This window comes from Micromonospora sp. D93, assembly GCF_018070365.1.
Classification (GTDB): Bacteria; Actinomycetota; Actinomycetes; order Mycobacteriales; family Micromonosporaceae; genus Micromonospora; species Micromonospora ureilytica.
The window spans coordinates 1-57017 of record NZ_JAGPXW010000042.1 but is presented as its reverse complement, the minus strand read 5'-3'; the positions used below and the strand labels follow the sequence as shown (position 1 = coordinate 57017).

The window sequence follows — 57017 nt, the reverse complement described above, 5'->3', positions numbered from 1 at the left end:
TACGGGCCACGAACGCGCTGAGCCGCTCCACCTGCTCCGGGGTGCGCGGTGCCTCGTACCACCAGCCCTCGTCGCCGGTCGGGCGGTGCCAGCCGAGCGCCGCCAGGCGTGCGTTGTCGTGGTCGGGGCAGACCACCCGCACCACGTGGCGGCGCACCAGCAGCCGGATCCCGCGCGGACCGGCGGTGAGCTCCAGGTCGGTGTCCCGGTCGCAGCGGGCGACGGTGTCCCGCAGCCGAGCGGCGATCTCCGGCCAGGTCGGCGACGGCGACGTCACGCCGGTGGGCCGGGCAGGCGGTCGTCCAGCCTCCCGAGCCGGGCCACGGTCTCCTCCAGCCGGCCCAGTGCCGAGAAGTCGCCAGGCGTGCCGAACAGGTCGCCGAGCCCGGCGCCGAGCGCGACGTCCAACCCCTCGGTGTGCTCGTCGACGTGCCCGGAGGCGACCTCGCGTGCCCGCCGGTACGCGTCGAGCACCAACTCGGCCACCCCCTCCGTGCCGGTGCGCAGGGCGGCGGGCGCCAAGGTGAGGCCGGTCAGCGCGCCGGTGGCGTCGACGGTTGCCGAGACCAGCCCGCTCTCGTCGGCCGCGGTGCCGGACAGCTCGGCCAGGTCGTCGCGGAGGCCCGCGAACCGGCGCTCGATGTCGGCGATCCGCCCGGCGAGCGCGTCGAACGCGGACGACGGGTCCGTCATGAGATTCCTCCCCGTGAATCGTGCGACCGGGTGGTGCCCGGCGGCCGGGAGATCGTATCGTCGGTGCGCTCGACTCATGGGGGAGGAACGGCATGCCACCGGATATCGATGTCGACGTGCAGGCGGTCCGTCGACTGGAGACAACCGCCAAGCAGGTCGCCAGCTCGCTCGCCGCGCTGGAGGGGCAGATCGTCTCGGCCGGCGACGTGCCGTCGGACGCCTTCGGCCACCTGCCGTTCGCCAGCGACATGCTCCGCGACAAGTACGCCGAGCAGGTCACCGGCGGCAAGGAGCTGTTCGCCGCCGCGAACGCCGCGTTCGGCCGGGTCGCCACGGCGTTGGCCGACACGGCCGAGGCGTACGAGCACAACGAACGGGACCTCGACGCCGGGTTCAAGGCCATCCAGTCGGGGTTGCCCGGATGAGCGGGCCGGCCGGCAGCGCCGTTCAACTGTGGAACGGCCTGGACAGCGCACTCTCCGGGGTGGAGGACGCCGTCAACAGCGTCTGCCGGACCCTGGCCTGGCCACTCATCCAGCTCGTCGACATGGTCGACGGCGAGCCCGCCGTGCTGCGCGCGAAGGCCGCCGAGTGGGACGCGCTGGCCGCGCAGGTGCGTGACCTGGCGCAGGGGCACCGCGGCGTCCGCGAGTCCGCGCAGGCTGGGTGGCGCTCACCCTCCGGGGTGGCGTACGGGCAGCGGCTGACCGAGGTCGAGCAGCAGATGCTCGACGTCGCCGAGCAGTTCGCCGCTACCGCCGAGTACCTGCGCAGTGTCGCTGACGGCCTGCAGACCGTGCACGACGTGCTCGTCGACCTCTGCGTCGAATTCGTGAATTTCCTGCTCGTCACCCTGGTGACGGCGTTGCTGATGGCGCCGTTCACCGCCGGGGCGTCCTGGGTGGCCGGCATGGGCGTCGCCGTGGCCAGGGGCATGATCGTGCTCACCCGGATGCTGAAGGTCATCCGGCCGTTGGCGACGCATCTGCAGAAGGTCATCCGCCTGCTCCAGCGGGTCATGCTGTATCTGCGCAAGCTGCGTACGCACCTCGACAAGCTTGTCGACATGCAGAAGAAGCTGCGCACCGGCCAGAAGTACGCCGACAAGCGGCACGCCGCCGGCAAGGCCGACAAGTGGTTCCACAAGTTCCTCGACCCCACGAAGGGCACCTACAAGCTGGGCAAGTCAGGTTCCCCGTTCGACATGGGCGCCCTCGACCGGGCCGCCGCGCTGCGGGCGCACGGGGTCGCCGACGGCGCCCGGGTGATCGCCCGAGACTGGGCGACGAACCTGCCGTGGAACGTGCCGAACTCGGTCGTGCACGGCGTCACCTGGGGGACCGTCGCGTTGACCAGCGGGCTCTCCGTTCCCGGCAGCGACCAGGTCGGCGACCAGGTCGACCAGGCGGTGCAGGGCGGGGCAGAGTGGATCGACCAGAATGTCTTCGGGCAACCGCCGGCGGGTCAGCCGGCGGGCCGTTAGGGAGGAACGCGTGACGGCAGGGGAGCGAGGCCGGCTCGGTCGGTTCGCCGACGCGGTGCTCGGCGGCGCGCGGGCCGCCCGGGACAAGGCCCGTGAGCTGCGCGACGAACTCCGCACCAGCGACGAACCCGAACGTGCTCTCGTCGCGCCACTGCTGCCCGGTCAGGAGCTGCGGTACGTGGGGCTCGGCCCGGTCCGCGCCCCGCAGACCCACAAGGCCGGTCGGCAGCTCGGCGATGTGATGGCCGACGAGTTCGTCGACTCGCTCGACCCGAAGGTGCTGTTCGGTCTGCTCAACATCGTCAACCCGGTGGTCTGGGTGGACGCGGTGCTGACGCCGGTCCGGCTGGCCGCGGGCGTGCTGTTGCTGCCCGGCAACGCCGGCGCCATCGCGGCCGGTGTGCCGGAGGCGGCCGAACCGGAGCCGGCCCCACCACACCAGCGGGTGCAGCGGGATCCCATTCCGCTCACCGAGGAGCAGGAGGCGTTCCGCGCCCTGTTCCGGCTCAGCCTGTACCGCCCGCTGGCCGAGCAGTTGGCCGAGATCGCGTACCGTCGTCGGTTCGTCTTCAGCGGCGACCTCGCCACCCTCGCCGGCAGCCTGTTGCTCTTCCTGGAGCGTTACAGCGGCACACCGCTGGCGGTGACCGACACCCACCTGCACCTGCTGCGGATGGGCTCCCGGCCGGACGCCGACCGGCCCGACCGACGGCAACCGCGGGTGCTGTGGAGTGTGCGGCGCGACCGGGTGGCCCGGGTCGACTCGGAGCGCGGCGCGACCGGGCTCGTACAGCTGACGTCCACGATCGTCTTCGACGACGGCTCGTGGATCCGGCTCACCCAGCCCGCGCTCCGCGACGACCAGTCGCGCTTCCTGACCGCGATCCACGACCTCCCCGGCCAGCGCCCCCAGCCGTGACCCGGCGCGTGGGCCAGGCGTGACCCGGCGCGCGGGCCAGCCGTGACCCGGTTGGGCGGTCAGCCGTCGCGTTCGGGGTAGCCGACCGGCACCGCGGAGACGTCGTCCAGCGCGGTGGTGATCTCCTCGGGCAGGGTGATCCGTTCCACTGCGAGCGCGCCGAGCAGCTGCCCGACCGTGCGGGCGCCGAGGATCGGCGCGGTCACGCCGGGCCGGTCCCGGATCCACGCCAACGCCACCTCCAGCGGCGACACCCCCAGCCCGCCGGCCGCGGTGGCCACCGCCTCCACGATGCTGGAGCAGCGCGGCTCCAGGTATGTCGAGACGAACCGCTCGAAGTGCGGCGAGGCGGCCCGGGAGTCGCCCGGACGGCCGTGCCGGTACTTGCCGGTGAGCACACCCCGGCCCAACGGGGACCAGGGCAGCACCCCGAGGCCGAGCGCGTCACACGCGGGCAGCACCTCCCGCTCCACGCCCCGCTCCAGCAGCGAATACTCCACCTGGGACGCGACCACTGGCGCACGCCCCGGCCAGGCGGCCTGCCAGGCGGCGGCCCGCGCGGTCTGCCAGCCGGAGAAGTTCGACACCCCGACGTAGCGGACCTTGCCGCTGGCCACCGCGTGGTCCAGGGCGGCCAGGGTCTCCTCCAGCGGGGTGTCCGGGTCGTACCCGTGCACCTGGAACAGGTCGACGTGGTCGGTGCCGAGCCGGCGCAGCGACGCGTCCAACGTCCGCAGCAGGTGCCCCCGGGAGCCGTCCCGGCGTCGGCCACTGCCGGGGCGCAACCCGGCCTTGGTGGCGATCAGCAGATCCTCGCGGGGCACGAGGGAGCCCAGCAGCGAGCCGATCACCGACTCGGCGTCGCCGTCGCCGTACACGTCGGCGGTGTCGATCAGGTTGCCGCCCGCGTCGAGGTAACTCTTCAGCTGAGCGGCCGCATCGTCGGCGTCGGTGTCCCGGCCCCAGGTCATGGTGCCGAGCGCGAGCCGCGAAACCGCCAGCCCGCTTCGGCCGAGCGGTCGCTGTTGCATGGGTGAACCTTATTTCGAACCTGCCGCCACCGATATCCTCGCTCCCGTATCTCTGCCGGTTCTGCCGGTTCCGCCGCCCCGGGCTGCCCCGATGGAGGGGGGATCAAAGGTGTCGAGCCGGTGATCGAGTCCGTTATCGGCATTGCGTAACCTGGGGCGACCTGTGCCACGGATGGGGGAGGACCAGTGCGACTCGGGCTCAGTCTCGGATACCAGACGGCGTGGAGCACACCTGCCGACCACCTGGCGCTGGCCCAGGAGGCGGACCGGCTGGGCTACTCGGTGGTGTGGGCGGCGGAGGCGTACGGCTCCGACTCGCCCAGCATGCTCGCCTGGATGGCCGGCCAGACCGAACGGATCGACGTCGGCGCCGCGGTGATGCAGATCCCCGCCCGTACGCCGGCGGCCACCGCCATGACCGCCGCCACGATCGACGCGCTCTCCGGCGGCCGGTTCCGGCTCGGCCTGGGCGTCTCCGGCCCGCAGGTGTCCGAGGGCTGGCACGGCGTGCGTTTCGCCAAGCCGCTGGCCCGGACCCGCGAGTTCGTCGACATCGTCAAGCTGGCCATCGCCCGCAAGGAGGTGGCGTACGACGGCGAGCACTACACGCTGCCGCTGCCGGACGGGCCGGGCAAGGCCCTGCGTCTGGGCTTCCACCCACCACGCGAGCACATACCGATCTACCTGGCCGCTGTCGGCCCGAAGAACCTGGAGCTGGCCGGCGAGATCGCGGACGGCTGGCTGGCCGTGTTCTACGCCCCGGAGTTCGCCGAGGAGCAGCTCGCCTCGGTGCGCGCCGGCCGGGCCAAGGTCGGCAAGGAGCTGGCCGGGTTCGACGTGGTGCCGTCGGTGCCCGTGGTGATCGGCGACGACGTGGCCTCCTGCGCCGAACTCGTCCGCTGGTACGCCGCGCTCTACGTGGGCGGCATGGGCAGCCGGCAGCAGAACTTCTACAACCAGCTCGCCACCCGGATGGGCTACGGCGACGCCGCCCGCGAGGTGCAGGACCTGTACCTGGCCAAGCGGCAGCGCGACGCCGCCGCCGCCGTACCCATGGAGTTCATCGACCGCACCTCGCTGCTCGGCCCGAAGGAGCGCATCGCCGAGCGGATGCGGGAGTACGCCGCCGCCGGCGTCACCACGCTGTCGGTGACCCTCTTCGTGGCCGACCGGGACAGCGGTGTGCAGACCCTGCGTACCGTCGCCGAGGCTCTCGACCTCTCGGGAGTCGGCGAGTGACCTGGGTCGAGGCCATCGTCCTGGGCATCGTCCAGGGACTGACCGAGTTTCTTCCGGTCAGCTCGTCGGGGCATCTGCGGATCACCTCGGCGATCTTCTTCGACCGGGACGCCGGCGCGTCGTTCACCGCTGTCACCCAGCTCGGCACGGAAGCGGCCGTGTTGATCTACTTCGCGAAGGACATCTGGCGGATCACCCGGACGTGGCTGGTCGGCATCAGGGACAAGTCGGTGCGCTCCAGCCTCGACTACCGGATGGGCTGGTACGTGATCGTCGGCTCGATCCCGATCGGGCTGTTCGGCTTCCTGTTCAAGGACCAGATCAAGACCGCCGGGCGCAACCTGTGGGTGGTGGCGACCACGCTCATCGTGTTCGCGTTCGTGCTGGCGTTCGCCGAGTACTGGGGGCGGCAGACCCGCACCCTGGAGAATTTCCGGATGAAGGACGGCGTCGTGATGGGCTTCGCCCAGGCCATGGCGCTGGTCCCCGGGGTGTCCCGCTCCGGCGGCACGCTCACCGCCGGCCTGCTGCTCAACCTGACCCGGGAGGCGGCGGCACGGTACTCGTTCCTGCTGGCCATCCCGGCGGTGGTGATGTCCGGCGTGTTCAGCCTCGGTGACGTCTTCGAGCCGTCCGCCCCGGGCACGTCCGTGCCTACCGTGGCCCAGACGCTCGTGGCCACCGTCATCGCGTTCGCCATCGGCTACGCGGCCATCGCCTGGCTGCTGCGCTACGTCGCCCACCACACCCTGTACGTCTTCGTGCTGTACCGGGTCGCGCTGGGCACCCTGGTCCTGGCCCTGCTGTTGACCGGCACTATCGACGCCACCTGACCGACCTGCCGACGGCCCTCGGCTCCGCCCGCGGGCGGAGCCGAGGGCCGCAGTCGTCGGGTCGCCGCCCGGCATGACCCCGGGCGGTGCCTCCGGAGCCCGCCACGGCCCGGCGCGGGGCCCAGGTCATAGGGTGGTCCCGTGGCGACCCTTCTTCTTCTGCGACACGGCCGAACCACAGCGAACGCCGACGGTGGCCTCGCCGGCCGCCAGCCGGTCGAGTTGGACGACACCGGCCGTGCCCAGGCCACAGCGGTCGGCGAGCGGCTGCGGGCGGTGCCACTGGCGGCCGTGGTGACCAGCCCGCTCATCCGGTGCCGGCAGACCCTGGAGTTGGCGCTCCCGCAGGCCGCCCCGGTGGTCGAGGACGGGCTGATCGAGTGCGACTACGGCAGCTGGGAGGGGCAGCCGCTGAAGAAGCTCGCCAAGGAGCCGCTCTGGCCGGTCGTCCAGCAGCACCCCAGCGCGGCGGTCTTCCCGGGTGGGGAGGCGATGGCGGCGATGGCGGCGCGTGCCGTGGCGGCGGTGCGCTCCTGGGACGCCCGGGTGAGCGCCGAACACGGGCCGGAGGCGGTCTGGCTGGCGTGTAGCCACGGCGACGTGATCAAGGCCATCGTGGCGGACGCGCTCGGCGTACACCTGGATGCCTTCCAGCGGATCGTGGCCGACCCGGCGTCGGTGACGGCGATCCGGTTCACGCCGCTGCGTCCGTTTCTGGTGCGGCTCAACGACACCGGCGGCGACCTGGCGGCACTGGTGCCGCCGCCGGCCAAGCGGCGTCGGCGCGCGAACCGCGTGGCCGACTCGGACGCGGCCGTCGGCGGTGGGGCGGGTGCGTCGCGGTGAGGCGCGTCACGACAGCACCCCCGGCCGGGGCGTCAGCGCACGCCGGCAAGGCCGCCACGCCCGGGTTTAGTCCCTGGTACGCCGGGCGCGCCGTCGCCGTGGCGATTCGCGTCGGTGGGGTGCGCGAGGCCAAGGCGGGCCGGATAGGGTCGTGGGTATGACCCACCAGGTGCACGCCTTCGAACCGCCGGAGCGGTTCGTCGCCGGGACTGTCGGGCCGCCGGGGGAGCGCACGTTCTTCCTGCAGGCCCGCGGCGGCGGCAGGCTGGTCAGCGTCGCGCTGGAGAAGGTCCAGGTTTCCCTGCTCGCCGAGAAGCTCGAGGAGCTGCTCACCGAGGCGCAGCGTCGCTTCGGGGTGGACCTGCCCGAGCTGGCGGCGGTGATCGGCGACAACGAGCCACTGGACACTCCCGTCGACGAGGAGTTTCGGGTCGGGACCCTCGGGCTGGCCTTCGACGTGGACACCGCGACAGTGGTGATCGAGGCGATCGCGGCGGGCGAGGTGGAGCCCGAGGTCGAGCTCGGCGACGAGGACGACGACGAGGACGACGACGAGGACGACGAGCCGGACGAGGACCTGGATCGGCTCCGGGTCCGGCTCACCCCGCAGGCGACCCGCCAGTTCATCGAGCGGGCCCGGCGAGTGGTCAACGCGGGCCGGCCACCGTGCCCGCTCTGCGGCCAACCGTTGGACCCCGCCGGGCACCTCTGCCCGCGGCACAACGGTTATCACCGGTGACCTCGTCCGGCCTCCAGCCTCGCCAGGACGGCGACGCCGCGCTGCGGCTGCTGCGTGACGGCGTCCTCGACCTGGAGGGTCGGCTGGTCGACGCGTCGAACACGACGCTGCGCGGCATCCTGACCCTGGACGGGCTGACCGCCCGCTGCGTCTACAAGCCGGTCCGGGGCGAGCGCCCCCTCTGGGACTTCCCCGACGGCACCCTGGCCGGTCGGGAGGTTTCGGCGTACCTGGTCTCCCGGGCCACCGGATGGGACCTGGTGCCGCCCACAGTGCTGCGGGACGGCCCGTTCGGCCCCGGCTCCTGCCAGCTGTGGATCGACGAGCCGGAGGACGCCGAACCGCTTGTCGGTTTCCTGCCCGCCGGGGAGTTGCCGCCGCGCTGGATCCCGATCGCCGCTGCCCGGGACGACGACGGCGCCGCGTACGCCCTCGCCCATGCCGACGACCCGCGGCTGGCCCGGCTCGCGGTGCTCGACGCGGTGCTCAACAACGCCGACCGTAAGGGCGGTCACGTGCTCGTCGGTGCCGACGACCGGATCTACGGCGTCGACCACGGGGTGAGCTTCCACGTGGAGGACAAGCTGCGCACTGTGCTCTGGGGCTGGGCTGGTAAGCGGCTGCCCGCGGACGCCGTGGAGATGCTCGACGCGCTGGCCGGGCAGGTCGCCGGTGCGCTCGGCGCGGAGCTGGCCGACCACCTGACGATCAGCGAGGTGGCCGAGGTGGCCGCCCGGGTCGACCGGCTGCGCGAGACCGGCAGCTTCCCCCAGCCTCCGGAGGACTGGCCGGCGATGCCCTGGCCGCCCATGTGAACGGCTGTCATCTTGATCACTCGTGGGGTGCTCCGGCGTCGTCGCCGGGCTGGCTAGGCTGATCCCATGGAGTCTTGGGCGGGACACGAGGTGCCACGGCTGCCGGGCAGGGGCGAGCCACTGGCGTTGTACGACTCGGCGCGGCAGGGTGTCCACTCGAGTGAGCCAGCCGACGCGGGGAGCATGTACGTCTGCGGCATCACCCCGTACGACGCCACCCACCTCGGCCACGCCGCCACCATGATCACGTTCGACCTGGTGCAGCGGATGTGGCGCGACGCCGGCCGCCCGGTGCGCTACGTGCAGAACGTCACCGACATCGACGACCCACTGCTGGAGCGGGCCGCCCGCGACGGCGAGGACTGGGTGGTCCTGGCGATGCGCGAGACGGCGCTGTTCCGGGAGGACATGGAGGCGCTGCGGATCATCCCGCCGGCGCACTACGTGGGCGCGGTCGAGTCGATCCCGGACATCGCCGACAAGGTCGAGGTGCTGCTCAAGGACGGCGCCGCGTACCGGCTCGACGACGGCACCGGCGACGTCTACTTCGACATCTCCGCCACGCCCCGCTTCGGCTACGAGTCGAACCTGACCCGTGAGCAGATGCTGGAGATCTTCCCCGAGCGCGGCGGCGACCCCGACCGGGCCGGCAAGCGCGACCCACTGGACCCGCTGCTGTGGCGCGGCGCCCGCGACGGCGAGCCGTCCTGGCCGGGCGGCGAGCTGGGCCCGGGCCGCCCCGGCTGGCACATCGAGTGCGCGGTGATCGCGCTCAACCTGCTCGGCGACCGGATCGACGTGCAGGGTGGCGGCAACGACCTGCTGTTCCCGCACCACGAGGCGTCCGCCGCGCACGCCGAGCGGCTCACCGGCCAGGCGCCGTTCGCCGAGCACTACGTCCACGCCGGGATGATCGGCCTGGACGGCGAGAAGATGTCCAAGTCCCGCGGCAACCTGGTCTTCGTGTCCCGGCTGCGCGCCGACAAGGTCGACCCGATGGCGATCCGGCTGGCGCTGATCTCCGGGCACTACCGCAGCGACCGCACCTGGACCGACGACCTGCTCACCGCCGCGTACGAGCGCCTGGACCGTTGGCGGCGGGCCGCCGCCGCGCCCGCCGGGCCGTCCGGGGCTGAGCTGCTGGCCGAGGTACGCGCACGCCTGGCCGACGACCTGGACACCCCCGGCGCCCTGGCCGCAGCCGACCGCTGGGCCGAGGCAACCCTCGCCGGCGCCACGGACGATCCCGAAGCGCCCGCCCTCTTCGCCAAGACGGTGGACGCCCTCCTGGGCATCCGCCTCTAATCCCCAGCGTGGCTCGGGCTCAGGCCCCGCGCTGGCTCGGGCCCTCGCCCCGCTCGGGGCGGGGCCTGACGCTGCGGGCCGCGCCCCAACGCCTCGCCGTCGATCTTGCACATTCTGACGTCACGAAAGTTGCCAAGCCGGGGCCAAAGGGCGACAGAAAGTGCAAGATCGACGGGCCAGGCCGGGCCGGGCCGGGCCAGGCCGGGCCAGGGTGGGGCAGGGCCGTGGGTGACGGCTAGCCCAGGACCAGGCCGGGGTCGGGTTCCGGGTCGGGCGTTGGGCCGGGGATCTTGTACTCCTCGGTGAGGGTGGTCATCGGGCCGGGCCAGGTCGCCTGGGACACCTCGATCGGCTTGCGGTGCGCGTCGTAGGCGACGTGCAGCAGGTGCAGTACGGGGGTGTCCGGTCGGATCTGGAGGGTTTCGGCCTCCTCCCGGCTCGGCTGGCGGGCGCTGATCGTGTCGGTGGCCGAGGCGTACCGCCGTCCGGTGGCTTCCTCGGCCTCCTGGTAGAGCGGCCGGCCGAACGCCTCGGTGCGCTCCAGCGAGGTGCCGGCGGTGTCGCGGGGCAGGAACCAGGAGGCGCCCACCTCGACGGGGGAGTCGTCGGTGCGGACGAGGTGTCGGCGGCAGAGCAGGTCGGTGCCGTCGGACACGCCGAAGGCGTCGGCCACCTCGGCGGGGGCGGGGGCGTGCCCGACGGAGACGAGTTGTTGACGGTATCGGGCGGCCAGGTCGGTGTGGTAGCCGCGGAAGCCGCCGTACCGGCCTCGGGAGAGGCGGTTGAGGCGGCGGCGGGTGCCCCGGACGTACGTGCCGGAGCCGGGTTTGGTGATCAGGATGCCCTCGACCCGCAGCTGGTCGACGGCGCGTTGCACTGTCTGCTTGGCGACGCCGAACATCTCGGCGATGGCCGGGATGGACGGCAGCCGCTCGCCGGGTCCCCAGTCGCCGCGGCGGACCTGGGCCTTGAGCTGCGCGGCGATCTGTCGGTGCGGGAACTCGGCGGCCCCGGGATTGATCTGCACACCCGCCTCCTTGATCACATCTAGGTTCCTAGGATGCCCCAGCGGGTGTGACGGCGCTACCCCGGACACGCGAAAACGGGCCTTCGAACCACAAAAGGTCCGAAGGCCCGCAGCGGAACAGTGCTACCAGGAGCCGGCCGTGGGACCGGCGGAACCACCCCGGCGGCGCAGGTACTTCTCGAACTCCTGGGCGATCTCGTCACCGGTCAACGGGGTGATCCCCTCGTCGCCGACCCGTTCCTCCAGCTCACGGACGTACTCGCCCAGCTCGGCGTCCTGCTCGGCGGCGCTGCGCACCCGCTGCTCCCACTCGGCCGACTCCTCGGCCAGGTCGGCCATCGGCACCGGCAGGTCGACGACCTCCTCGACGCGGTGCAGCAGCGCGAGGGTGGCCTTCGGGCAGGGCGGGTTGTTGGCGTAGTGCGGCACGTGCACCCAGAACGAGACGGCGTCCACCTCGGCGCGGGTGCAGGCGTCGTGCAGCACGCCGACGATGCCGGTCGGCCCGTCGTACCGGGTGGGGGTGAGCTGGTAGCGCTCGGCGGCCTGCGCGTCGGAGGCGCTGCCGCTGATCGGCAGGGGCCGGGTGTACGGCACGTCGGCCAGCAACGCGCCGAGCAGCACCACCCGTTCCACCTCCAGGCTGTGGCAGATCTCCAGCACCTGCTCGCAGAACGTCCGCCAGCGCATGCTCGGCTCGATGCCGCGGATCAGCACCACGTCCCGGTCGGTGCCCTCCGGGCTGGCCACCATGAAGCGGGTCGTCGGCCACTCCACCCGGCGGGTCTCCCCGTCGGCCATGGTGATGGTGGGCCGGCTGACCTGGAAGTCGTAGAAGTCCTCCGGATCCAGCTCGGCGATCTGCCGGGCGTTCCAGACCTGCTCCAGGTGCTCGACCGCGGCGGTGGACGCGTCGGCGGCGTCATTCCAGCCCTCGAACGCGGCGATCGCCACCGGGGACCGCAGCACCGGCAGTCCGTCGAACTCGGTCACGCCGTCACCTCACCCTGCTCGTCGCGGCTGGCGCCGGGACCGCGCCCGGTCGTCATACCGTGGGGCACGGCGGCGTCCCTGTTGTCCTTCACGTCCGTCAGCCTACGTGCAGGGCGAGGGTGCGGCCCGTCGGCCGCGCCGGTCGGCCGCTCCGACAGCCGGTCATACCCGAACGAACCAGACAGGGTGATCCCGGTGACACAATAGGGGATCGCCCGAGTGTGGGCCTGGAGTCCGGCGGAATCGCACTAACCTGAACGGGTGCGGACTTCATTGATGGATGTGCTGGCCGAGCGAATTCTCATCGCCGACGGCGCGATGGGCACGATGCTGCAGGCCGCGGACCTCACGCTCGACGACTTCGACGGGCTGGAGGGCTGCAACGAGATCCTCAACGTCACGCGCCCGGACGTGGTGCGCGGGGTGCACGACGCCTACCTGGCCGCCGGCGCGGACTGCGTGGAGACCAACACCTTCGGCGCCAACCTCGCCAACCTCGCCGAGTACGACATCCCGCAGCGCATCCGGGAGCTGTCCGAGGCGGGCGCCCGGATCGCCCGGGAGGCCGCCGACGCGGCCAGCACCCCGGAGCGTCCCCGATTCGTGCTCGGTTCGATCGGGCCGGGCACCAAGCTGCCCACCCTCGGGCACGCCGACTACTCGACGCTGCGCGATGCCTACCAGGAGAACGCCGCGGGTCTGATCGTCGGCGGCGCGGACGCCTTGATCATCGAGACCTGCCAGGACCTGCTCCAGGTCAAGGCGGCCGTGGTCGGGTCGAAGCGGGCGATGGCCGAGCTGGGTCAGTCGGTGCCGATCATCTGTCACGTGGCCGTGGAGACCACCGGCACGATGCTGGTCGGCAGCGAGATCGGGGCGGCCCTCGCGGCGATCGAGCCGCTCGGCGTGGACCTGATCGGGCTCAACTGCTCGACCGGTCCGGCCGAGATGAGCGAGCACCTGCGCTACCTGTCGCAACACTCCCGCATCCCGCTGTCGGTGATGCCGAACGCCGGCCTGCCGGTGCTCACCGCTGACGGGGCGTACTTCCCACTGAGCCCCGTGGAGCTGGGCGAGGCCCTGGACCGGTTCATCACCGAGTACGGCGTGGGGTTGGTCGGCGGCTGCTGCGGCACCACCCCGGAGCACATCCGGGTGCTGTCCGAGCGGCTGCACGGCGTCACCGCCCCGGCCCGCGAACCCCAGCACGAGGCGGGCGTCTCCTCGGTGTACCACCCGGTGCCGTTCGCCCAGGACGCGTCGGTGCTGATGGTGGGGGAGCGGACCAACGCCAACGGTTCGAAGGCGTTCCGGGAGGCGATGCTCGCCGGCGACTGGCGCGCCTGTGTGGAGATCGCCCGCAGTCAGGCGCGCGACGGCTCGCACCTGCTCGACCTCTGCGTGGACTACGTCGGCCGCGACGGCACGCAGGACATGCGGGAGTTGGCCGGCCGGTTCGCCACCGCGTCCACCCTGCCGATCATGTTGGACTCCACCGAGCCGAACGTGGTGGAGGCCGGGTTGGAGATGCTCGGCGGCCGCTGCGTGGTCAACTCGGTGAACTTCGAGGACGGCGACGGCCCCGAATCCCGGTACGCGCGGGTGATGCCGATCGTCCGCGAGCACGGCGCGTCGGTGGTGGCGCTGCTCATCGACGAGGAGGGGCAGGCCCGTACCCAGGAGTGGAAGGTCCGGGTCGCGGCCCGGCTGATCGACGACCTGACCGGCCGGTGGGGCATGGACCGCGCCGACATCCTGATCGACGCGCTGACCTTCCCGATCGCCACCGGGCAGGAGGAGACCCGCCGCGACGGCCTCGAGACGATCGAGGCGATCCGGGAGATCTCCCGCCGCTACCCGGGTGTCAACTTCACCCTGGGCATCTCGAACATCTCCTTCGGGCTCAACCCGGCGGCCCGGCAGGTGCTCAACTCGGTGTTCCTGCACGAGTGCGTGCAGGCCGGCCTGACCTCGGCGATCGTGCACGCCAGCAAGATCCTGCCGATGTCGAAGATCCCCGACGAGCAGCGCGAGGTCGCCCTGGACCTGGTGTACGACCGGCGTCGCGAGGGGTACGACCCGGTGCAGCGTTTCCTGGAGCTCTTCGAGGGTGTCGACGTCACAAGCGCCCGGGCCAGCCGGGCGCAGGAGCTGGCGGCGCTGCCACTGGACGAGCGGCTCAAGCGGCGGATCATCGACGGTGAGCGCAACGGCCTGGAGGCCGACCTGGACGAGGCGATGGCCGGCGGCCGGTCCCCGCTGTCGATCATCAACGACATCCTGCTGGACGGCATGAAGGTGGTCGGTGAGCTGTTCGGCTCCGGCCAGATGCAGTTGCCGTTCGTGCTCCAGTCCGCCGAGGTGATGAAGACCGCGGTGGCCTACCTGGAGCCGCACATGGAGACCCTCGAGGACGGCGGCAAGGGCCGCATCGTGCTCGCCACCGTGCGCGGCGACGTGCACGACATCGGCAAGAACCTGGTCGACATCATCCTGTCCAACAACGGCTACGAAGTGGTGAACATCGGCATCAAGCAGCCGATCAGCGCCATCCTGGACGCCGCCGAGCAGCACCGCGCCGACGCGATCGGCATGTCCGGGCTGCTGGTGAAGAGCACAGTCATCATGAAGGAGAACCTGGCCGAGATGGCCACGCGCGGGGTCGCGGAACGTTGGCCGGTCCTGCTGGGCGGGGCGGCGCTGACCCGCGCGTACGTCGAGGACGACCTGCGGTCGACGTTCCCCGGGCAGGTGCACTACGCGCGCGACGCTTTCGAGGGTCTGTCCCTGATGGACCGGGTGATGACCGCCAAGCGCGGCGGCGCCCCGGTGATCGACCCGGAGCGGGAGGCGGCTCTCGCGGCCCGGCGGGCCCGCCGGGAACGGCAGCGCTCGATGGTCACCACGTCGCTGCCGGAACTGCACGACTCCTCGGTCCGCTCCGACGTGGCCGCCGACGTGGCGGTGCCCACCCCGCCGTTCTTCGGCACCCGCGTCGTCAAGGGCGTGCCGATGGCCGACTACGCGGCGCTGCTCGACGAGCGGGCCACCTTCTCCGGGCAGTGGGGGCTGCGCGGCGCCCGGGGCGGTAGCGGACCCTCCTACGATGAACTGGTCGAGACCGAGGGCCGGCCGCGCCTGCGGTACTGGCTGGACCGGCTGATCGCCGACCAGGTCCTTGAGGCAGCCGTGGTGTACGGCTACTTCCCCGCGTACTCCGAGGGCAATGACCTGGTGGTGCTCGACGAGAACGGGCACGCGGAGCGCGCCCGGTTCTCCTTCCCCCGGCAGCGGCAGGAGCGGCGGCTCTGCCTGGCGGACTTCTTCAAACCCCAGGGCGACCAGCTCGATGTGGTCGCGTTGCAACTGGTCACCGTCGGCCAGCCGGTCAGCGAGTACGCGGCGAAGCTGTTCGCCCGCAACGAGTACCGCGACTACCTGGAGGTCCACGGGCTCTCCGTGCAGCTCACCGAGGCCCTCGCCGAATACTGGCACCAGCGCATCCGCGCCGAGATGACCCTGCCCGACGGCCGTCCGCTGGGGCACGACGACCCGGCGGATCTGGCCGGCATCCTGCACAACGACTACCGGGGCTGCCGGTACGCGTTCGGCTACCCGGCCTGCCCCGACCTGGAGGACCGGGCGAAGATCGTGGACCTGCTCGGCGCGGACCGGATCGGGGTCGAGCTGTCCGAGGAGTTCCAGCTCATGCCGGAGCAGGCCACCGACGCGATCGTGGTCCACCACCCGGAGGCCAACTACTTCAACGCCAAGTAACTGGCGCAGGCGCCCTTACCTGCACCTGAGGTCGTCCGGAAGGCCGCTGAACGATGATCAGGCCGTCAGCGGCTTCCGGGTCGTCCTTGTCGGCCTGGTCCGCACCGAACGCGGTGGCGATGGCTCGGCGCGTTCGGTCCTTGCTGGTCGGCAGGAGATGCGTGTAGGTCCGCAGGGCGAAGCCTGGTCCATTTCTCAGGTTCCGTAAGAGCGCGGTCCCCGGCGACGCTCTAATCCTGGCCTCAGGTTGATCGGGGACGATGAGCGGCAAAAGCATCGGCTGGAAGGGGGCGGTCCGGCGTGCGGATCATGATCGCGGATGATGACGCGGCCATCCGTGAGTCGCTGGAGCGGGTGCTTCAGGTCGAGGGTTACGACACAAGCACCGTCGCCAACGGTCTCGCCGTGCTCGACGGGGTCGGTGAGGCCGGCGGTGACACGCTGGATCTGCTGATCCTCGATGTGATGATGCCCCGCCTCGGCGGGCTGGAGACCTGCCGGCGGTTGCGGGCCGCGGGGCGGGATCTGCCGGTGCTGATGCTGACCGCCCGTGACCAGGTCTCCGACCGGGTCGCGGGGCTGGACGCGGGCGCCGACGACTACCTGCCCAAGCCGTTCGCCACCGAGGAGTTGCTGGCCCGGGTGCGGGCCCTGCTGCGCCGGCGGACGCCGACCGACGGGGAGTCGCAGATCCTGTCGTTCGCCGACGTCCGGCTCGATCCCGACAGGTTCGAGGCGTGGCGTGGCGGGCGGCCGCTGCGCCTGACCCGGACCGAGTTCTCCCTCCTGCAGGTCCTCCTGCGCAACGCGACCCGGGTCTTGACCCGCGACGCGCTGTTCGAGGCGATCTGGGGCTTCGACATGAGCACCACCGCCAACAACCTCCAGGTATATGTGAGCTACCTACGTCGCAAGATGGAGGCTGAGGGTGAGCCGCGATTGATCTACACCCTGCGCGGCCTGGGATACACGTTGCGGGAGACTCCTCCGTGAGCAGGCCCGCCGGCCGGGAACCGCGCCGGCTGACCCGGTGGTGGCGGCGGCGGTCCCTGCGGACCAGGCTGACGGTGATCGCGGCTACGGCCATCGCGGTCAGCGTGTTCGTGGCCTTGCAGGTGGCCATCGAGATGCTGGACTGGGAGCTGCAGGACACCGCCGAGGATCAGCTGCGCGCCGACTCCCGCGTCCTGGCGACGAACGCGGAGCGGGCCGGTCTGACGCAGGTCGAGCTACCCCCGTATCCCGGATCCGGTCGGCTGGTGCGGGTCGTCCTGCCCGACGGCTCGACCCGCACGCCGGCCGGCCAACCCGCGCTGCCCCCGGTCAGCGAGCACGCCGGGCGCGTGGCGCAGGGCGCGTCGGCCAATCTGATGGAGTCGAACGACAGCGACGACGGCTACCTCATCTACACACTGCGGGCTGGCGACGGCGCGGTCCAGGTGGCCCGCGTCGCCGACGACAGCCCGATCACCCGGTTCGGGTTGGGCGTGCTGCTGATCGGGCTGCTCTGTGTGGTCGGCGGCGCCCTTGTCGGGCGGACCGTGGCGCGGACCGGGCTGGCACCGATCGACCGGCTGACCGCCGCCGCGGTACGTGTCGCGCGCACCCAGGATCTCGACGCCGACATCCCGGATGAGGGCGGTGGGGAGATACGGCGGCTGATCCAGTCGATCAACGACATGCTCACCGCGCTCCGGGACTCCCGGCGGGCCCAGCGGCTGCTCGCTGAGGACGCCGCCCACGAGCTCAAGACCCCGCTCACCAGCCTGCGCCTCAACGTCGAGCTGCTGATCCGGCTCGATCGGCGCGGCACCCTGGACAGCGCACTGCCGGCGGAGAGTCGGAGCCGGCTGCTCAACGATCTCGGCGCCCAGGTGGCCGAGTTGAGCACCCTTGCCGCCGAGCTGACCGACCTGGCGCGCGGTGACGTCAGCGACGAGAGCACCGAGCTGCTCGACCTCGCCGACGTGGTGGTGGCCGCCGCGACCCGGGCGCGTTCCCGCCTGCCCGACATCGAGGTCGCGCTCGACGTGACCTCCGTGTGGGTGAGCGGGCGTCCCGCCGCGCTCCAGCGGGCGGTGCTCAACCTCATCGACAACGCCGGCAAGTGGTCCCCCGCGGACCAGCCGGTCCAGGTCCGGCTCCGTGCCGAGGGCGCGTCGGCGGTGCTCGAGGTCGACGACGCCGGGCCGGGCATCGACGCCGCCGACGTACCGCGGGTGTTCGACCGGTTCTACCGTGCCGACAGCGCCCGGGCGTTGCCGGGATCCGGTCTGGGGCTGTCGATCGTGCAGCGGGTCGTCGACGCTCACGGCGGTCGGGCCACCGTCGCCCGCTCCGTACGCGGTGGGGCGCTGCTTCGGGTCGACCTTCCGGCCGCGGCCCCGCCCGCCCCGATCGCGCGGCTCACCGCCGGGGAGGACACCGCGGTGAGCTGACCCGCCCCGGCGGCGCAGGACCAAAGGGCGGCGACCGTCGGGACCATGGAAATATCCGGGACGGGACTGGGTCCCCGTCCCGGATCTCGTCCGTGCCGCCGCGCTCACCGTTGCAGCGCGGGCTCCTCGTCGGCGAGCGACTGTTGACCGTCCGGCGGCTCCACCGTCGGACGTGATAGCCGGCTCGGCCACCAGATCCGCCGACCGATCAGCAGGGTGAGGGCGGGCACCAGGACCGACCGCACCAGCAGGGCGTCGAGCAGCACGCCGAAGGCGACCAGGAACCCGACCTCGATCAGCATCACCAGCGGAAGTGTGGCGAGGACCGCGAATGTGGCCGCCAGGACCACGCCTGCCGAGGTGATGACGCCACCGGTGGCGGAGAGGGCTTTGAGCATGCCCTCTCTGGTGCCGAGACGCACGGTCTCCTCCCGGGCCCGGCTGGCCAGGAAGATGTTGTAGTCGACGCCGAGCGCCACCAGGAACAGGAATGCCAGTAGCGGCACCGAATAGTCGATACCTTTGAACCCGAGGATCGTGTCGAAGACGAACACGCTGCCGCCGAAGGCTGCGGCGAATGAGACGATCACGGTGGCCATCAGGACCAGGGGGGCCACGATCGCGCGCAGCAGCAGCCCGAGGATGATCAGGACGACGGCGAGCACCAGCGGGATCACCAGCTTCTCGTCGCGGCTGGTGGTCACCTCGGTGTCGAGGTTCTCCGCACTCGGCCCGCCGACGATCGCCTCCGCCCCGCTCACCGCGTGTACGGCGGTGCGCACCCGCTTGATCGTGTCGTACTCTGCGACGGTGTCCGGCGCGTCCGTCGGGAACACGGAGATGTCGGCCCAGCCACCGCTGGTCTGACCCGGGATGGCCAGGGCCACACCGTGAGTGCCCTTGACGAGGTCGAGCACCCGCTCCTGGTACGCCGGCCGCGTGAAGATCGTCATCGGCTGGCCGCCGAGTTCCGGGAAGTGCTGGCGGAGAACGGTGAAGCCGGTGACCGACTCCGGCGCGGACAGGAACTGGTCCTGCTCCCGCAGGGCGCCGGTGTTGCCCGCCAGCCCGATGGCGAGAACGCCGAGGACTCCGAGCGAGCCGAGCGTCGCCACCCACCGGCGGCGGCTGATGGCGGTGCCAAGCCGTCCCCACAGCCCCGGCTTCTCCTCCACGGCCTTGCTGAACCGCGGGATTGCCGGCCAGAAGATCCGCCTGCCGAGCACCACGAGTACCGCTGGGAACAGCGTCAGCATGGCCACCAAGGCGCACAGGATGCCGGCCGCGCCGATCGGGCCCAACCCGCTGGTGCTGTTCAGGTCAGCGACGAGCAGGCAGAGTAGGCCGGCGACCACGGTGGCCGCGGACGCGACGATGGCCGGTGCCGCGCCGCGTAGCGCGTGGACCATCGCAACCCGGACGTTCTCGTGGTGGTGCAGTGCCTCCCGATATCGAGCGATGAGCAACAGCGCGTAGTCCGTGCCGACGCCGAATACCAGGATCGTCAGCAGCGCCGAGTTCTGGTCGTTGACCACGATGCCGAAGCCCTTGACGAGCAGGTAGACGGTCGCCATCGCGGTCAGTGCGGCCGCGCCCACGGCCACCAGCGGGATGAACCACAACACCGGGCTGCGGTAGGTGAGGATGAGCAGGAGCGTGACGACGACGACGGTGGTGAGGAAGACCTGCAGGTCGATGCCGTCGAAGACAGCGTCCATGTCGCCGTCGATCGCGGCCGGGCCGGTCACGTCGAGTTCCAGGCCGGAGGGGCGGTCCTTCGCGGCGTCACGCAACGGGCCGACGATGGCCTCCGGTGCGCCGTAGGTCGTGCTCACGTCGAGGGTGAACATCATCGCCTTGCCGTCGGTGGAGAGTCTCGTCGCCGGGCCCTCGTCGTCCTCGCCGGCCGCCACTTTCGGCGGGTACCGCTTGGCAAGGGTGTTGTAGTGGCGCTCGACCGTCGCGCGGTCGGCGTCGTTCATGCCGCCGGCGCGGTGGTACACGAAGACGAACGTGTTGTCGTCCCCGCCGGGGAGACTGTCCTCCAGCACCGCCACCTTGGTGGACTCGGCACTGGCCGGCAGGGTGTCCACGGCACTGTCGGTGGTGACCGAGCTCAACTTTCCGCTGAGCGGCACCATGACCGCTGCCAGCGCCACCCACAAGCCAATCACCAACCACGGCACCCATCGGCCTGCCAACCGACCGGCCGGCACTTCCCCGGACGGCGCTGCGTTGACTGCCATCACTAGCCTCCTACATACGGGTTGCATCGCTCATCTGATGCCTGCTTCATACCGAGCGAATCTGAGACGACCGTTAATGCGGCGCTCAGGCCGGTTGGCCCGATCCAGGTGTCCAGCGCACGCACCAGCGTGGTGGCGTCGAGGTCCTGCCCGGTAGGCAAGGCCCAGGCGACGCAGCCGTCGGGCCGGATGAGCGACGCGTCGACGCCCACCCGGTCCGTGCGGGCGGTGACGGTGTTGACCGTCCGGTCCACCCGGCCGCGGCGTCGCGGACCTCCGCGCGGTCGACGAGGTCGAGCAGGAGCCCACGACCCTCACGCAGCAGGTCCGCCGACCGGGTCACCGCGGCGACGACGGCAGGGTGTCGGGCGAGCGGCTGTCGCCTACGAACCGTGTCCTCATCGGATGGGGATGTGGAGGTCGCGGAATGGGCCGATCTTGACCTTGAGGGTGCCGGCGGTGTCGGGTAAGGCGAAGAGGTTCCAGAACTCGCGGGCCTGGCCTGGTGCGAATTTCTCGGTGCTGATGCGGACGCCGGAGACGGCTGTGCATGCGCAGTAGAGGTCCACGCCGTCGTCGGTGGGGACCTCGAGGCGGCCGGGCAGGTACTGGCGGCGGGCGGCGACGTCGGTCACGCGGACGTTGGTGGCGGCCTGGTATTTGTAGGCCTCCCAGTCTTGGGCGTGGTGGAGGTCTCTGAACCAGGCTTCGGAGGTGCCTTCGTTGGTGATGGTGTAGGTAAGTAGGCCGAGGCCTGCGGGTAGTCGGCGTAGGCCGGTGATGTTCATGGTGATGGGTTGGCCGTCGGCTGTGGTGGTGCCGGTCAGGTCGGTGGTGGCGGTGGTGGTCGTGGGCGCTGGTTGCTGGGTGGTGGGCTGGGGTTTGGGGAAGGTCACGGTGACGCGGCGGTTGCGGCGTTTTCCCTCGTCGGTGTCGTTGCGGTAGAGCGGGCGGTGTGAGCCGTGTCCCTCGGTGTGGAAGCGGACCCCGTTTCTGGTCAGTAGGGCTGTCAGGGCGTGTTGGACGGCTTGGGCGCGGCGCAGTGACAGGGGGTTGTTGATGGCGTCGGTGCCGGAGGAGTCGGCGTGGCCGGCCACTGTCACCGCGGTGGCGGGGGAGGCGTCGATGAGCTTGGCGGTGCGGGCCATGACCGACTTGGCTTTGGGGGTGAGGGTGGCCTTGTCCACCGCGAACAGTACGTCGGCAGAGAGGTTGACCTGCAGGTCCTTGCCGTCGTCCGCGGTCTCCTCCGACTTGTCCAGGGATTCGGAGGGGAGAATGAGGCGGCGGGTGAGCGGGGTGACGGGTTCGGCATCGGGGTCGGGGAAGTTGCCGGCCGGAGCGTCGTCGCTGATGGGCACGTTGAGCATCGGCGGGCCTACCGGGGTGACGACGGCGGTCGTCGCGGGGTTGCCCGACGGTGCGGGCAGCACGGCGTAGACGGTGATCGACTGGCCAGGGTCGATGAAGCGGCTCGGGACGTCGCGGTCTACCGCGCTGCACAGGCAGGGGGAGCTGGCGGGTTTGTATGGCAGGAGCCAGGTCCGGGCCTGTGCGTCGAGGACGCCGATGCCGGAGGCCCATTTGATCTCGCCGAGCGGGCGCGTGTGGTCGCCCATCTCACCGGCCCAGGACAGACGCTTGTCCGTGCCGGTGTTGGACAGACGAACCTGAACGATGAGGTGCCTGCCCTTGACGCGGTTGAGGCCGACAACCTCGACCTTGAGGTTCTCGGTCATGGTGCTGCGGGTTTCGGCCAGAGCCGTGCCGGTGCCGGTGCCGGTGCCGACGGTGGCGGTGGCGGTGGCGACCGGAGTGTTGGAGGCGGGCGGGGACGGGGAGTCCTTGTTCGGCGGTCCCCCGCACCCGACCATCGCCAGGGTGAGTACGGCGCTCAGGGCCAGCCTCCGGCTAGACCTGGGGGAGGCGTTCTGAGATCGGGATGGACGGAGCGTGGTCATGATCCTCGTTTGCGGTCGATGCGGTCGGTCGCGAGTGGAACCCACTGTGGCTCGGCAGGTTGTAGCGCACGCGGTTGTTCGGATCGGCGGCGTCCGCTGTCCGGCCTGTGCCCGGCTCCTGCCTTTCAACATTGGTCTCACCACATGCACTGGACGGAGCCCCACCCCGTTCTGTGACAGCCACGAGCCACGACCGCCTCCCGCGCCGGGACTGTCCAGGGTGGAGATTGCCGGCGCATCCTGTAGCGCTCACTACAACTAGAACGATCGCTACGGTAGATTTGTGGCGGCGGCATCGTCAAGGCCCCAGCGAGGCGAGAGGTGTGCGGAATGACAGGGACACGGCCCACGCGCAGGAAGCGCGCCAACGGCGTGGAGTCGCGGCAACGCATCCTCGACGCCACCGTGCAGATCGCGAGTGAACGCGGGTACGAGGGGACCTCGATCGCTGCGGTGAGTGCCCGCTGCGGGTTGCCCGCGAGCTCGATCTACTGGCATTTCAGGGACAAGGACGACCTGCTCGCCGCAGTGATCGAGCGCAGCTTCGAAACCTGGCTGGCGGCCGTCGACCTGCCCGGCGAGGAAACCGGTACGCCACTGCAGCGAGTCGTCGCCGTCGGCGCGGCGGTGGCCGCGTCGCTCGTCGCCGCCCCCGACTTCCTGCGCCTGGGCCTCATGCTCGCCTTGGAGCGGCGGCCCGAGGAGCCCCGCGGGCGGGCCGTGTTTCTCCAGGTCCGCGAGGTCGCCCGACAGAAGTTCACCGAGGTTATCGAGACACTGCTGCCGGACCTCGATCCGGCGGACGTGCGGACCGTCGTGACGTACGCCCTGGCCGGGGCCGACGGACTGTTCCTGCAGCGCGAGATCCATGGCGATGCCGTCGATCTCACGGCGATGTTCGAGCTGCACGCGCGGCTGGTCTACGAGGCGGCCCTCCGGATGGTCCCAGGGGCTCTCAACGACCACACCACGCCGTAGCTGCGGTCAGCGGTGGTGGGGGATGGAGTTCACGGCCGTCCCGCAGCAGCAGTGTCTGGCGCGTCGAGAGGAATCACAGCATGACCAGCCAGTTAACCCGGATCGACGTCCATCAGCACATCCTGCCGCCCTTCTACCGCGCCCTGCTCGCCGAGGCTGGCATTGCGGCGGCGGGCGGTCGGGCGCTGCCCACCTGGACACCCGAGTCCGCATTGGACCAGATGGACCTGCTCGGCACCGCCGTGGCCCTGCTCTCCGTCTCGACCCCCGGCACCAGCTTCCTCACCGGCCCGACCGAAGCCGGCGACCTTGCGCGGCAGCTCAACGACTACGCCGCGGGGCTGGCCGCCGAGCATCCAACCCGATTCGGGTACTTCGCCACCCTGCCGATGCCCCACATCACGGCCGCCACCACCGAGGCCCGTCGCGTCCTCGACGAACTCCGCGCCGACGGCGTCACTCTGCTCGCCAACAGCAACGGCGACTACCTTGGTGGCCCCGACCAGGACGCGCTGTGGCAGACCCTGGACGAGCGTGCCGCCGTCGTCTTCGTCCACCCCGCTGACCTGCCCGGACCAGCCATCGACGGCATCCCACCGTTCGCCGCCGACTTCCTGCTCGACACCACCCGAGCGGCCTACCTCCTCGTCCGAACCGGCGTCCTCCGGCGATACCCCAGAATCCGGTTCGTCCTCAGCCACGCCGGAGGCTTTCTGCCCTACGCCTCGCACCGCATGGCCCTGGCCATCGCCGCCGACACGGCACGCAACCCGCTGGACATCCTGGACGACTTTCGCGCCTTCTACTTCGACACCGCTCTGTCCTCGAGCCCGGCCGCTCTGCCCACCCTGCTCGCCTTCGCCCGACCCGGGCGTGTGCTTTTCGGCAGTGACTGGCCCTTCGCGCCCACCCCGGCCGGGCAGTACTTCGCCAACGGAGTCGACACCTGCCTCGAACTCGGGCAACTGCGGGCGGTCAACCGCACCAACGCCGAAGCCCTCTTCCCGCGCCTGGCCACCGGTGGCACGGCAGACCCCGACCATCGGGTGACCGCGCGCCTGCAACGGGCGGCGCAGCGGAGCGCCGCCCGGCTCTTCTTCCGACTCGTCCAGTCCGGCAACGGGGAGAAACAGATCCCGTGAGCGCCACCGTGGACCGTCCGTTCGGCGGCGTCATGACCTGGGGTGACGCGTGTCACGTGGTGTCAGGTGTCGGTGTTCCGCGGTGTCTTGGGGGCATGACAGCACAACGCGCGCCACAAGGTCGTTGTCATCGGTGGTGGTCATGCCGGGACGCTCGCGGTCAACCATCTGCGCATGGGTGCCGGCGTGGACATCACTCTGGTCAACGCCCGGTCAGACCTCGTCGAACGAGTACGGGTGGTCCCGTCCGTGACCACTGACGAGCATGCCGAGCGGTTCGTCCTGTTGCGGCCGCTGCTGTTCACGATCGTGTACGAAATTCTCGGCTCGGCCACCGAATCCGACGACGTGCTGCAGGACAGCTATCTGCGGTGGTCCCAGGTGGATCTGGCGACGGTGCGAGACACCAGGTCGTACCTGGCGCGGCTGGTGACCCGGCAGGCGCTCAACGCCATGCGGGCGAGCGCGCGTCGTCGCGAGGACTACGTCGGCCCGTGGCTGCCCGAGCCGCTGCTGCTCGATGAGAACGACCCGTCCGCCGATGTGGTGCTCGCCGAGTCGGTGTCGATGGCGATGCTCGTACTGCTCGAAACCCTCACCCCCGATGAGCGTGCGGTTTTCGTACTGCGCGAGGTGTTCGGTTTTGACTACGACGAAATCGCCGCGGCGGTGGGCAAGTCCGTGCCGACGGTGCACCAGGTGGCGCATCGTGCCCGCGAGCATGTGCAGGCGCGGCGCAGGCGATTCCAGCCCCTCGACGCCAGGAAGGCCGCGCGCGGCGCTGCCAAGGCTCGCCACCTCGCGGCGCGGTCCGCCGTCAGCGCCGCACACATGCGCGGTGAGGACCTGGGCGTGTTCACGCATGGCAGGGTGGAGACCCTCAACCCTCGGGACAGTGAGCCGGCGGCGGCCTGGCCAGAACTGTTGGGGTACCTCAAGGACTTCTACGGCGATGACTTCTTCGACTGGGACAACGACGTCGTCTACTACCGGCTGCATCCGCACTGGATGACCGTCTTCGCCCCCGACACCGCGAAGCTCACTGCGGCGCGTTGCGAGAGGGTGAACAAAGGTTGACTGCATTCGCACGGGACCTCGCGAGTATGGGACGCGAGACGATCGACGTGGTGGGGGCTCGGACCAACAATCTGCGGGACGTGTCCGTGAGTATCCCCAAGGGGCGGCTCGTCGCCTTCACCGGCGTGAGTGGCAGCGGCAAGACCTCGCTGGCCATCGACACCCTGCACAACGAAGCCCAACTGCGGTATCTGGAGGGACTTTCGCCGTTCGTACGACAATATATTACCCAGCGTAATCGGCCGAAGGTCGATCGAATCCTGGGCCTCGGCGCGACGCTCGCGGTCGACCAGCGCCGTCTGAACCGCAACCCCCGCTCCACGGTTGCGACGATCACCGGCATCGACGGGCACCTGGGGCTGCTGTACTCGCGCCTTCCGGGGATCGGCACAGACTCGGCGGCGGCGGTCGAGGACGAGCATCTGACGACTGCTCACTTCGACCGCAGTACACCGGAAGGGAGTTGTGCGGACTGCCACGGTGTGGGTGGGCGCTGGCAGGCCGCGGAAAGCCTGATCATCACCAACCCGGAGCTTCCGCTCTTCGAGGGGGCCTCACCCTGGTACGCGAAATGGCGCTCGGGGGAACACGCGTTCGTACCGGCGCTTGCCGAGAAGCGGGGCGTGGACCTCGGCCGGTCGTGGCAGTCGCTGCCCGAGGAGTTCCGTCACTGCGTGCTCCACGGCACGGGTGACGAGAACATCGAGGCGACCGTGGAAATGACGAACAAGAATGAGACGGCCCTGGTGACCTACACCTCGAGCCAGCCTTTGCGAGGCGCGTTAGCTGAGGTGGAGCGGGTGTTCGTGAACGCCCAGACGTCCAGCGCCAAGCAGCGCTACCTGCCGTACATGCGCAAGCAGCCCTGCGGCACCTGCGACGGCAGCGGGTACAACCAGGTGGCGCGGTCGGTGCGGTTCGGCGGGCTGACGTACCCCGGCCTGCTCGAGGTGGAGGTACGGGAGGTGCGCCGCTGGGCGAAGCGCGTGGCGGACGAGTTGGGCGCCCGGCAGCGGGAGGTGGGTGAGCCGCTGCTGCAGGACCTCGGTCGCAGGCTCGGAATCCTCGACCGGCTCGGCCTGGCCCATCTCCAGCTGTCCCGGAGCGCGGCGTCGCTGTCCGCGGGTGAGTTGCAGCGGACCCGGCTCGCCGCGCAGCTCAGCACCGAGTTGAGTGGCATCATCTTCGTCCTGGACGAGCCCGGGACCGGGCTGCATCCGGCGGACAAGGCGCACCTGCTCGACATCGCCCTGGACCTGCGTGGGGCTGGCAACACGGTGCTCCTCGTCGAGCACGACCCCGAGCTGATCGCCCGAGCCGACTGGGTGATCGACATGGGCCCCGGCGCGGGCCGTTTCGGCGGTGAGGTCCTCGTGTCGGGGCCTCCCGCCGACGTGGCCGCCCACCCGACGTCGCTGACTGGGCGCTATCTGGCCGGTAAGGGGCCGCGGCTGCATCGGACCCGCCGCCCGGCCGGGGACGACACCGGCTGGATAAAGCTGCACGGTCTGCGTGCGCACAACGTGACTGCGGACCTGGTGAGTTTCCCGGCCAATCGGCTCACCTGCCTGACCGGGGTGAGCGGCAGCGGCAAGAGCAGCTTGCTCGGTGCGCTCGGGTCGGGTGTGGAGGCCGCTCTGAACGGGACGGTGACGGACACGGTGCGGGAGGTCACCGGCGTCGGGGAGTTCAGTTGGGTCGCCGTCGTCGATCAGGAACCGCTTGGGCGGACGCCGCGGTCCAACCCGGCGACGTACAGCAAGGCGTTCGACATCATCCGCAAGCTGTTCGCCGAGACCGACGTCGCGCGCGGGCGCGGGGTCAACGCCTCCTGGTTCAGCTTCAACGCCGCGGACGGCGGCCGCTGCGAGAGCTGCACCGGTTATGGTCGCAAGCTGGTCGACATGCACTTTCTGCCGGATGTGTGGGTGGTCTGTGACGCGTGCGAGGGCCGGCGCTACCAGCCGGAGGCTTTGGACATCAGGTACAACGGGTTGGTCATCGACGAGGTGCTCGACCTGACTGTCGCCGAGGCCGTGCAGCGGTTCTCCGAGCCCCGGCAGCTCGCCGAGACCTTGGGGGCACTGGACCGGGTCGGGCTTGGCTACCTTCAACTCGGGCAGAGCGCCACAGAGTTGTCCGGCGGCGAGGCGCAGCGGCTGAAGCTAGCATCCGCGATCCAGCGCGGCGCGGCGAGCCGCAAGGCCGGTCTCGTCATTCTCGACGAGCCGGTCTCTGGCTTGCACCCGTCCGACATCCAGCGGGTGGTGGACGCACTCGATGTGTTGCTGGACTCGGGCAACACCGTCGTCATGGCCGAACATGACATCCCCGCCGCCGCGTCGGCGGACTGGGTGATCGACCTCGGGCCGGGAGCCGGGTCCGAGCGGGGGCGCGGTGGTCGCGGCGGGCACCCCGGACGACGTCGCGACGGCGGACACTCCGACCGCAGGCTTCTTCCGGCGGTACGCGGGGGGCCTGCCGCTCCTGGCGGCGCGGGACGGCGCACGCTGCTGAGGGGTCGGGACGCGCACTACGTCACGGCTGCGCTGCCTCGCGCCGTCGTCGCGTGTTCGATCATGCGGCCTGGAGGGTGAAGGCCAGCGTCGCCGAGCAGATGACCAACATCGCCGTCGCGTTCAGGAACAGGTTGCGGCCGAAATCGCGGGCGCGGACATGCGCCGATACCGCCGCCGCGAAGTAGCAGACCAGCGCCGCACACACGAGCACCGCCAGCGGCGGAACCCAGATCCCGACGATGAGCCCAGCCGCTGCGGCAGCCTTGAGCGGAGGGAGAAACTTCCAGAAGCGTTCGGGGAAGCGGACGTCGTTCAAACATTGCCGAATGAAGGCGACCGGCTGTACGCATAGCACCGCGTCGCAGAGCTGGATCACTGCCAACAAGGCCAGCGGCCACCAGGGTTGCACCATCTCGAAGGACTCCTCAGGTAAATGGGTCGCAATCAACCACACCGGACGTGAATGGAGCCTCACCAGTTCGGACAACGGTGATCCGCCATCGTCTGCGACCCGTTCCCGACTCCTGCTGCCGTGCCAGTCAGCCACCCTGCCTCAGCGGAGAGGCTCAGCCCTCCGCCGTGTCTTGGCCTTCTCCGGTGCCCGCCTGTCGTCGGGTAGCGGCAGCGGGTGGGGGGTGCGCGCCCGCGCCGAGGACGTGCTTGGCCACCGCGTCGGCGCGGGGGGTGTGCGCGCGCCAGTGGAGGTAGCCGTCCGGGCGGATGAGCAACGCTGTGCCGGGCTTTGCTCGGTAGGCCCGGCGAAACGTCCCGTCGCGGTCGATGACCACCCGGCCGGAGAACGACGTCGACCGCGCGGGCGTGATCAAGCAGGTGTGCACCTCGTCGGGAAGAGCATCACAGTCGAGGCGGCTGGCGGAGGCGTCGCCGACGAGGAGCAGCGTCCATTGTGGCCCGCGGAGCAGGTCGAACAGCCGCAGCGGTTGCCCGGTGGCGGTATCGACGAGGTGGGCATCGGGGGCCCGATCGCCGGGTCGGACGCGGCCGCCGGACAACTCGTCGTCCGCCAGGGGCCCGTCGTGGTAGCCGATGTCGATCTGGGACACACGAGCGGTGAGCCTGCGGTTGATCGAGGGTCGGCTGAGTAGCGGCAGGAGCAGTCGTTGCACGGCGAACCGGACGAGCGGGTTGCGGCTGGTGACCACGTCGAGGATGTCGGTGCTTTGCGCCAACGCACGACGGGCGACGGGAAGGCGTTCGGCCGGGTAGGTGTCGAGCAGGGTGTCGTCGTGGCCGTTGAGGCAGGCGGCAAGCTTCCATCCCAGGTTGTAGGCGTCTTGGATGCCGGTGTTCATTCCCTGCCCTCCAGTGGGCGGGTGCACGTGCGCGGCGTCGCCGGCAAGCAGGACTCGGCCGCGGCGGTAGTCCTCGACCATGCGGACGTTGACCCGGAAGTTCGACAACCAGGTCGCGTCGGACAGGCGGACCTGCGGGTGGCCGGTGCGTTCGTCCCAAAGCCGCTGGAGGGCCTCCAGGGTGGGCTCGAGGTCGTCGCCGGCGGTGATGCTCGCGCCGATCTGCCATTGCCCGGTCTCGGGCAGGCCAGCCAGACCGAGGAACGACCCGTCCGTGCCGAGCCATGCGTGTGAGCGAACGGCTCCGTCGACTTCGGGGTGCCAACCGGGAACTGTGACATCACCGAGCAGGTAGCGCTGCGTCTCGTCGGACGAGCCGGCGAACTCCAGGCCGAGTGCGCGGCGCACGATGCTGTGCGCGCCGTCGCAGCCGACGAGGTAGCGGGCGGTCAGATCCTCCCGGCCGCCGTCCGGTGTGGTGACCACGGCGCGCACCACGCCGTTACCAGCGGAGAAGGACTCGAGGCGGGTGTTGAACCGAATCGCGGAACCGAGTTCGTGCAGCCGCCGTGCGAGCAGCGTGGTGGTGCGCCACTGGGGGATCATCACGATGTTGGGGTACGGCAGATCCGCGCGCGGCTCGGCGAGACCGGCGGGTATCCGCGCAAGGCGCCGGCCATCGCGGTACAGGGTGATGTCCTGGCGCGACTGGCCGTGTCCCAGAACCGCGCCGACAACACCGAGATCGTCAAGCACCTCCAGGCTTCGAGGTTGCAGGCCCTTGCCTCGGGACTGACGAGGCAGTGCGGGCGCGGCCTCGATCAGCACCGCGCGAACTCCACGGCGGGTCAGATCGACCGCGAGGGTGAGCCCGGTCGGGCCGGCCCCGACGATCAACACATCGACGGCGGGCACGGCGTCCGTCCGCAGGTGGGGACGCCCGAACGGGACCTCAGACATGGGGAATCAGGTCTGGCAGTAGGTCGAACACCGCACGTCGACTGGCAGCGTCGAGCGGCGGGCGGGTGGCGTTCGCTCCGATCAGGAGAAGATGCGGCAGCAGGGCGGCGGCCCGCGCCCGGGTCGGGTCGGGCACAGCACGGTTCCAGAGGGTCTCGAGGAAAGTGAGCCGTGCGCTGTCGACGCGTTCGACCACGCCAAGCGCGCCGTCGTTCCCGATCGCCCACGCCCGCAGGGCCCGATCCAACTCGGCGTCGAACAGCTCGTCGAGCCGCGAGGGAAGGGCCCGCAGGGCGTCGACCGGATCGACGGTCGCGAGCTCGTCTGACAGCCCGTCGAGCACTGTGACCTGTTCACGCTCGATATGAGTCAGCAACGCCGCGTGGTAGTCGGCGACCCCCGTGAAGTGGTGATGGAACGACCCCTTCGTCAGGCCGAGGCGGGCAGCCAGACGGTCGATCCGCACACCCGCCGGCCCCTCGTCGGCCAGTACCACGACGCCCTCGTCGAGCCAGAGTTCACGTGTTCCCATCATTCGAGCATACCATACGGTATGGTATGCAGCCTTGAGCGGACTGAGAATCACGCACCGAGGCAGCCGGGAGGGACACGGTGCCGCGCTCGTAGGGCGTGATGTCGATGCTCGTGACGAGGCCGTCGTGTACGCCGATCCGGATCAATGCGAACGGGTGCCCACCAGGGGCGATCACCGCTCCCGGGCGACCCTCGACGAGGACCGGGGCGGCGGCGCCGATGCGGTCCACGAACGCCCTGGTCTCCTTCGCGACCGCCCAGGCGCCCCGGACGACAGGCGCGGTGCCATCCGCGAGGAATCCGAGGTCGGCCGTGCGGACGACGTCAGGCGCCAGGAGCGTGACGAGCCGCGCGATGTCTCCGCCACGCGCCGCGGCGAGGAACGCGTCGATGATCTCCATCTGGTGGGCGGACCCCGGCAGGTCAGCCGCACGAGCGTCCCTGAGCCGGATCCGCGCTCGACTCGCGAGCTTCTTCGCCGCGGCCACCGTCGTGTCGAGCACGGGCCCGATCTCGTCGAACGGCACGGCGAAGAGGTCATGCAGCACGTAGGCCACCCGCTGCGGGGGAGACAGTTCGTCGAGCACGACCAGCAGCGCCCGGGAGACGTCCTCACGACGGACGAACGCCTCGTCGGCCGCGAGCTGCTCGCCGGGGATGTCGTCGGCCGTGAGCGGGACCTCGCGCCGGCGATGGCGGGCGCGAAGCTGGTCGAGGCACACGCGTGCCGTCACCGTGGTCAGCCAGCCCTCGGGGTTGACCAGTTGCGCCGGGTCGGCCGACCGCGCCCGCAACCAGGCGGCCTGCACCGCGTCCTCGGCATCGTTGTGCGAGCCGACGATGCGATAGGCCAACGACATCAGTCGGGCCCTCGAAGCCTCGAAGTGTTCGACGAGTTCCACGTCTGGTCACCTTTCATACGTGCCGGGCGTCAGAAGGGGCGAGAGACCACAACCTGACGAACCCGCGCACGTGGAGGCACCAATGAGTCTACCGACTGCTCGATCCCGCCGGCGCGCGTCATGATCGCCGTACTGGAGGGCGTCCTGGTCGTCGCGACCATCCTTTGCGCCCTCGCCAACGCCATCGAGGTGACCGCCAAGACGATCAGGGCGGACTTCGTGGTGCGCAACTGCACCGAGGTCGGGCTGTCCGCACGGTGGATCCCCTACCTCGCGGTGGTCGAGGGGGCCGGCGTCGTCGGTCTGGTGCTCGGCCTTCTCGGCGTACGTCCCTTCGGATTGGCCGCAGCCGTCGGCCTCGTCCTGTTCTTCGTCGGCGCGATCCTGGCCCACGCCCGCGCGCGGGTGTTCCACAACATCGCGTTTCCCGCGGTCTTCCTCGTCCTCGCCGTCGCCGCTGTGGGGCATTTCGCGTCGACGACCGCCTGATCAATCGACGATCGGCCTCTGCGGTGCGGGGCTGAGGGTCCGCCCTGCGCGACCGCGACCTCCCGGCCGACGAGCCGTCCACGGCCGGAGCTTGTCGGGGTGGCGTACCGCCCAGATGCGCTTGATCCGGTCGCCTACGACCTCGAACGCGTACACCGAGACGGTGACGCCGTCCTGCTGGGCGATCAGGCCGGGTTGGCCGTTGACCGTGCGCTCCAGGATCGTCAGGCCGCGAAGCCTGCCCTCGAGATGGACCAGGGAACGCACGATCTCCTCGGTGCCTTCGATCGGGCGGAGCAGGGCGCCGACGACGCCGCCGCCGTCGGCGATCGCCGTCGCGTCGGGGTCGAGAAGGCCGATGAGCGCGTCGATGTCCTTGGCTTCCCAGGCCTGCTTGAAGCGCCGGACGATGTCGGCGCGCCGGGCTGTCGAGGTCGCGGGGGCCTGCGCCGTGCGAACGCGTCGGCGGGCCGAGGAGGCCAGCTGGCGGCATGCCGCCGGGGTACGGCCGACGATGTCGCCAACTTCCGCGAAGGAGTAGCGGAAGACATCGTGCAGGATGAACGCGACGCGCTCGGCCGGGGTCATCGATTCGAGCACGACGAGGAAGGCCATGTTGATCGATTCGTCGAAGGTGACTCGGTCGGCCGGGTCGATGGTGGTGACGTCCGTCCGTCCGGTGATCCACTCCGTAGGTTCGGGTAGTGGCTCGGGGATCCATTCGCCCACGTAGGTCTCTCGCCTGGCTCGTGCCGAGGAGAGCACATTGAGGCAGATGCGGCTGGCGACCTTCGTCAACCAGGCGCCGGGGGCCTTGATGGCTTCCTGCTGTTCTCGGGGCATGGCGTACCAGCGAGCGTAGGTCTCTTGGACTGAATCCTCGGCGTCGGCCAGGGAGCCGAGGAGTCGGTAGGCAAGATTGATCAGCTGACGCCGTTCGTTCATGACCGCGGTCAGGCTCGGATCGGGTCGAGCGTGTCCTGGCTCGGATCGGGTGGTCATGATGTCGCCGGCTCCTTCTTGTCGCGTCTGCCCTCAGTTGGTTCGACAAGACAGCACACCGAGTTGTGAGGTTCGCGCATCGCCTCACATTCCGAGGGGCTCTGTTGTCGTACTACTGAGACGAACACACGTCCAGCGAGCAGGCGAGAAATCCTTTGCACGTATGAGATCGATGTGACGAGAAGGATGAGATGCAGACTCACATGGCCAAAGCCCTCCAGCATTCCGCCGACGGGAGGTCGGCCACCATCACACGAAGCGGCCGGACCTGGAGCCGGATCCGCTCCGTCGCCTTCTGGGTCACCACGTTCGTCATCGTTTTCGAGTTGACTGCCGGATCGGTGTGGAACCTTCTGACGATCGAATGGGTCGAGGTCCAGTTACACCACCTGGGATACCCGCACTTCTTCGCCTACGTCCTTGGCGCGTGGCAGGCGGGTGCGGCCGTCGCGATCATCGCGCCCGGGCTCCCGCTGCTCAAGGAATGGGCCTACGTGGGTGCCTTTTTCCTGTGGTCGGGTGCAGTGGCGTCGCACCTGTCAGTCGGTGACGGTCTTCAATCGTGGGGGGTGCCGCTGATGTTCGGTGCGTGCGCTGTCGCGTCGTGGGTGTTGAGGCCCGCCGACCGTCGGCTCCCGCAGACGCGGCTCCGTCGGGACCGCTTTGCCGGCGCTGGGCAGGCTGGCGCCGCCTCGCCGGACATCCGTCCTCGCGCCTGGGTTGTTCCGATCGGGCTCCTCGTTGTGCTGTATGCCGTCTCGTTCCTCACGCTGCCCGTGGTGGAAGACGTCATGCGCGAGCAGGCAGTCGAGCTCGGCTGGATCAGCGAGTAGGACCGGGTCGACCGCGTCACGCTGACCCATCGAGGATTCGCCATGGCGATACTCACACTCGGTGCACAGTGGCCGGTAATCCGTCACGCATATGCGAGCATCGACGCACGCTACGTAAGTGCGGCCGTTGGGTGGTGGGGGAACATGCCCAAGAGTCAGGTGCGGCGTGACCAGTTCGGAGGGCTCCTCAGGACCCTCCGCTTGGAGCGGCGGCTGACCCAGGAGGAGCTTGCCGAGGCGGCCGGTTCCAGTGTCCGCGGCATCCGGGAGATGGAGCGCGGCCGGGTGCGTAGCCCACAACGACGGACGGTGGTGCTGCTCGCCGACGCCCTGCGGCTGGCCGGGGCGGACCGCGACCGTTTCGTCGCCCTGGCCCGGGTCGAGCGGCAGCCGCACGACCGAGCGGCGGTGCCGGACGACCGAGCGGTGGTGCCGGACGATCGCGTCGCGGTGCCGGGCGACCGCGCGAAGGTGCCGGACGATCGAGTGCCGGTGCCGCACAACCGCCCGGCGGTGGTCGTACCCGGGGAACTGCCCACCGCCGTTCCGGACCTGGCCGGCCGGGCGGAGATCCTGGAACGGCTCTCGGCGCTGGCCGCCGACGTCACCGCAGGGCGGCCGGACACGGCCTCGGTGGTGGTGCTGCACGGGCCGCCGGGGATCGGCAAGACCAGCCTCGCCGTCGTCGCCGGCCATCGACTCAGCCCGGCCTTCGCCGGCGGACAGCTCTTCGTCGACCTGCAGGGCGTCTCGCCGGACGGCCCGGTCGACCCGGCCGAGGCGCTGGCCGGACTGCTGCGGTCGCTCGGGGTGCCGGACAGCCGGGTGCCGGTGTCGCTGGCCGAGCGGGGTGGTCTGTTCCGCACCCTCACCCGGGACCGGGCGCTGTTGGTGGTCCTGGACAACGCCGCAAGCGAGGCACAGGTACGCCCACTGCTGCCGGCCGGGCGGGGATGCCTCGCGCTGGTCACCTGCCGGCGTCCACTGACGGGCCTTGCCGGTGCGGTCCGCCTGCCGCTCGACCTGCTCACCCCGGCGGCCGGTCGACTGCTGCTCGCGGCGATCGTCGGTGCCGACCGGATCGCCGCCGAGCCGGTCGCGGCCGACCAACTCGTCAAACTCTGCGGCCGGCTGCCGCTGGCCGTCCGGATCGCCGGCAACCGCCTCGCCAGCCGACCGCAATGGTCGGTCGGTTGGCTGGTGGACCTGCTCCACGACCAGCGTCAGCGGCTGACCGCGTTGACCGCTGGAGACCTGGGCGTCCGATCCGCGTTCGAGGTCTCCTACCGGCAATTGGACCCGATGACCGCGCGAGTGTTCCGGCGGGCCTCGCTGATTCCCGGCACCGACTTCGAACCCGCGCTGGTCGCCGCCGTGGCCGGCACCGCCGAGGAGACCGCGGCGGCGGCCCTGGAGGAGTTGGTCGAGGCCGGTGTCCTCCTGACCCTGGGGGACCGGTACCAGTTCCACGACCTGGTGCGGCTCTACGCCCAGGAACGCCTCGACGCCGAGGAACAACAGGACTGCCGGACGAGGGCGCACGATCAGATGGTCGCCTGGCTGCTGCGGCGTACCCGGCAGGCCGGCTTGATGTTCGAACCGGTCGCCTGTCGGGTCGACTCCCCGTTCGACGACGATCGGGCGGCGGCGTACTGGTTGGATCGGGAGTCCGGCAACTGGCTGGCGGCGCTGCGCGACGCGGCCCGGCGCGGTCGGCACGCCGACGTGGTCGCGGTCACCAGGGCTCTGCACTGGTACTCGGACGCCAACAGTCACCGGCACTCCTGGGACGAGATCTTCTCGCTGGGAGTGGCCGCGGCCCGGGCCGCCGGTAGCCCTCGCGACGAGGCCGTCCTGCTGAACTTCCTGGGCTGGGCCCGGTACTTCTGCCGGGACCGCAACATTGATGGGCTGGCTGCCCTGGATCGGGCGCTGGAGTTGGCCCGGCTGATCGGGGACCGCCGGGAGGAGGCGTGGGCGCTGACCTACACCGCCGCGATCTTCATTCGGATCGGCAGCGGTGTGCTGGCCGTCGACCATTGCCGGCGGGCCGTCGGCCTGTTCCGCGAGATCGGGTACGCCCTCGGCGAGAACGGAGCGGCGAGCGTGCAGGGCGGGGCGCTGGCCGCGCTCGGCCGGTTCGCCGAAGCGGCCGACCTGCACCGCGACGTGCTGGCGTTCTACGGCCACGGCAGCGGTCTCAGCCGTACCGGCGCGGTGGTGGCCAGGGCCGGGGCGATGATGAGTCTCGGGGCGGACCTGGCCGGGATGGGCCAGTGGCGGGCCGCCGCCGACGAGTACGCCCACGCCCGGCGGCTGTTCCACAGGTGCGGCGCGACGTTCAGCGAGGCCAACGCCATCCACCGGTACGGGCTCGCGCTCCAGGCGTTGGGTGAGGTCGACGCGGCGGCCGAGGCGCTGGGGGCGGCGCTGGCCCTGTATGCCGCGCTGTCCTGCCCGTGGTGGGAGGCGCAGACCCTGTACGCGCTCGCGGCGCTGGCCGGCTCGGCTGCGGGCGGGGCCGCCGACGCCCGCCAGCTGCGCGAGCGGGCGCTCGACCGGTGCGGCGAACTGGACGCACCGGAGGTGCGGACCCTGCGCGCCACCCTGCGACGGGAACTGGCCGAGTTCTGACCGACACGCACCGGGCCCCGCCGGCGATGCGGCGGGGCCCGGTGTCGGTCGACAGGGTCAGTTGCAGGTGGTGCCGTTGAGGGTGAACGGGGCCGGGGTGGCGGGGGAGCCGTTCGCGGTGAAACCGAAGTTGACGGCGCCGCCGCTCGGGATGCTGGCGTTGTGGTTCTCGTTGGTGACAGTCACCGCCGCGCCGGTCTGCTGGAAGATGCCGTTCCAGTGGCCCTGGACGAGTTGTCCACCCGGGAAGGCAAAGCCCAGCGACCAGCCGTTCGTGGCCGGGCCGTCGTTGTAGACGGTGACGCTGGCGCTGTAGCCGGTGCCCCACGAGTTGGTGACGACGAAGGACACCCGGCAGGTGCTGACGATCGGCGTCGCCGGCACGATGTTGCCGTAGTCGTCGCGGGCGGTGGCGAAGTCCTGGAACCCGAAGCCCCGACCGGCCGACCGGGTGGTGGTGCCGGCCGCGAGCACGGTGCCGTTGGCGTTGACGGAGTAGACCGGGCCGCCACTGTCGCCGCCCCGTGCGGACTCCTGGCCGTCGAGCTGGGTGGCCTCGACGAGGTCCTCGATGTCGTCGTAGTGGAAGTCGACCCGCAGGTTGCAGACCGGACCGCCGATCGCACCTGCGGAGGTGTACCCGGACTGGCACAGCAGTTGGCCGGGGAAGACCTCGGTCCAGCCGACCACCTGGGCGCGGACCTCGTCATGCTGACCGCCGACGTAGAGGTGACCGCCGGGCGTCGACGTCGAAATGATCATCGTGTCGTGGTCGTCGTTGCTGTCGACCGCGTAGCCGACCAGGGTGCCGGTGCCGGTGGTGGTGTTCCAGCCGACGTGCCAGGGCGAGCCGATGGCTCCGCAGTGTTCGGCGGTGAGGAGGTAACCGGCGTTGGTGTCCGCGTTGCGTACGCCGAACCCCGCGGTACACCCGGGCGTGGTGAACCCGATGCCCGCCCCGCCGTCGAACGGCGCGGAGTCGTTGGCCCGTGACCGTTCGACCATCCGGTCGCGTTCGACCACGCTGGTACGGACGCCGGTGACCGGTAGCTTCGGCAGCTTGGCGCCCGGGGTGTGGTCAACGGCGATCTCGATGCCGGTGCCGTCTGTGCGCAGCCTGACCGCGTGGCTGGCGTCGGCCGGGTCGGCTTCCACCACCGGGGTGAGTCTGGCGGCCGCCTTGCGCAGTTCTGCGCGGGAGTAGGTGGCGTTGGCCACCTCGACCGGCGCGGCGCGGCGGGCGGCGGTGACGGCTGCGGCGATGTCGGTGGGCGGCGCACCCTTCCACCACAGGGTGACGTGGTCGTCGACCAGGCCGATGCCGGCATAGCCGCGTGCCGGCGCGCGTTCCACAGCGGTGCGGATGACATTGGCCGCGTCGACAAGTGGGGCCTGGGCGACCATCTGCTCCAGGGTCTGTGCCGGGATGATGTCGAGGAGGGACTCGGCGCCCCCGGCGGCCCCCGGTTGGCCGGACTCCGCGTACGCGGAGGTGGGACCGGTGAGCGCCGTCGCGCCGATCAGTGCCCCGACGACCACCGTACGGGTGATCGCTTTCCGTATTGATGTCATGCCGCTGAGTCAAGCAACGTCCGTTGCCGGGAGACAGGCAGGACGCCCGGCAGGAGTCAACATGCCGGCGGTCCTGCCGGCAGTCGTCCAGGGGTGCCCATCGGACTGCTCAAGGTGGTGGGTGTCGTCATCCTGGGGCGCGGGCGGCGGCTGCGGCGACGGTTGCCAGGTCTTCGCTGGAGAAGCCGGCGCGGCTCAGCACCGCCAGGGATTTGTTCGTTGCCAGCGTGCACAGCGCCAGCTCTGCAGCCTCCTGCTCATCGGCCCCCGCCGCCAGCAACGCCTGCTGCAGCATCGCCCGCAAACCGTCGATCATGGCGCGGACCATCGCCTGCCCCTCTGCGTCGAGGGCCGGGAACTGCGTTGCCGACACCGTGAGCAGGCAGCCGTCCGGGACTGTCGGGTCGGCGATGCGGTTCAGGGTGACCTGCAGGTAGGCGGCCACAACGGCGCTCGGGCTCGGGTGGGGGCCAGACAGTGCCTGGTCGTACAGCGGGTGGTAGGTCTGCGCGTACCGTCGGAGGCTTTCGCGGAAGAGGGTGCTCTTGTCGCCGAAGGTGCCGTAGAGCGAGCTCCGGCCCAGGCCCGTGCCCTCGGTCAGGCGGTCGATCGAGGCCTCCGAATAGCCCCAGCGCCAGAAGACGTGCATCGCGCGTCGTAGCGCCTCGTCCACGTCGAATTGCTTGCGGCCCGCCATGGTTCGCAGCCTACACATCTTGCACCGATCGTTCCAACATGTGTACGGTCACCGGCATGACAAGTTGCACCGATCGTTCCATGATGAGTACGGCCGACGGAACGACAAGCTTGAGTTCGCTGCGGCTGCCCGACGGGTTCACCGATGTCTTCACCAGCCGGCTCGTGGAGGCGAACGGGCTGCGGCTGCACGCGGTCACCGGCGGGGACGGCCCGCCGCTGCTGCTGGTCGGCGGGTGGCCACAGACCTGGTATGCCTGGCGGGAAGTGATACCGGCGCTCGCCCGCGAGCACACAGTCGTCGCCGTCGACTCGCGCGGGGCCGGGCTCTCCGACAAGCCCGACGACGGTTACGACGCCGGCACCCTCGCCGCCGATCTGGTCGCTCTGATGGCCGCGCTCGGGCACGACCGGTTCGACGTGGTCGGCCACGACATCGGCATGTGGACCGGATACGCCCTCGCTGCCGATCACCCCGAGCGGGTGGGCCGGCTCGCCGTCGTCGATGCCATCATCCCCGGTCTCACGCCGACCCCGTCGTTCTTCAGCCCGGACGCGGTCAACCAGCGGCTCTGGCACTTCGGCTTCAACCGGCTCAGCGACCTCAACGAGGAGCTGGTCCGGGGGCGGGAGAGGCTCTTCTTCGGCTACCAGTTCGCCAAGAAGGCAGCCACTCTGGACGCGATCCCGGCGTACGCCGTCGACGTGTACGTCGACGCGATCGTCGCGGACCCTCGCGGGCTGCCGGCGAGCTTCGCGTACTACCGGGCGCTGGACGAGACGATCGCGCAGAACGAGCAGCGCAGGAAGACCAGGCTGACGCTGCCGGTGCTCGCCGTCGGCGGCGCTCGCTACAGCGGCGCGATGGTCGCCGAGACGATGCGGCTGGCGGCCGACGACGTCACCGGGGTGGTCCTCGACGACTGCGGCCATTACGTGGCCGAGGAGCAGCCGGCGCGGTTCACCGAGATCCTGGAGGACTTCCTCGGTGGGAAACCGGTAGCAGACGTGGGATGAGGTCCTCAGTGGTGATCGTCAGCCCCGCCTGTTGCAGCCATGAGCGGTGGGTTCGACCCAGCCCGGCCAGGTGAGACGCTGTACCGATGCGACAGGTCACCGTGCTCGGCAGTTCCGGTGCGTTTCCCGAGCCAGGCCGTGCCTGTAGCGGCTTCGCGGTGGACTGGGACGGCTCCCGTCTGGTGCTTGACCTGGGCTACGCCACGCTGCCGCGGTTGCTCGGGCACTGGCCGGATGGCGCGGTGGACGCTGTCGTCATCACCCATGAACACCCGGACCACTGCATCGACCTGCACGGTCTGTTCAGGATGCGGTTCTACGGTCAGCCCGGGGGACCACGGCTGCCGTTGTTCTGCCCGCCTGGCGTGCTCGACCGGCTCGGCGGCCTGGAGCCCGATGTCGACCTGCATGCGGTATTCGACGTGCACCCACTACCCGGCAGCTACCGGGTCGGGCCGTTCGATCTCACCGGGCTGTCCCTACCGCACTTCGTGCCCAACGCCGGCATCCGGATTCAGGCCGACGGGATTGCCCTGGCCTACTCGGGGGACACGGGGCCAACTTCCGCGTTGGCCGAACTGGGTCGTGGCGCGGATCTGTTCATCGTCGAGGCGACGGACTACGACGGTGAGACCAGCCGTCCCACCCGAAACCTCCTGACCTCCACCGAGGCCGGTCTGTGGGCTCGCCGTGCGGGTGCCCGCCGTCTGATGCTCACCCACTTCTGGCCGGGCAACGACCGGGCGGCAGCGGTGGCCGCCGCGCAGGTGGAGTTCGGCGGTGCCGTGCTGGCGGCTGAGGAAGGACTCACCGTCCTGCTCGGAACGCCGGACAGCTGACCGCCGCTCACTCGATCAACGCGCCGTCCGGATGCATGATCTCGTCTCGCACCAGCGGCACGAACGCCGACCAGGTTCCGTGATCCACGGCGACCGCCATGCGGATGCGCCCGTCGCCGTCATCAAGGGCGTAGCTGACCACCCGGTACTGCGTACCGTCCGCACCGAGGACGTCGCGAACATCCTTGTCGTCGAGCATCGCGCGCCAGCCGCCGTAACCGACCCGCTGCCACTCAGCCAGGCGCGCCTCGGCAAGCCCTGCCGCCAACTCCTCGTTCAGTACCACCCGCGCAGTCTGCCAGCGCCTGGTCGACGAGGACTCATTAGCCCGCCGCTCTGGATGTCGAGAACCGCCGACTGGCTCCGTCCTCGGGGAGGATGCGGTCACCGTGACCGCACCAGAGCAGGGAGATCCAGCATGGCGATCCAGCGGATGGACAACGTCCTCATCGTTGTCGAGGACCTTGACGCGGTCGTCGCGTTCTTCGTCGAACTCGGCATGGAGTTGGAGGGGCGAGGCCCGGTCGAGGGGCGGTGGGTGGAGCGTGTCATCGGGCTCGACGACGTGCGGCAGGAGGTCGCGATGCTGCGGACCCCGGACGGCCACGGCAAGGTCGAGCTGGCGATGTTCCACCGACCGGCGGCGATCAGCGCGGCACCGAAGAACGCGCCGACGAACACGCTGGGCATTCGGCGCATCATGTTCGCCGTCGACGACATCGAGGACGTGATCGCCCGGCTGCGCGGCCACGGCGCCGAACTCGTCGGGGAGTTGGCGCAGTACGAGGACATCTACCGGCTCTGCTACGTCCACGGCCCCGAGGGCATCGTCGTCGGCCTGGCCGAACAGCTCCGCTGAGAACCGCCACCAGGTCCCTGCCCCAGGCCCGATGTCGATCATGGAGTTGTGGTGGGTGACAAAAGTGACCCCTCTACCACCTTCCAGGCACCACAACTCCATGATCGACGTCAAAGGGGGGTCAGGCGACACCGGTCGGGAAGGTCTCGCGTAGGGCCGGGTCGAGCGGGCGGCCGCTCGTCGGTTCGATGAACAGGTCGGCGAGCAGCAGGTCGGCGAGGTAGCTGGGGTTCACACCCGACTCCTTGCGGCCGAGGGCCTGCGCCGCGCCGCCGAGTCGCAGCGCGGCCCGCGCCACGCCGGCCGGTAGGCGGCGGACCCGGCGGGGTCGGCCGACCGCCGCGGCGATGCGCGCGAACATGTCGTGCCAGGTGAGGTTCTCGTCGGCGACCGGGATGTCGGCGCCGCTGGCCTGCTCCAGGGCGTCGACCGCGACCTCGGCAACGCTGCGGGCCGAGGCCGCGGCGCTGCCGCCGGTCGGGGCGACCAGAGGGGTACGCGAGCGGGCCCACCGGTCCAGCGGACCGGCCCAGTTGGGCAGCCGGTCGCCGGCCCGACCGAAGACGAAGGGCAGTTCGAGTACGGCGACCGGCAGGCCCTCGCCGGCGGCCGCCCGCCCCTCCCGGGCCTGCTCCAGCCGGCACCGGATGTACGTGTGCCGTTCGCCGAGGCGCCACTGCGGGTGGAGCCGGTCGAAGTAGGTGTAGTAGGAGCCCATCACGACGCCCCGGGTGAGACCTTCGAGGCGGGCGGCGGTGAACAGGCGTACCACCGGGTCGACGTTGTCGCGGCGGAACTCGGGATAGATCGGCTTGGGCAGCGGCCGCTGCTCCTCGGTGCGGGTGGCGTACACGACGCCGTCGTGATCGGCGAGCAGCGGCCGCAGCTCGTCGATCGAGGCGGACCCGACATCGAGCAGGTGGTCGACGCCCGGCTGGGCGGTACGCGCCACAGTGGTCGCGGCGTGACCACGCCCCCGAAGCACGTCCACGACGTGAGCGCCGATCAGACCGCTGCCACCCACCACAAGAATTCGCACGGTGCATCGTCCACTCTGGAGCAGGCTGTTTGTCAAGCGCCGCCGCTGCGGCGGCGGTGCGGTTCGACCAGAATGGCACCCGGAGGTGATCGAGCGTGGTTGACCAGGAGAGCGTGCCCAAGCTGTGTTCGGTGGTGCTCGACTGCACCGCTGCGAGGGCGCTGGCGGAGTTCTATCGACAGCTACTGGGCTTCGTCTACCGGCCGGGTGACGAACCGCCGGCGGCCGGCCAGGCCGACGAACGCGGCCGTGACTGGCTGGTGCTGCGGTCACCCGGTGGCGGGCCCCAGGTCGCGTTTCAGCAGGTGGAGCATCTGCCGGAGGCGACGTGGCCGACGAACACCGTGCCCCAGCAGCTACACCTGGACCTGACCGTGGAGTCCGTCGAGGAGTTGCTGGTCCAGCATGAGCGCGTGCTGCGCCTCGGCGGCCGGCTGTTGTACGACCGCATCGACGACCCGGACGAGCCTCTTCGCGTGTACGCCGACCTGGCCGGGCATCCCTTCTGCGTCTTCGTCGGCTGAGCCTGTTGCCGCGACCTCGCCGGAGCGCAGGTTGACAACGGGCGAGGATGGCGTCCGCAACCCCGACATTCGCATAGGTTCGAGGTACGCAACACCATCGCTGTGAAACGGGGTTGAGCATGCCGGAGTCGCGCGCCTTCTGGTTGGACGAGCAGTTCGACCGCGAACACGGTGTCGACGGGCGCGGCCGGTACGAGGCCGAGGTGTTTCGTCGGATCGACGAGTTCGCCGACACGTGGGGCGACTTCGCGCCGGTGGCGTTCGCGGTGACGGCCTGGCGGCTGGCCACCGAACTGTCGCCGGGCTTCGTCCGCTGGCACCGGCGGATCATCACGGCGACCTGCGCGCGCAGCCCGTGGGACGGCAGCCTGGTCTGCGCGGTGACAGTGGCCTCCCGCTGGCCGGCCGAGCTGACCTGGACCAAGCAGTGGCAGCGCGACCGTGGTTGGCAGGACTGGCCGCAGCTGTTCGGCCAGTTCACCACACCCACCGAGCAGGACCAGACGCGGCGCCCGCATCTGCGCGCGTTGCTTCAGGTGGAGGCGCCGGTCCCGCTCGGCGATCTGCCGCCGTCGCCCGGCGGTCCGGACGACGACGTCGCCGCGGCGGCGCGCCGGGCCGTGGTGGTGCTGGCCCGGGAGCTCAACGACCTCCTCGCGCCGATGATCGGGCAGCTCGACGCCGGAGTGCCGGCGGACTCCTGAGCTGCCCGTCGGCCGGTAGGGTCGTCGGCGTGGATCTGGACGACATCGCCGCCCGACTCGGGGTGCCCGTCGAGGAGGTCGACCGTGTGCACCGGCTCGCCGGTGACGGGCCGTCAGCGCCGCTGCCAGCCAAGGCCGACGCGCCCGCGATCCTCGACCGGCTCGCCGTGCCGCCGGACGACGCCGCCGAGATCATGGCGGGTTGGCCCGACCCCGGCTCCCCGCTGTGGACTCCGGAGCTGCGTTGGCTGCTCGACCGCTCGATCGCCCTGGTCCGCGCCGACCTCGCGGGATACGACTGGATGTCGCCCGGCCCGGAGTTGCCGCGAGAGCGAGGGCCGGCCTGGCGGCACCTCTACGTGTACGCGTACCTGGCTTTGGTCGACGTCGTGCGCGGGTACCACCGCGACCGCGGCGTCCCCGACACCGTGTCCTGGGTGACCCTCGCCGACCTGGGCCGCAACCTCGCGATCGACCGACGGATGCGCGGCGAGGGCTGGCCGATCATGCAGAGCTGGCTGACGCTGCACTCGCGCGGCAGCGTCTACGAGCTGGGCCGGCTCCAGCACCAGCGCGGCGACGGCGCGATCGGTCTGCACGTCCCCGATTCGGGGCCGTTGACCCCGGAGGCGGTCGAGGCGTCGCTCGACGAGGCCCGGGCGTTCTTCCCCCGGCACTTCCCGGACGAGCGCTACACCGCGTTCTCCTGCGCCTCGTGGCTGCTCGACCCGCAGTTGCGGGAGTACCTTCCCGAGAGCTCCAACATCGTGCGGTTCCAACGCCGGTTCGAGCTGGAGCCCTACCAGGAGTCGGACGGGCCGGACGCCGACATCGAGGTGCTGCGGTTCGGGTTCCGCACCCTGACCACGCCGCTCGACGAGCTGCCGCGCCGTACGCTGCTCCAGCGCGTTATCGTCGACCACCTGCGGGCCGGCGGCCACTGGCACTGGCGCCACGGCCGCTTCCCGATCTAGGCACGCGCGTCCCACCACGCGCCGTTGGCGGCCGCCTGGCGTGCCGGTTCGATGATTTCCCACACCTCCGCGATGAATCCGTCGGCGATCCGCAGGACGTCGACGACCACGATCTCCGGCCCCGCGTCGGGGAGTCGGCGCCGCGAGTGCACCACGACGTGGTCACCGTCGGCCAGCAGGTGCAGGATGTCGACACGCATGCCGGCGGTCGGGCCCAGCGCGGCTTGGACCGCGGCGAGCCACTGCTCCTTGGTCGAGGTCGTCGAATCCGACCGGTGATGGGTGAAGTCCTCGCTCAGGAGCGAGGCGAGCGTGTCGACGTCGCCGGTGTCGACCAGCCCCGCCAACGCACGTCCGACGATGCTCTTGTTCTCGGTGGTCATGGCCGCAAGTGTTTCCCCGGCCCGGATGCTTGTCGATGACATCGCACTTCATGGCGTCCCGAGCGACGATGAGTAGGCTCATGATCGTGCACGCGGTCGGGGAGCTCCTACGGCAGTGGCGCAAGCGCCGGGGGCTCAGCCAACTCGACCTGGCGATCGCCGCGGATGTCTCGGCTCGGCACGTCAGCCTGGTCGAGACCGGCAAGTCCACGCCGAGCGCGGGCATGATCCTGCGGCTCTCCGACCAGCTCCACGTGCCGCTGCGTGATCGCAACCAGCTGTTGCTCGCCGCCGGCTTCGCGCCCCGGTACGCGCGGCGTCCGCTCGACGACACCGCCCTGTCGGGCGCGCTCGACGCGGTCCGCAGGGTGCTCCGGGCGCACGAGCCGTACCCGGCGCTGGTCTTCGACCGCCGGTGGAACATCGTGCTGACCAACCGCGCGGTCGACCCGTTCTTCGCGTACGCGGCGCCCGACCTGTTGCGGCCGCCGGTGAACCTGGTCCGGCTGGGCCTGGACCCGCGCGGGCTCGCCCCCCTGGTCGTCAACCTGGCGGACGTGCGGGCGGTGTTCCGTAGTCGGATCTCGCGCCAGCTCGCCGCGGCTCCCGACGCGGAACTCGCGGCGCTCTACGAGGAACTGCTGAACCCGCTGCCCGAGGACCCGATGGGCCAACGGGTCGACGCCGACGTGGTGATCCCGATGATCCTGCGGATCGGTGGACGCGAGCTGCGGCTGTTCTCGACCATCACCACGTTCGGCACGCCGATGGACATCACCATCGAGGAGATCGCTGTGGAGTCCTACTACCCGGCAGACCCGGAGAGCGCCGCCTACTTCACACGGTAGGGCCCGGCCTGGTCACCGCCCAGGCCGGGCCCCGCCACTCGTCAGCTGGTGGTCAGGATGAACCTCTCCCAGGAGCCGACCGAGGTGCGGTTGGCGATGAGCGATCCCGCCCCGGCGTTCTCGGCGGCCACGATCTGGTTGTTGATCGTGGCGCGCAGACTGACCGTCCCGTCGGAGTTGGTGATGAGCTGGAAGGTCTCCCACGCACCCACGGACGTGCGGTTGGCGATCAATGGCTCCGCGCCCGCGTTCTCGGCGGAGACGTAGAGCCCGTTGGCGCGCGACCGCAGGGCGATGGCACCGTTGCCAGCGTCCACCCGGTCGAACTGCTCGGTCGTCGAGACGCTGGCCTTGTTGGCGATCAACGCGGTGCTGCCGACCGCCGACACGTACTGGTTGTTGACCTGCGCCCGCAAGGTGGTCGCCGGCGCGCTGCTACCGGTGCCGGTGGTGAAGGTGAACGCGTCGACATCGAACAGGTAGCCGGACCCACCCTTGAAGACCAGGTACAGCGTCGTCGACGCGGTGGGCGGGTTGCTGATCGTGGCGGACGCCTCGACGAAGGTCTCCCAGTTGCCGGTCACCGGAACCGTGACGGTGCCCAGCAGGGTGCCGGTGGCCGACCCGGCCCGGACCTCGATGGTGCCACCGGCGCCGGCCGACGACGCCCTTACGGTGATGCGGTTGGCGTTGGCCAGGTTGTACGGCTGGTAGGAGATCCAGTCGTTGTTCTCGATGAACCCGGCCGTGCGGCCACCCTCGGCGTTGGTGTGGTCGGTGGCCTGCACACCGGACTGGCCGCCGAAGTGCTCACCCTGGCGGTGCTTGGGTTGCAGCGTCTTGATGCTGTGCGTGGTGAGCCCACCGTTGTCGGTGTAGGCGGCGTCGAAGACTCCGTAGATGTTGGCCGCGGAGTCGTGCTCCCCGTCCGTCGGGACGGTGATGGAGCCGCTGCAACCGGTCTTCGAGGTGATCTGGTGGGCGTGGCTGTCGTGGCCCAGCGCGTACGTCAGGCTCACCTTGGAACAGTCGATCGTGCCGTCCTGCGGGTCGCTCACCGAGATCTGGTACGGCACCGTGTCACCGAAGGTGAACAGTTGCCCGTCGGCGGGCGTGGTGAGCGACACCGTCGGCGCGGTGTTGCCCACTGTGACGATCAGGCTCGCCGTTCCGGACAGGCCGGTCGGGTCGGTGACCTTCAACGTGGGGGAGTACGTGCCGTTCGTGGTGTACGTCTTGGTGGGGTTGGCCGCCGTCGACGTGGTGCCGTCACCGAAGGTCCACAGGTAGCTGAGCGCGCCGCCCTCGGGGTCGGAGCTGCCGGCCGACGAGAAGTTGACAGTCAGCGGGTTGGCCCCCGACGTGGGGTTCGCCGAGGCGACCGCGATCGGGCTGCGGTTGCCACCACCGATGTACTCGATCCGGAAGAGCGCCTGGTTGTTCGAGCCGGTGCCGTAGTCCAGCACGTACAGGGCGCCGTCCGGGCCGAAGGCCATGTCCATGACCTGGGTGCCGGTCCACGGGAAGTTGGAGATCTCCCCACGCGAGCCGTCGGAGTTGACCGCGATGGCCTTGATCCAGCGGCGGCCGTACTCGCCGGCGAAGAACTGACCGTTCAGCGAGGCCGGGAACTTGATGCTGGAGTTGAGCGAGGCGTCGTACCGGTAGACCGGCCCGCCCATTGGCGACTCCGAGCCGCTGCCGAACTCCGACGGCGAGCCGGAGTCGCCGGCGTACTTGATCCAGGCCGCCCTCGCCGCGGGCAGCGTGCCGAGCCCGGTGTTGCGGAACGAGTTGTTGGTCGGCCCGCCCGAGCAGTTGTACTTGGACTGCGACGGCCCGGACGGGAAGGTGTATTCATTGTATGTTTCGGTGCTGGTGTTGGCGCCGGTGCAGTACGGCCAGCCGTAGTTGCCGGGCGACGCGATGCGGTTGAACTCGACCTGACCCTGGGGGCCCCGGCTGGAGTTCGTGCTGCCTGCGTCGGGGCCGTAGTCACCGAGGTAGACCACGCCGGTCGCCTTGTCGACGCTCATCCGGAACGGGTTGCGCAGACCCATGGCGTAGATCTCCGGGCGGGTGCCCGACGTGCCGGGGGCGAACAGGTTGCCCGACGGGATCGTGTACGTGCCGTCCGCCTGCGGCTTGATCCGCAGCAGCTTGCCCCGCAGGTCGTTGGTGTTGCCCGCCGTGCGCTGGGCGTCGAACTGCGGGTTGCGGTTGGTCCGTTCGTCAAGTGGCGCGTAGCCGGACGACTCGAACGGGTTGGTGTCGTCGCCGGTGGTCAGGTACAGGTTGCCGGCGGCGTCGAAGTCCAGGTCACCGCCGACGTGGCAGCACTGCCCACGGTCGTTGGCGACCTGGAGCACGATTTTCTCGCTGCCCAGGTTGACCGTGTCGTCGCTGTTCAGGGTGAACCGGGACAGCCGCAGGTGCCCCTTCCACCGGTCCCAGTCGGACTGCGAGCCGGTGGTCGGGGCGTCCCCGGACGGGGTGCTCAGCGTGGGGGAGTAGTACAGGTAGATCCACCGGTTGGTGGCGAAGTTGGGGTCGACGGCGACGCCCTGCAACCCCTCCTCGTCGTGCGTGTAGACGGACAGGGTGCCGGAGGTCTTGGTGTTGCCGGCCACGTCGGTCACCCGGAGGACGCCGTTGCGGGCGGTGTGCAGTACCGAGCGGTTGGGCAGGACGGCCAGGGACATGGCCTCACCCAGCTCGCCCGAACCGGTGGCGAGCTTGACCTGCTGATAGTCGGAGGCGGGGATCACCGCCGCCTGGGCGGTGGACGGTGCAGCCACAGCGAGGGCCGCGCTCGCGACGGTGAGGACCGCCGCGAAGAGCGCCCGGGGCCAGCGCCGGGGGTACGAGAGCATGATCGTCCTTTCTCGACGACCGGGGGACGGGCGCGCGGGGGCGCACCACGACCAGGTGGGGTGGTGGAGAACGTGCGGGGGACCAGGTCAGTTGGTGGTGACCAGGTCGAACTTCTCCCACTGACCGATGGAGGTCCGGTTGGCGATCAGCGGGGACGCGCCCGCGTTGTCGGCGGCGACGTAGCGGTTGTTCACAGTGGCCCGCAGGCTCACCGTGCCGTCGGAGTTGCGGACGAGCTGGAACGTCTCCCAGGCGCCAGCGCTGGCCCGGTTGGCGATCAGCGGGGAGGACCCGGAGTTCTCGGCCGCGACGAACTGCCCGTTGCCCTTGGCACGCAGCGCCACGTTGCCGTTGGCGAGGTTGACCAGGTCGAACCGCTCGGTGGTCCCGACGGAGGTCTTGTTGGCGATCAGCGCGGTGGTGGAGTTCGGCGCGCTCACGTACTGGTTGTTGGCGCGGGCCCGCAGGGTGGAGCCGCTGGCGGTGGGCGGCGGGGTCGTCGTGCGCGGCGAGCAGTCGGCCGTCACGGAACCCGCGGCGACCTGGAGACCGCCGAGCAGCATCTTGGTGAAGTTCGGGTCGGTGTACGACGCCTCGGTGTGACCGAGGCCGGTGTACCAGGCGCGCCCGCCGCCGTACGCCTTGCACCAGGTGATCGGGTGGTCGCCGCTCATGTTGCCGCCGCTGTACGACGACTCGTCGAGGCTGGCCAGGACCCGCGCGCTGGATCGGGGGTTGGTGCGGTAGTTGTACCACTCGTCGGAGCGGACCCAGGTCGTGCCGAGGTGCGCGGTCGACGGGTTGGTCTGGTCCTCGATCTTCACGGTGGCGGTCTGGATCGCCGGGTGCGAGTCGAACCACGCCCCGACCAGCGCGCCGTACCACGGCCAGCTGTACTCGGTGTCGGCGGCGGCGTGCACGCCGACGTACCCGCCGCCGGCGGCGATGTACGACTCGAAGGCCGTCTGCTGGCTGGCGTTGAGGACGTCGCCGGTCGTCGACATGAAGACCACCGCCTGGTATTGGGCCAGGTTGGAGGTGGTGAACTGGCCGGCATCCTCGGTCGCGGTCACGCTGAAGCCGTTGGCGGAGCCGAGCTGCTGGATCGCGGCGATGCCGTTGGGGATGGCCGAGTGTCGGAAGCCGGCGGTCTTGCTGAACACCAGGACCTTGGTCAGCGGTGCCGCCGAGGCGGGGGTCGGCATGGCGACCAGGCTGGCCAGCATGACGGCCAAGCCGGTGACGAGTGCCAACAGGCGGGGACGGGAACGCATGGTCTTGCTCCTCTGCTGAGCGTCGACCTCAGGCTGTGCACACGGGCAGGCCGGAGGCCACAGTGGCGGTGGTGCGGAAGCCGGGCCGCCGATGCTCGGCTGAGGTGGTGCGGGGTGGTGGGGGATGGGGCGGTGAAACCAACCGACGATTCGAACCATTCAAAATGGACGGTCAGAATTCATCGACTGGCATCGTTGACGCAGTAAACCTCCGATGTCTGTGCCCCGTCAAGCCCAGGTGCTCGGTCCCGAGTAGGCCCGCGAACGGCCCTCGGTGGTATGGAGGTGAGACGTATGACGTATGGTCGATGGCATGGTTACCGACGAAGATCGAGAACGGCTCGCGGAGCACCTCCCGGCGCTGTGGCGATCGGCCCCCGCAGGTGGGCCAGACGCCCGGGCTTCAGCCGCTCAGCGCACCGGGTCCGGCGCGAGGGCCCGCCAGTTCAGATAGTCCCGGTAGCGGTGCCGCAGGACGATCCAGCTGACCGAGAACGGGATGGCCCCCATGGCCACCACTCCGAGGACGTTCGCGCCGACCACGTCGAAGACCGCCCCGACGTCGCCGAACAGCTGAGCGACCGTCTGGAAGGCGACGTGCAGGCCGATGCCGGCCCAGACGTCGCCGGTGGCGGCGCGGAAGGCGCCCAGCAGCAGCGCGAAGGCGAAGAAGAGCGCCAGTCGGTCGACGGATCGGGCCGCCCCGACGAGGAAGCCGAACACTGTGAACAGCGCGGCCTGCCCGACGGCGGCCTGCCAGGCCGGCAGCCGGGTGGCGAGGTTGTGTTGTAGGTACCCCCGGAAGATCAGCTCCTCCGGCAGCGCCTCCTTCAGGAAGACGAGGACGACCAGCAGCGCCGCCACGCGCACCGCGTCCCCGACGGACGTCCGGACGCTGATCTCGACCCAGCCGAGGCCGAGGCAGAGCGCGAACCCCGCCGCGGCGGGCATGAGCCAGCAGGCCATGCCGAACAGCAGGCGCCGCCAGCCGGAGCGCAGCGACGGCAGCCCGAGGCCGGCCCACGGGCGTCGGTCCAGGACGCGACGGGCGACAACCACAAGGGGTACGACGACAGCGGAGGTGAGGACCGCCCCGACCGCGTGGGTGGGTCGGTCGTAGTCACCGTCGAGCAGGGCGCCCAGGAACAGCCACACCAGCACGGCGCCGGTGGCCACGACGAGGACCCGCCAGGGCACTGCGAGACGAGGTCCGGCGCTCACCACGCGCAGCGTAGCCAGCGGGGTCAACTGCTGACGGTCAGCGGCCGAGGACGAGGTAGCCGAGGCCGAGGACACCCCGGTAACCGCCGACGTACTCTCGCAACCGGTCGTCGAGTTCCGCGCGGACCTCGGCCGCGCGGGGATCCTCCGGGTATGCCAGCAGCCACTCCTGCCGGCCGGCGAGCCAGGTGGACTCGAAGTCGTCCCATTCCCGCTGGTCGGCGGTGCTCAGGTGCAGCAACCGCCAGCCTCGCTCGCGGGCGGCCTCGACCAGACCGGGGAGGGTCGGGACGTCCGGGCCGAAGACCTCGGCGATCTCCGACGTGGGGGACCGTTCCCAGTACGCGTCGCCGAACAGCAGCCGCCCACCGGGGCGGACCACGGTGGCGAGGGCGTCGAGGGCGGCCTCGGTGCCGCCAAAGGCATGTGCTGAGCCGATGCAGAGGACCCGGTCGGCCGGCTCCTGCCACGCCGCGGCTTCCCCCATCACGAAGGCGACGTGCCGGTTCAGCGACCGACCCGCGGCCAGCCGCCGCCCCCGGGCGAGCGCGGCGTCGTCGGTGTCGACGCCGACGCCCCGGGTTGCGACCGGGCCGGACACACCGCCGGCGGCGACCGCCCGCAGCAGCAGCTCACCCCAGCCGCAGCCGAGGTCGAGCACGCGCGTGCCGGGGCGGACGTCGAGCCGTTGCAGCAGCAACGCGGCGTGCTCCGGCGAGAGCGGAGTGTTCCAGCGCATCCGCGCGTAGCGGCTGGCGGCGAGGTGGTCGGTTGACTGCATCCGTTGATGGTGTCAAGGCGTGTGCCGGTGCCGGCACCCGGGCGTACGGCAGGATCGGTGGGATGGACGCGGAGCGCGCGGGGCCGGCGCGGCGGCCGACCCCGCAGGAGGTGGCGGCGGCGGCCGGCCGGGGTCTGCCAGACATCATCGGCCCCGGGCTGCGCGTGTTGTTCTGCGGCTACAACCCCGGCCTCTACTCGGCCGCGGTGGGAGAGCCGTTCGCCCGGCGGGGCAGCCGGTTCTGGCCGGCCCTGCACGGGGCCGGTTTCACCGACCGCCAGCTGCGCTCGTGGGAGCGCGACGAGCTGTTGCGGCAGGGCCTGGGCATCACCAGCCTGAGCAACCGGGCCACCGCCCGCGCCGCCGAGCTGACGTCGGAGGAGCTGGTGGCCGGGGTCACCGGGTTGGCGGTGAAGGCCGAGCGCTACCGGCCGCGCTGGGTGGCGATCCTGGGAGTGACCGCGTACCGGATCGCCTTCGCCCGACCGAAGGCCGGGCTGGGTCCGCGACCGGATCTGCTGGGCCCGGCCCGGGTGTGGGTGCTGCCGAACCCCAGTGGCCTGAACGCGCACTTCCCGCTGCCAGCCTTGACCGCCGAGTTCGCCAGGCTGCGGCGGGAGCTCGACGCCTAACCGGCCGCGGCGGCCAGCCCCTGGTAGTAGGGCTGCATCGCCGGGTGGTAGTCGTCGAACTCCGGGCGGGGCGAGCCGTCCCGGGAGGCGACGAGCAGGTCCAGGTAGTACTCCCAACCGGCGCCCACCTCGGCGATGCCCTCCACGCTGCTCAGATGCTGCACGAACCGCAGCTCGGTGGTGCCGTCGGTTTCGGTCAGCGACAGCTCCAGCAGCCAGGTGCCGTAGCTGTCGATCATCGAAACGGCGAGGCGCTGTGGCGGTTCGCACGCGTCGATGCGGACCTCACACCAGGGCTTCTCCTCCTCGTACGCCATCTGGACCCGGATGGTCCGTCCGGACCCGGCGTCGCCCTCCCACGGGCCGAACCAGCGGGCCGTGCGTTCCGATTCGGTCAGGCTGGCCCAGACGTCAGCGAGCGGGGCGCGGAAGGTCCGGGTGAGGACGAGATCGTGCCCGGTGGCGGTGCGAAACAGGCGTCCGGCGGGTGTGCGGGTCATGCCGTGTGCTCCCTTCGGTGTTCCGCCGGGCCGCGGCTGCGGCGCTCTCGGCGGGTGCGATAGACCTCGGTCTCCAGCGCGTCGAGCTGCCGCTCCCACCTGTCTACTGTGGTGAGCCCGGCGAGCCAGTCGAGCAGTGGGGCGAGCGGGCCCGGGTCGAGCCGGTAGATCCGCTGCCGTCCGACCAACTCGTCACGGACCAACCCGCTCTCGCGCAGCACCCGCAGGTGGCGGCTGATGGCGGGGCGGCTGATGGTGAACCGCTGGGCGATGTCGCCGGCGGAGAGGGGTTCGTCGCGCAACATGGTCAGGATGTGCCGCCGCACCGGGTCCGCGATCGCGACGGCCACTTCATCCACCCTCGAAGCGTAACCCATAGGTTACGGGTCTGCCCGTTGTGGACCTGCGACACCGCGAGGGCCCCTGCGTCGGTGGTGGGCACATGATCACCTGACCTGGCACGCTGTACGGCATGGCCGCCCTGCTTCGCTCCCGCCTGACCGACTGGACCTTCGCCGTACCCGTGCTCGCTGTCCTGGTGTTGATCGTGACCTGGGGGCGGAACCTGCCCGGCCCGATCATCGTGGTGGTCGCGGTGCTGCTCGGGGGTGCCGTGCTCGCGGCCGTGCACCACGCGGAGGTGGTCGCCCACCGGGTGGGGGAGCCGTACGGGTCGCTGGTGCTCGCCGTTGCGGTCACCGTGATCGAGGTCGCCCTCATCGTCACGCTGATGATCAGCGGCCCGGAGAAGACCCAGTCGCTCGCCCGGGACACCGTCTTCGCCGCCGTCATGATCACCTGCAACGGGATACTCGGCCTGTCCCTGCTGCTCGGGGCGCTGCGCCGTCGCGTCGCGGTGTTCAACCCGGAGGGCACCGGCGGGGCCCTGGCCACCGTGATCACCCTGGCCACCCTGAGTCTGGTCATCCCGACCTTCACCACGGCCCGACCCGGCCCCGAGTTCAGCCCGGCCCAGCTCGCCTTCGCCGCCGTCGCCTCGTTGGCGCTCTACGGGCTCTTCGTGCTCGTGCAGACCGGCCGGCACCGCGACTACTTCCTGCCTGTCGACAGCCGGGGCCAGGTGATCGACGCGGAGGAGCACGCGAAGCCGCCGACCACCCGCGCGGCGCTGGTCAGCCTGGGGTTGCTGCTGGTGGCGCTGGTAGCGGTGGTCGGCGACGCCAAGACGGTCTCCCCGACCATCGAGGCCGGCGTCGCCGCGGCGAACCTGCCGCACGCCTTCGTCGGCGTCATCATCGCCCTGCTGGTGCTGCTGCCGGAGACCCTGGCCGCCGCCCGCGCCGCCCGCCGCGACCGCGTGCAGATCAGCCTGAACCTTGCGCTCGGCTCGGCGATGGCCAGCATCGGCCTGACCATCCCGGCCATCGCGATCGCCTCGATCTGGCTGGACGGCCCGCTGCTGCTCGGCCTCGGCGGCACCCAACTCGCCCTGCTCGCGCTCACCGCCGTGACCGCCGTACTCACCGTGGTCCCCGGCCGGGCCAACGTGTTGCAGGGCGGCGTACACCTGGTGCTGATGGCCGCCTTCGTCTTCCTGGCCGCCAGCCCGTGACCCGCACGGCCCGCCGGCTGTGCCCGTGACCCGCACGGCCCGCCGGTTCAGCCGGCGGGCGGTGGGTCGCCCGCGAGACGCTCCGCGCGGGCGTTCAGGTAGCGCTGCTGCGCCAGGTTCGTCGAGCGCGCCGCCGCCATCCGGTACGCCTCCCGCGCCGCGACCCGCTCACCCTCCAACTCCCACAGGTGGGCGCGGGCGGCCGGCAGTCGAGGGTCGTCGGCGAGGCGGGGGTCGTCGGCCAGGTCGGCGAGCAGCGCCAACCCGGCCGGCGCGCCCCGACTCATCGCCACCGCCACTGCGCGGTTGAGCGCCACCACCGGGTTGTCGGACATCGTCAGGAGCACCTCGTACAGGGCAGTGATCTGCGCCCAGTCGGTGGCCGCCGCGCTGGGCGCCTCGTCGTGCACTGCCGCGATGGCCGCCTGGACCTGGTACGCACCGACCACCCCGCGCGGCAGCGCCCCGGTGATCAGCTCGACCCCCTCGGCGATCTGGTCGGCCCGCCACCGGGAGCGGTCCTGCTCGGCCATCGGCACCAGCTCGCCGTGCGGGCCGATCCGGGCCGGCGCACGGGCGTCGGTCAGCAGCATCAACGCCAGCAGCCCGGTGACCTCGGGGTCCTCGGGCAACAGCCGGTGCACCAGGCGGGTCAGCCGGATCGCCTCGGCGGTCAGGTCGGCGCGCAGCAACCCCGGCCCGGCCGTGCGGGCGTACCCCTCCGTGAAGATCAGGTAGAGCACGTGCAGCACGGCGGCGAGCCGGCCGGCGCGCTCCGGCCCGGTGGGTGGCGCGAACCGCAACCCACTGTCGCGGATCCGCTGTTTGCCCCTACTGATCCGCCGGGTCATCGTCGCCTCCGGCACCAGGAACGCGCGCGCCACCTCGGCGGTGCTCAACCCGCCCACCGCCCGCAGGGTGAGCGCGATCTGCGACGCCGCCGACAGCGCCGGGTGGCAGCACAGGAACAGCAGGATGAGCGTGTCGTCGGCGTCCGCCGGCGGACGATCGGCGGCGGGGGCGCGCCACTGCTCCGGCAGCACCCACCGCGCGACCGTGTCCTCCCGCCGCATCCGGGCCTGCTCGCGACGCAGCAGGTCGGTCAGTCGACGGGACGCCACGGTGATCAGCCAGCCGCGTGGATTCTCCGGTACGCCGTCGCGCGGCCACCCGTCCGCGGCGGCGATCAGCGCCTCCTGCACCGCGTCCTCGGCCGTGTCGAAGTGCCCGTAGCGGCGGACCAGCGCGCCGAGGACCTGCGGCGCCAGCTCGCGCAGCAGGTCCTCGGCGGGAGTCTCCGACACCGGGTCAGCCGGCCAGGTCCTCGACACCGTCGAGCACCGGCCGGACGTCCACGTACCCACCGGGGGCGTCCGGGTCGACGAGACCGGCGGCGATCTCGGTGGCCCGATCGAAGCTGGCGCACTCCACGATGGTGTAACCGGCGAGGACCTCCTGCGTCTCCGGGTACGGGCCGTCGGTGACCACTGGTGCTCCCTCGCGCACCTGCACCCGGCGGGCGTGCACCGGCTCGCTCAGGCCCCGGGCGTCGACCAGCTCCCCGGACTCGGCCAGCGCCTGGTGGAAGGTCTCCATGTGCTTGTGCATCGCCGCGATCTGCTCGGCGGACATCGCCGGCCGGTCGGAAGCTCGCCCGGACAGCACGTCATAGTCCTGCTGCGACCCGTAGAGCAAAATCATGTACTTCACTGTCTCTTCCCCTCCTCCTGTGGGGATGCCATTCGGCGCCCCCACAGGAAACGTCGAACCCCAACCCCCCCACCCGGACACCCCGCAGCTCTCCCTGCCCCCACCCGAACCGGTGATCATGAAGTTAGCGTCACGACACGCCGGGTGGTTTCTAGGCTTCAGTGCAACTGATCTTGGTTGTGGTGGAGGTGCTGGTGGCGAGACCAGGTGTGGTGACGTTCGGGCATCGGCAGGTGTTGGAGCACTTGTGGGGTTCGGGTCGGACGATT

The 57017-nt window shown here is 70.7% G+C and carries 53 protein-coding genes and 1 pseudogene (1 of these 54 running past the window's edge); 28 read left to right on the top strand and 26 right to left on the bottom strand.

Features of this window, described 5'->3' with window-relative positions; genetic code table 11:
* Both KBX71_RS34675 and KBX71_RS31330 read right to left on the bottom strand, forming a co-directional pair.
* A protein-coding gene (locus KBX71_RS34675) for an SseB family protein (RefSeq protein ID WP_210821347.1) crosses the window boundary here: on the bottom strand, positions 1–277 show its 5' portion. Its footprint begins 521 nt before the window's first position; the window shows 277 of its 798 coding nt (coding positions 1–277); its start codon is at positions 275–277; its stop codon lies off the left edge, out of view.
* Positions 274–693: a YbaB/EbfC family nucleoid-associated protein gene (locus tag KBX71_RS31330; RefSeq protein WP_210821346.1), complete on the bottom strand. Its 420-nt coding sequence runs from the start codon at positions 691–693 to the stop codon at positions 274–276. Before KBX71_RS31330 ends, KBX71_RS34675 begins: the two co-directional genes overlap by 4 nt.
* A gap of 92 nt (positions 694–785) precedes the next feature.
* On the opposite strand from KBX71_RS31330, the gene KBX71_RS31325 reads away from it, so the two are divergent.
* From KBX71_RS31325 to KBX71_RS31315, 3 genes are read left to right on the top strand one after another with little or no spacing between them, the layout of a single operon-like run.
* A complete protein-coding gene (locus KBX71_RS31325) occupies positions 786–1118 on the top strand; it encodes a hypothetical protein (protein WP_210821345.1) in 333 nt (110 codons plus the stop codon).
* Positions 1115–2176: a WXG100 family type VII secretion target gene (locus KBX71_RS31320; protein WP_210821344.1), complete on the top strand. Its 1062-nt coding sequence runs from the start codon at positions 1115–1117 to the stop codon at positions 2174–2176. Before KBX71_RS31325 ends, KBX71_RS31320 begins: the two co-directional genes overlap by 4 nt.
* Positions 2177–2186: 10 nt before the next feature.
* Positions 2187–3095, top strand: a complete 909-nt coding sequence (locus KBX71_RS31315) for a hypothetical protein (RefSeq protein ID WP_210821343.1) — start codon at positions 2187–2189, stop codon at positions 3093–3095.
* 59 nt (positions 3096–3154) lie between these two features.
* Here the strand turns inward: KBX71_RS31315 and KBX71_RS31310 are convergent, their stop codons facing one another.
* Positions 3155–4126 (bottom strand): aldo/keto reductase, encoded by a 972-nt coding sequence (locus tag KBX71_RS31310; RefSeq protein WP_210821342.1) that lies wholly within the window; start codon positions 4124–4126, stop codon positions 3155–3157.
* A 186-nt stretch (positions 4127–4312) separates the two neighbouring features.
* On the opposite strand from KBX71_RS31310, the gene KBX71_RS31305 reads away from it, so the two are divergent.
* From KBX71_RS31305 to mshC, 6 genes are all read left to right on the top strand, one after another.
* Complete coding sequence (locus KBX71_RS31305) at positions 4313–5365, top strand: LLM class F420-dependent oxidoreductase (protein ID WP_030332780.1); 1053 nt, start codon at positions 4313–4315, stop codon at positions 5363–5365.
* A complete protein-coding gene (locus tag KBX71_RS31300; protein ID WP_124822548.1) occupies positions 5362–6198 on the top strand; it encodes an undecaprenyl-diphosphate phosphatase in 837 nt (278 codons plus the stop codon). The genes KBX71_RS31305 and KBX71_RS31300 overlap by 4 nt, the downstream gene beginning before the upstream one ends.
* A gap of 141 nt (positions 6199–6339) precedes the next feature.
* Positions 6340–7044 carry an MSMEG_4193 family putative phosphomutase gene (locus KBX71_RS31295; protein WP_210821341.1) on the top strand — a complete coding sequence of 235 codons (705 nt, stop codon included), beginning with the start codon at positions 6340–6342 and terminating at the stop codon, positions 7042–7044.
* Between the two features lie 157 nt (positions 7045–7201).
* Positions 7202–7783, top strand: a complete 582-nt coding sequence (locus KBX71_RS31290; RefSeq protein WP_210821340.1) for a DUF3090 domain-containing protein — start codon at positions 7202–7204, stop codon at positions 7781–7783.
* Positions 7780–8598, top strand: a complete 819-nt coding sequence (locus tag KBX71_RS31285; RefSeq protein ID WP_210821339.1) for an SCO1664 family protein — start codon at positions 7780–7782, stop codon at positions 8596–8598. Before KBX71_RS31290 ends, KBX71_RS31285 begins: the two co-directional genes overlap by 4 nt.
* A gap of 66 nt (positions 8599–8664) precedes the next feature.
* Complete coding sequence (gene mshC, locus KBX71_RS31280) at positions 8665–9903, top strand: cysteine--1-D-myo-inosityl 2-amino-2-deoxy-alpha-D-glucopyranoside ligase (RefSeq protein ID WP_210821338.1); 1239 nt, start codon at positions 8665–8667, stop codon at positions 9901–9903.
* 235 nt (positions 9904–10138) lie between these two features.
* On the opposite strand, the gene KBX71_RS31275 is transcribed toward mshC, so the two are convergent.
* Positions 10139–10930 carry a GntR family transcriptional regulator gene (locus KBX71_RS31275; protein WP_210821337.1) on the bottom strand — a complete coding sequence of 264 codons (792 nt, stop codon included), beginning with the start codon at positions 10928–10930 and terminating at the stop codon, positions 10139–10141.
* Between the two features lie 123 nt (positions 10931–11053).
* Positions 11054–11923 (bottom strand): PAC2 family protein, encoded by an 870-nt coding sequence (locus KBX71_RS31270; RefSeq protein ID WP_030332815.1) that lies wholly within the window; start codon positions 11921–11923, stop codon positions 11054–11056.
* A 276-nt stretch (positions 11924–12199) separates the two neighbouring features.
* Between KBX71_RS31270 and metH the strand changes: the two genes are divergently transcribed.
* The 3 genes from metH (at position 12200) to KBX71_RS31255 (ending at position 18138) form a co-directional block, all read left to right on the top strand.
* Positions 12200–15700 (top strand): methionine synthase, encoded by a 3501-nt coding sequence (gene metH / locus KBX71_RS31265; protein WP_247684429.1) that lies wholly within the window; start codon positions 12200–12202, stop codon positions 15698–15700.
* A 300-nt stretch (positions 15701–16000) separates the two neighbouring features.
* Complete coding sequence (locus tag KBX71_RS31260; RefSeq protein ID WP_307847421.1) at positions 16001–16693, top strand: response regulator transcription factor; 693 nt, start codon at positions 16001–16003, stop codon at positions 16691–16693.
* A complete protein-coding gene (locus KBX71_RS31255; protein WP_210821334.1) occupies positions 16690–18138 on the top strand; it encodes a HAMP domain-containing sensor histidine kinase in 1449 nt (482 codons plus the stop codon). Before KBX71_RS31260 ends, KBX71_RS31255 begins: the two co-directional genes overlap by 4 nt.
* Positions 18139–18242: 104 nt before the next feature.
* On the opposite strand, the gene KBX71_RS31250 is transcribed toward KBX71_RS31255, so the two are convergent.
* From KBX71_RS31250 to KBX71_RS31240, 3 genes are all read right to left on the bottom strand, one after another.
* Positions 18243–20312: an MMPL family transporter gene (locus KBX71_RS31250; protein ID WP_307847424.1), complete on the bottom strand. Its 2070-nt coding sequence runs from the start codon at positions 20310–20312 to the stop codon at positions 18243–18245.
* Positions 20313–20386: 74 nt separating this feature from the next.
* Positions 20387–20638, bottom strand: coding sequence for a hypothetical protein (locus KBX71_RS31245; RefSeq protein ID WP_210821332.1), 252 nt, complete (start codon positions 20636–20638; stop codon positions 20387–20389).
* A 144-nt stretch (positions 20639–20782) separates the two neighbouring features.
* Positions 20783–22345, bottom strand: coding sequence for an OmpA family protein (locus tag KBX71_RS31240; RefSeq protein ID WP_210821331.1), 1563 nt, complete (start codon positions 22343–22345; stop codon positions 20783–20785).
* Between the two features lie 372 nt (positions 22346–22717).
* On the opposite strand from KBX71_RS31240, the gene KBX71_RS31235 reads away from it, so the two are divergent.
* The 4 genes and pseudogenes from KBX71_RS31235 to KBX71_RS31220 all read left to right on the top strand — a co-directional run bounded on the left by KBX71_RS31235 (position 22718) and on the right by KBX71_RS31220 (position 28059).
* Positions 22718–23323 carry a TetR/AcrR family transcriptional regulator gene (locus KBX71_RS31235; RefSeq protein ID WP_307847419.1) on the top strand — a complete coding sequence of 202 codons (606 nt, stop codon included), beginning with the start codon at positions 22718–22720 and terminating at the stop codon, positions 23321–23323.
* An 80-nt stretch (positions 23324–23403) separates the two neighbouring features.
* Complete coding sequence (locus KBX71_RS31230; protein WP_210821329.1) at positions 23404–24465, top strand: amidohydrolase family protein; 1062 nt, start codon at positions 23404–23406, stop codon at positions 24463–24465.
* 186 nt (positions 24466–24651) lie between these two features.
* Positions 24652–25542 carry a sigma-70 family RNA polymerase sigma factor gene (locus KBX71_RS31225; protein WP_307847417.1) on the top strand — a complete coding sequence of 297 codons (891 nt, stop codon included), beginning with the start codon at positions 24652–24654 and terminating at the stop codon, positions 25540–25542.
* Between the two features lie 26 nt (positions 25543–25568).
* Positions 25569–28059, top strand: a pseudogene (locus KBX71_RS31220) (excinuclease ABC subunit UvrA).
* Between the two features lie 60 nt (positions 28060–28119).
* Here KBX71_RS31220 and KBX71_RS31215 read toward each other — a convergent pair.
* From KBX71_RS31215 to KBX71_RS31200, 4 genes are all read right to left on the bottom strand, one after another.
* A complete protein-coding gene (locus KBX71_RS31215; protein WP_210821327.1) occupies positions 28120–28548 on the bottom strand; it encodes a DoxX family protein in 429 nt (142 codons plus the stop codon).
* A gap of 79 nt (positions 28549–28627) precedes the next feature.
* A complete protein-coding gene (locus KBX71_RS31210) occupies positions 28628–30334 on the bottom strand; it encodes an FAD-dependent monooxygenase (RefSeq protein ID WP_210821326.1) in 1707 nt (568 codons plus the stop codon).
* Positions 30327–30866, bottom strand: coding sequence for a TetR/AcrR family transcriptional regulator (locus tag KBX71_RS31205; RefSeq protein WP_256442195.1), 540 nt, complete (start codon positions 30864–30866; stop codon positions 30327–30329). The genes KBX71_RS31210 and KBX71_RS31205 overlap by 8 nt, the downstream gene beginning before the upstream one ends.
* The gene (locus KBX71_RS31200) at positions 30853–31770 is read right to left on the bottom strand and encodes a sigma-70 family RNA polymerase sigma factor (RefSeq protein WP_210821324.1); all 918 of its coding nucleotides are present in this window, start codon (positions 31768–31770) and stop codon (positions 30853–30855) included. Before KBX71_RS31200 ends, KBX71_RS31205 begins: the two co-directional genes overlap by 14 nt.
* 120 nt (positions 31771–31890) lie before the next feature.
* Between KBX71_RS31200 and KBX71_RS31195 the strand changes: the two genes are divergently transcribed.
* Complete coding sequence (locus tag KBX71_RS31195) at positions 31891–32259, top strand: DoxX family protein (RefSeq protein WP_210821323.1); 369 nt, start codon at positions 31891–31893, stop codon at positions 32257–32259.
* On the opposite strand, the gene sigJ is transcribed toward KBX71_RS31195, so the two are convergent.
* Positions 32260–33204, bottom strand: a complete 945-nt coding sequence (gene sigJ / locus KBX71_RS31190) for an RNA polymerase sigma factor SigJ (protein ID WP_210821349.1) — start codon at positions 33202–33204, stop codon at positions 32260–32262.
* Positions 33205–33464: 260 nt separating this feature from the next.
* Here sigJ and KBX71_RS31185 point away from each other — a divergent pair, with 260 nt between their 5' ends.
* A complete protein-coding gene (locus KBX71_RS31185; RefSeq protein WP_210821322.1) occupies positions 33465–34094 on the top strand; it encodes a DoxX family protein in 630 nt (209 codons plus the stop codon).
* A gap of 144 nt (positions 34095–34238) precedes the next feature.
* Positions 34239–36728, top strand: coding sequence for a helix-turn-helix domain-containing protein (locus KBX71_RS31180; protein ID WP_210821321.1), 2490 nt, complete (start codon positions 34239–34241; stop codon positions 36726–36728).
* A 57-nt stretch (positions 36729–36785) separates the two neighbouring features.
* Here the strand turns inward: KBX71_RS31180 and KBX71_RS31175 are convergent, their stop codons facing one another.
* Positions 36786–38300 (bottom strand): cellulose binding domain-containing protein, encoded by a 1515-nt coding sequence (locus tag KBX71_RS31175; protein WP_210821320.1) that lies wholly within the window; start codon positions 38298–38300, stop codon positions 36786–36788.
* Positions 38301–38427: 127 nt separating this feature from the next.
* Positions 38428–38997, bottom strand: coding sequence for a TetR/AcrR family transcriptional regulator (locus KBX71_RS31170; protein ID WP_210821319.1), 570 nt, complete (start codon positions 38995–38997; stop codon positions 38428–38430).
* An 83-nt stretch (positions 38998–39080) separates the two neighbouring features.
* Between KBX71_RS31170 and KBX71_RS31165 the strand changes: the two genes are divergently transcribed.
* Together KBX71_RS31165 and KBX71_RS31160 are read left to right on the top strand one after the other, a co-directional pair.
* Positions 39081–40013, top strand: coding sequence for an alpha/beta fold hydrolase (locus KBX71_RS31165; RefSeq protein ID WP_210821318.1), 933 nt, complete (start codon positions 39081–39083; stop codon positions 40011–40013).
* 86 nt (positions 40014–40099) lie between these two features.
* Positions 40100–40852, top strand: coding sequence for an MBL fold metallo-hydrolase (locus KBX71_RS31160; protein WP_210821317.1), 753 nt, complete (start codon positions 40100–40102; stop codon positions 40850–40852).
* A gap of 7 nt (positions 40853–40859) precedes the next feature.
* Here KBX71_RS31160 and KBX71_RS31155 read toward each other — a convergent pair whose 3' ends face one another.
* Positions 40860–41138, bottom strand: a complete 279-nt coding sequence (locus KBX71_RS31155; protein ID WP_210821316.1) for a hypothetical protein — start codon at positions 41136–41138, stop codon at positions 40860–40862.
* Between the two features lie 132 nt (positions 41139–41270).
* On the opposite strand from KBX71_RS31155, the gene KBX71_RS31150 reads away from it, so the two are divergent.
* Entirely contained in the window at positions 41271–41711 is a 441-nt protein-coding gene (locus KBX71_RS31150) for a VOC family protein (RefSeq protein WP_210821315.1), read from the top strand.
* A 121-nt stretch (positions 41712–41832) separates the two neighbouring features.
* On the opposite strand, the gene KBX71_RS31145 is transcribed toward KBX71_RS31150, so the two are convergent.
* Positions 41833–42750: an NAD-dependent epimerase/dehydratase family protein gene (locus KBX71_RS31145; RefSeq protein WP_210821314.1), complete on the bottom strand. Its 918-nt coding sequence runs from the start codon at positions 42748–42750 to the stop codon at positions 41833–41835.
* 95 nt (positions 42751–42845) lie between these two features.
* Here KBX71_RS31145 and KBX71_RS31140 point away from each other — a divergent pair, with 95 nt between their 5' ends.
* The 3 genes from KBX71_RS31140 (at position 42846) to KBX71_RS31130 (ending at position 44952) form a co-directional block, all read left to right on the top strand.
* A complete protein-coding gene (locus KBX71_RS31140) occupies positions 42846–43274 on the top strand; it encodes a VOC family protein (RefSeq protein ID WP_210821313.1) in 429 nt (142 codons plus the stop codon).
* Between the two features lie 119 nt (positions 43275–43393).
* A complete protein-coding gene (locus KBX71_RS31135) occupies positions 43394–43978 on the top strand; it encodes a hypothetical protein (protein ID WP_247684417.1) in 585 nt (194 codons plus the stop codon).
* A 29-nt stretch (positions 43979–44007) separates the two neighbouring features.
* A complete protein-coding gene (locus KBX71_RS31130; RefSeq protein WP_210821311.1) occupies positions 44008–44952 on the top strand; it encodes an acyltransferase domain-containing protein in 945 nt (314 codons plus the stop codon).
* Here the strand turns inward: KBX71_RS31130 and KBX71_RS31125 are convergent.
* Positions 44949–45335 carry a nuclear transport factor 2 family protein gene (locus KBX71_RS31125; RefSeq protein ID WP_247684416.1) on the bottom strand — a complete coding sequence of 129 codons (387 nt, stop codon included), beginning with the start codon at positions 45333–45335 and terminating at the stop codon, positions 44949–44951. The two genes, KBX71_RS31130 and KBX71_RS31125, sit on opposite strands and share 4 nt — an antisense overlap.
* Positions 45336–45403: 68 nt before the next feature.
* Between KBX71_RS31125 and KBX71_RS31120 the strand changes: the two genes are divergently transcribed.
* Positions 45404–46183, top strand: a complete 780-nt coding sequence (locus tag KBX71_RS31120; RefSeq protein ID WP_247684415.1) for a helix-turn-helix domain-containing protein — start codon at positions 45404–45406, stop codon at positions 46181–46183.
* A 41-nt stretch (positions 46184–46224) separates the two neighbouring features.
* Here KBX71_RS31120 and KBX71_RS31115 read toward each other — a convergent pair whose 3' ends face one another.
* The 4 genes from KBX71_RS31115 to KBX71_RS31100 all read right to left on the bottom strand — a co-directional run bounded on the left by KBX71_RS31115 (position 46225) and on the right by KBX71_RS31100 (position 52333).
* Entirely contained in the window at positions 46225–49056 is a 2832-nt protein-coding gene (locus KBX71_RS31115) for a PQQ-dependent sugar dehydrogenase (RefSeq protein ID WP_210821309.1), read from the bottom strand.
* Positions 49057–49143: 87 nt separating this feature from the next.
* On the bottom strand, positions 49144–50331 hold the full coding sequence (locus KBX71_RS31110; RefSeq protein ID WP_210821308.1) for a ThuA domain-containing protein: 1188 nt from the start codon (positions 50329–50331) through the stop codon (positions 49144–49146).
* Positions 50332–50742: 411 nt separating this feature from the next.
* Positions 50743–51552: a CPBP family intramembrane glutamic endopeptidase gene (locus KBX71_RS31105; protein ID WP_210821307.1), complete on the bottom strand. Its 810-nt coding sequence runs from the start codon at positions 51550–51552 to the stop codon at positions 50743–50745.
* A gap of 37 nt (positions 51553–51589) precedes the next feature.
* Positions 51590–52333: a cyclopropane-fatty-acyl-phospholipid synthase family protein gene (locus KBX71_RS31100; protein ID WP_210821306.1), complete on the bottom strand. Its 744-nt coding sequence runs from the start codon at positions 52331–52333 to the stop codon at positions 51590–51592.
* Between the two features lie 62 nt (positions 52334–52395).
* Between KBX71_RS31100 and mug the strand changes: the two genes are divergently transcribed.
* The gene (mug, locus tag KBX71_RS31095; protein WP_210821348.1) at positions 52396–52965 is read left to right on the top strand and encodes a G/U mismatch-specific DNA glycosylase; all 570 of its coding nucleotides are present in this window, start codon (positions 52396–52398) and stop codon (positions 52963–52965) included.
* Here mug and KBX71_RS31090 read toward each other — a convergent pair.
* Both KBX71_RS31090 and KBX71_RS31085 read right to left on the bottom strand, forming a co-directional pair.
* Positions 52962–53465 carry an SRPBCC family protein gene (locus tag KBX71_RS31090; protein ID WP_210821305.1) on the bottom strand — a complete coding sequence of 168 codons (504 nt, stop codon included), beginning with the start codon at positions 53463–53465 and terminating at the stop codon, positions 52962–52964. The genes mug and KBX71_RS31090 overlap by 4 nt on opposite strands.
* Positions 53462–53824 carry a metalloregulator ArsR/SmtB family transcription factor gene (locus tag KBX71_RS31085; RefSeq protein WP_307847413.1) on the bottom strand — a complete coding sequence of 121 codons (363 nt, stop codon included), beginning with the start codon at positions 53822–53824 and terminating at the stop codon, positions 53462–53464. The genes KBX71_RS31090 and KBX71_RS31085 overlap by 4 nt, the downstream gene beginning before the upstream one ends.
* A gap of 113 nt (positions 53825–53937) precedes the next feature.
* Between KBX71_RS31085 and KBX71_RS31080 the strand changes: the two genes are divergently transcribed.
* A complete protein-coding gene (locus tag KBX71_RS31080) occupies positions 53938–55038 on the top strand; it encodes a calcium:proton antiporter (protein ID WP_210821303.1) in 1101 nt (366 codons plus the stop codon).
* A gap of 47 nt (positions 55039–55085) precedes the next feature.
* On the opposite strand, the gene KBX71_RS31075 is transcribed toward KBX71_RS31080, so the two are convergent.
* Positions 55086–56342, bottom strand: coding sequence for an RNA polymerase sigma factor (locus KBX71_RS31075; protein ID WP_210821302.1), 1257 nt, complete (start codon positions 56340–56342; stop codon positions 55086–55088).
* A 4-nt stretch (positions 56343–56346) separates the two neighbouring features.
* A complete protein-coding gene (locus KBX71_RS31070) occupies positions 56347–56739 on the bottom strand; it encodes a YciI family protein (protein ID WP_238661275.1) in 393 nt (130 codons plus the stop codon).
* Positions 56740–57017: the final 278 nt, after the last annotated feature.

Bases quoted from the DNA above. Each gene is read 5' to 3' on its own strand.
- KBX71_RS31170 (WP_210821319.1), bottom strand. From the start codon at position 38,997: ATGGCGGGCCGCAAGCAATTCGACGTGGACGAGGCGCTACGACGCGCG.
- KBX71_RS31115 (WP_210821309.1), bottom strand. From the start codon at position 49,056: ATGCTCTCGTACCCCCGGCGCTGGCCCCGGGCGCTCTTCGCGGCGGTC.
- KBX71_RS31165 (WP_210821318.1), top strand. From the start codon at position 39,081: ATGAGTACGGCCGACGGAACGACAAGCTTGAGTTCGCTGCGGCTGCCC.
- KBX71_RS31125 (WP_247684416.1), bottom strand. From the start codon at position 45,335: ATGACCACCGAGAACAAGAGCATCGTCGGACGTGCGTTGGCGGGGCTG.
- KBX71_RS31150 (WP_210821315.1), top strand. From the start codon at position 41,271: ATGGCGATCCAGCGGATGGACAACGTCCTCATCGTTGTCGAGGACCTT.
- KBX71_RS31330 (WP_210821346.1), bottom strand. From the start codon at position 693: ATGACGGACCCGTCGTCCGCGTTCGACGCGCTCGCCGGGCGGATCGCC.
- metH (WP_247684429.1), top strand. From the start codon at position 12,200: ATGGATGTGCTGGCCGAGCGAATTCTCATCGCCGACGGCGCGATGGGC.
- KBX71_RS31320 (WP_210821344.1), top strand. From the start codon at position 1,115: ATGAGCGGGCCGGCCGGCAGCGCCGTTCAACTGTGGAACGGCCTGGAC.
- KBX71_RS31120 (WP_247684415.1), top strand. From the start codon at position 45,404: ATGAGTAGGCTCATGATCGTGCACGCGGTCGGGGAGCTCCTACGGCAG.
- KBX71_RS31100 (WP_210821306.1), bottom strand. From the start codon at position 52,333: ATGCAGTCAACCGACCACCTCGCCGCCAGCCGCTACGCGCGGATGCGC.
- KBX71_RS31180 (WP_210821321.1), top strand. From the start codon at position 34,239: ATGCCCAAGAGTCAGGTGCGGCGTGACCAGTTCGGAGGGCTCCTCAGG.
- KBX71_RS31185 (WP_210821322.1), top strand. From the start codon at position 33,465: ATGGCCAAAGCCCTCCAGCATTCCGCCGACGGGAGGTCGGCCACCATC.
- KBX71_RS31240 (WP_210821331.1), bottom strand. From the start codon at position 22,345: ATGACCACGCTCCGTCCATCCCGATCTCAGAACGCCTCCCCCAGGTCT.
- KBX71_RS31110 (WP_210821308.1), bottom strand. From the start codon at position 50,331: ATGCGTTCCCGTCCCCGCCTGTTGGCACTCGTCACCGGCTTGGCCGTC.
- mug (WP_210821348.1), top strand. From the start codon at position 52,396: ATGGACGCGGAGCGCGCGGGGCCGGCGCGGCGGCCGACCCCGCAGGAG.
- KBX71_RS31175 (WP_210821320.1), bottom strand. From the start codon at position 38,300: ATGACATCAATACGGAAAGCGATCACCCGTACGGTGGTCGTCGGGGCA.
- KBX71_RS31090 (WP_210821305.1), bottom strand. From the start codon at position 53,465: ATGACCCGCACACCCGCCGGACGCCTGTTTCGCACCGCCACCGGGCAC.
- KBX71_RS31205 (WP_256442195.1), bottom strand. From the start codon at position 30,866: ATGGGAACACGTGAACTCTGGCTCGACGAGGGCGTCGTGGTACTGGCC.
- KBX71_RS31195 (WP_210821323.1), top strand. From the start codon at position 31,891: ATGATCGCCGTACTGGAGGGCGTCCTGGTCGTCGCGACCATCCTTTGC.
- KBX71_RS31290 (WP_210821340.1), top strand. From the start codon at position 7,202: ATGACCCACCAGGTGCACGCCTTCGAACCGCCGGAGCGGTTCGTCGCC.
- KBX71_RS31070 (WP_238661275.1), bottom strand. From the start codon at position 56,739: ATGATTTTGCTCTACGGGTCGCAGCAGGACTATGACGTGCTGTCCGGG.
- KBX71_RS31210 (WP_210821326.1), bottom strand. From the start codon at position 30,334: ATGTCTGAGGTCCCGTTCGGGCGTCCCCACCTGCGGACGGACGCCGTG.
- KBX71_RS31160 (WP_210821317.1), top strand. From the start codon at position 40,100: ATGCGACAGGTCACCGTGCTCGGCAGTTCCGGTGCGTTTCCCGAGCCA.
- KBX71_RS31080 (WP_210821303.1), top strand. From the start codon at position 53,938: ATGGCCGCCCTGCTTCGCTCCCGCCTGACCGACTGGACCTTCGCCGTA.
- mshC (WP_210821338.1), top strand. From the start codon at position 8,665: ATGGAGTCTTGGGCGGGACACGAGGTGCCACGGCTGCCGGGCAGGGGC.
- sigJ (WP_210821349.1), bottom strand. From the start codon at position 33,204: ATGAACGAACGGCGTCAGCTGATCAATCTTGCCTACCGACTCCTCGGC.
- KBX71_RS31325 (WP_210821345.1), top strand. From the start codon at position 786: ATGCCACCGGATATCGATGTCGACGTGCAGGCGGTCCGTCGACTGGAG.
- KBX71_RS31310 (WP_210821342.1), bottom strand. From the start codon at position 4,126: ATGCAACAGCGACCGCTCGGCCGAAGCGGGCTGGCGGTTTCGCGGCTC.
- KBX71_RS31135 (WP_247684417.1), top strand. From the start codon at position 43,394: ATGCCGGAGTCGCGCGCCTTCTGGTTGGACGAGCAGTTCGACCGCGAA.
- KBX71_RS31230 (WP_210821329.1), top strand. From the start codon at position 23,404: ATGACCAGCCAGTTAACCCGGATCGACGTCCATCAGCACATCCTGCCG.